Origin of the sequence: Gemmobacter aquatilis (assembly GCF_900110025.1) — a bacterium.
Taxonomy (GTDB): Bacteria; Pseudomonadota; Alphaproteobacteria; order Rhodobacterales; family Rhodobacteraceae; genus Gemmobacter; species Gemmobacter aquatilis.
In genome coordinates, this window is sequence record NZ_FOCE01000002.1 from 225,604 (window position 1) to 281,132 (window position 55,529).

The 55,529-nt window shown below is 67.5% G+C and carries 56 protein-coding genes and 2 tRNA genes (2 of these 58 only partly in view); 27 read left to right on the top strand and 31 right to left on the bottom strand.

Annotation, left to right across the window (positions count from 1 at the left end; genetic code table 11):
* The 5 genes in view from BMX43_RS04850 to BMX43_RS04870 are tightly spaced (at most 4 nt apart) and all read right to left on the bottom strand, a layout consistent with a single transcriptional unit that may run on beyond the window.
* On the bottom strand, positions 1–120 hold the 5' end (the start) of the coding sequence (locus tag BMX43_RS04850; protein WP_091297830.1) for an 8-oxoguanine deaminase. The gene continues 1,287 nt to the left of window position 1, outside the view; 120 of the gene's 1,407 nt are visible here — the first part of the coding sequence; it begins with the start codon at positions 118–120; the stop codon falls past the left edge of the window.
* Positions 117–1,052: an ABC transporter permease gene (locus tag BMX43_RS04855; RefSeq protein WP_091297834.1), complete on the bottom strand. Its 936-nt coding sequence runs from the start codon at positions 1,050–1,052 to the stop codon at positions 117–119. The genes BMX43_RS04850 and BMX43_RS04855 overlap by 4 nt, the downstream gene beginning before the upstream one ends.
* A gap of 3 nt (positions 1,053–1,055) precedes the next feature.
* Positions 1,056–2,105: an ABC transporter permease gene (locus BMX43_RS04860; protein ID WP_091297837.1), complete on the bottom strand. Its 1,050-nt coding sequence runs from the start codon at positions 2,103–2,105 to the stop codon at positions 1,056–1,058.
* Complete coding sequence (locus BMX43_RS04865) at positions 2,102–3,691, bottom strand: ABC transporter ATP-binding protein (protein WP_091297840.1); 1,590 nt, start codon at positions 3,689–3,691, stop codon at positions 2,102–2,104. Before BMX43_RS04865 ends, BMX43_RS04860 begins: the two co-directional genes overlap by 4 nt.
* 4 nt (positions 3,692–3,695) lie before the next feature.
* Positions 3,696–4,817: a BMP family ABC transporter substrate-binding protein gene (locus tag BMX43_RS04870; protein WP_091297843.1), complete on the bottom strand. Its 1,122-nt coding sequence runs from the start codon at positions 4,815–4,817 to the stop codon at positions 3,696–3,698.
* 323 nt (positions 4,818–5,140) lie between these two features.
* Here BMX43_RS04870 and BMX43_RS04875 point away from each other — a divergent pair, with 323 nt between their 5' ends.
* The 12 genes from BMX43_RS04875 to BMX43_RS04930 all read left to right on the top strand — a co-directional run bounded on the left by BMX43_RS04875 (position 5,141) and on the right by BMX43_RS04930 (position 17,676).
* Positions 5,141–5,410, top strand: coding sequence for a hypothetical protein (locus tag BMX43_RS04875; protein ID WP_175482024.1), 270 nt, complete (start codon positions 5,141–5,143; stop codon positions 5,408–5,410).
* Positions 5,407–6,054 carry a Rieske (2Fe-2S) protein gene (locus tag BMX43_RS04880; RefSeq protein ID WP_091297846.1) on the top strand — a complete coding sequence of 216 codons (648 nt, stop codon included), beginning with the start codon at positions 5,407–5,409 and terminating at the stop codon, positions 6,052–6,054. The genes BMX43_RS04875 and BMX43_RS04880 overlap by 4 nt, the downstream gene beginning before the upstream one ends.
* Positions 6,051–6,683, top strand: coding sequence for a glutathione S-transferase family protein (locus BMX43_RS04885; RefSeq protein ID WP_091297849.1), 633 nt, complete (start codon positions 6,051–6,053; stop codon positions 6,681–6,683). Before BMX43_RS04880 ends, BMX43_RS04885 begins: the two co-directional genes overlap by 4 nt.
* Positions 6,683–7,606 (top strand): LysR family transcriptional regulator, encoded by a 924-nt coding sequence (locus BMX43_RS04890; RefSeq protein ID WP_091297853.1) that lies wholly within the window; start codon positions 6,683–6,685, stop codon positions 7,604–7,606. Before BMX43_RS04885 ends, BMX43_RS04890 begins: the two co-directional genes overlap by 1 nt.
* A 106-nt stretch (positions 7,607–7,712) precedes the next feature.
* Positions 7,713–8,213: a thiamine pyrophosphate-binding protein gene (locus tag BMX43_RS04895; RefSeq protein WP_091297856.1), complete on the top strand. Its 501-nt coding sequence runs from the start codon at positions 7,713–7,715 to the stop codon at positions 8,211–8,213.
* Positions 8,210–8,818: a thiamine pyrophosphate-dependent enzyme gene (locus BMX43_RS04900; protein WP_091297859.1), complete on the top strand. Its 609-nt coding sequence runs from the start codon at positions 8,210–8,212 to the stop codon at positions 8,816–8,818. Before BMX43_RS04895 ends, BMX43_RS04900 begins: the two co-directional genes overlap by 4 nt.
* Before the next feature lie 13 nt (positions 8,819–8,831).
* Positions 8,832–10,343, top strand: a complete 1,512-nt coding sequence (locus BMX43_RS04905; RefSeq protein ID WP_091297861.1) for a GMC family oxidoreductase — start codon at positions 8,832–8,834, stop codon at positions 10,341–10,343.
* Positions 10,340–11,716: an amidohydrolase family protein gene (locus BMX43_RS04910; RefSeq protein WP_091297865.1), complete on the top strand. Its 1,377-nt coding sequence runs from the start codon at positions 10,340–10,342 to the stop codon at positions 11,714–11,716. Before BMX43_RS04905 ends, BMX43_RS04910 begins: the two co-directional genes overlap by 4 nt.
* Positions 11,713–12,564, top strand: a complete 852-nt coding sequence (locus BMX43_RS04915; protein ID WP_091297868.1) for a (2Fe-2S)-binding protein — start codon at positions 11,713–11,715, stop codon at positions 12,562–12,564. Before BMX43_RS04910 ends, BMX43_RS04915 begins: the two co-directional genes overlap by 4 nt.
* Positions 12,564–15,716 (top strand): molybdopterin cofactor-binding domain-containing protein, encoded by a 3,153-nt coding sequence (locus BMX43_RS04920; RefSeq protein WP_091297871.1) that lies wholly within the window; start codon positions 12,564–12,566, stop codon positions 15,714–15,716. The genes BMX43_RS04915 and BMX43_RS04920 overlap by 1 nt, the downstream gene beginning before the upstream one ends.
* Entirely contained in the window at positions 15,713–16,177 is a 465-nt protein-coding gene (locus tag BMX43_RS04925) for a (2Fe-2S)-binding protein (RefSeq protein ID WP_091297875.1), read from the top strand. Before BMX43_RS04920 ends, BMX43_RS04925 begins: the two co-directional genes overlap by 4 nt.
* On the top strand, positions 16,177–17,676 hold the full coding sequence (locus BMX43_RS04930; protein ID WP_091297878.1) for an aldehyde dehydrogenase family protein: 1,500 nt from the start codon (positions 16,177–16,179) through the stop codon (positions 17,674–17,676). The genes BMX43_RS04925 and BMX43_RS04930 overlap by 1 nt, the downstream gene beginning before the upstream one ends.
* 263 nt (positions 17,677–17,939) lie before the next feature.
* On the opposite strand, the gene exaC is transcribed toward BMX43_RS04930, so the two are convergent.
* Positions 17,940–19,457, bottom strand: coding sequence for an acetaldehyde dehydrogenase ExaC (exaC, locus tag BMX43_RS04935; RefSeq protein WP_091297881.1), 1,518 nt, complete (start codon positions 19,455–19,457; stop codon positions 17,940–17,942).
* Positions 19,458–19,593: 136 nt separating this feature from the next.
* Positions 19,594–20,550 (bottom strand): GAF domain-containing protein, encoded by a 957-nt coding sequence (locus tag BMX43_RS04940; protein ID WP_342711184.1) that lies wholly within the window; start codon positions 20,548–20,550, stop codon positions 19,594–19,596.
* A gap of 204 nt (positions 20,551–20,754) precedes the next feature.
* On the opposite strand from BMX43_RS04940, the gene BMX43_RS04945 reads away from it, so the two are divergent.
* The 4 genes from BMX43_RS04945 (at position 20,755) to modC (ending at position 23,724) form a co-directional block, all read left to right on the top strand.
* Positions 20,755–21,129 (top strand): winged helix-turn-helix domain-containing protein, encoded by a 375-nt coding sequence (locus tag BMX43_RS04945; protein WP_091297887.1) that lies wholly within the window; start codon positions 20,755–20,757, stop codon positions 21,127–21,129.
* A 62-nt stretch (positions 21,130–21,191) separates the two neighbouring features.
* Positions 21,192–21,938, top strand: a complete 747-nt coding sequence (gene modA / locus BMX43_RS04950; protein ID WP_091297890.1) for a molybdate ABC transporter substrate-binding protein — start codon at positions 21,192–21,194, stop codon at positions 21,936–21,938.
* Positions 21,939–21,943: 5 nt separating this feature from the next.
* A complete protein-coding gene (gene modB / locus BMX43_RS04955; protein ID WP_091297891.1) occupies positions 21,944–22,642 on the top strand; it encodes a molybdate ABC transporter permease subunit in 699 nt (232 codons plus the stop codon).
* On the top strand, positions 22,639–23,724 hold the full coding sequence (gene modC / locus BMX43_RS04960) for a molybdenum ABC transporter ATP-binding protein (RefSeq protein ID WP_091297894.1): 1,086 nt from the start codon (positions 22,639–22,641) through the stop codon (positions 23,722–23,724). Before modB ends, modC begins: the two co-directional genes overlap by 4 nt.
* Positions 23,725–23,730: 6 nt before the next feature.
* Here modC and BMX43_RS04965 read toward each other — a convergent pair whose 3' ends face one another.
* Together BMX43_RS04965 and BMX43_RS04970 are read right to left on the bottom strand one after the other, a co-directional pair.
* Positions 23,731–25,185: a protein adenylyltransferase SelO gene (locus BMX43_RS04965; RefSeq protein ID WP_091297896.1), complete on the bottom strand. Its 1,455-nt coding sequence runs from the start codon at positions 25,183–25,185 to the stop codon at positions 23,731–23,733.
* A 60-nt stretch (positions 25,186–25,245) separates the two neighbouring features.
* Complete coding sequence (locus tag BMX43_RS04970; protein WP_139201523.1) at positions 25,246–25,953, bottom strand: hypothetical protein; 708 nt, start codon at positions 25,951–25,953, stop codon at positions 25,246–25,248.
* Positions 25,954–26,048: 95 nt separating this feature from the next.
* Between BMX43_RS04970 and BMX43_RS04975 the strand changes: the two genes are divergently transcribed.
* Complete coding sequence (locus tag BMX43_RS04975; protein WP_139201524.1) at positions 26,049–27,422, top strand: calcium-binding protein; 1,374 nt, start codon at positions 26,049–26,051, stop codon at positions 27,420–27,422.
* 33 nt (positions 27,423–27,455) lie between these two features.
* Here the strand turns inward: BMX43_RS04975 and BMX43_RS04980 are convergent, their stop codons facing one another.
* From BMX43_RS04980 to BMX43_RS04990, 3 genes are all read right to left on the bottom strand, one after another.
* On the bottom strand, positions 27,456–28,436 hold the full coding sequence (locus BMX43_RS04980; RefSeq protein ID WP_245749375.1) for an SMP-30/gluconolactonase/LRE family protein: 981 nt from the start codon (positions 28,434–28,436) through the stop codon (positions 27,456–27,458).
* Positions 28,437–28,649: 213 nt separating this feature from the next.
* Positions 28,650–28,725, bottom strand: a tRNA-Thr gene (locus tag BMX43_RS04985).
* Between the two features lie 41 nt (positions 28,726–28,766).
* Positions 28,767–30,419 carry an ABC transporter permease gene (locus BMX43_RS04990; RefSeq protein ID WP_091297904.1) on the bottom strand — a complete coding sequence of 551 codons (1,653 nt, stop codon included), beginning with the start codon at positions 30,417–30,419 and terminating at the stop codon, positions 28,767–28,769.
* Positions 30,420–30,509: 90 nt separating this feature from the next.
* Between BMX43_RS04990 and BMX43_RS04995 the strand changes: the two genes are divergently transcribed.
* On the top strand, positions 30,510–31,382 hold the full coding sequence (locus BMX43_RS04995) for a hypothetical protein (protein WP_091297906.1): 873 nt from the start codon (positions 30,510–30,512) through the stop codon (positions 31,380–31,382).
* Positions 31,383–31,433: 51 nt separating this feature from the next.
* On the opposite strand, the gene BMX43_RS05000 is transcribed toward BMX43_RS04995, so the two are convergent.
* On the bottom strand, positions 31,434–31,688 hold the full coding sequence (locus BMX43_RS05000) for a DUF2312 domain-containing protein (RefSeq protein ID WP_091297908.1): 255 nt from the start codon (positions 31,686–31,688) through the stop codon (positions 31,434–31,436).
* Positions 31,689–31,899: 211 nt separating this feature from the next.
* Between BMX43_RS05000 and BMX43_RS05005 the strand changes: the two genes are divergently transcribed.
* A complete protein-coding gene (locus BMX43_RS05005) occupies positions 31,900–32,115 on the top strand; it encodes a hypothetical protein (RefSeq protein ID WP_091297910.1) in 216 nt (71 codons plus the stop codon).
* Here BMX43_RS05005 and BMX43_RS05010 read toward each other — a convergent pair.
* The 3 genes from BMX43_RS05010 to BMX43_RS05020 all read right to left on the bottom strand — a co-directional run bounded on the left by BMX43_RS05010 (position 32,028) and on the right by BMX43_RS05020 (position 34,588).
* Entirely contained in the window at positions 32,028–33,926 is a 1,899-nt protein-coding gene (locus BMX43_RS05010) for an enoyl-CoA hydratase-related protein (RefSeq protein WP_175482025.1), read from the bottom strand. The genes BMX43_RS05005 and BMX43_RS05010 overlap by 88 nt on opposite strands.
* Positions 33,927–34,043: 117 nt before the next feature.
* The gene (locus BMX43_RS05015; RefSeq protein ID WP_091297915.1) at positions 34,044–34,241 is read right to left on the bottom strand and encodes a hypothetical protein; all 198 of its coding nucleotides are present in this window, start codon (positions 34,239–34,241) and stop codon (positions 34,044–34,046) included.
* Positions 34,242–34,255: 14 nt separating this feature from the next.
* Positions 34,256–34,588 (bottom strand): TraR/DksA family transcriptional regulator, encoded by a 333-nt coding sequence (locus tag BMX43_RS05020; protein WP_091299004.1) that lies wholly within the window; start codon positions 34,586–34,588, stop codon positions 34,256–34,258.
* Positions 34,589–34,739: 151 nt separating this feature from the next.
* Between BMX43_RS05020 and BMX43_RS05025 the strand changes: the two genes are divergently transcribed.
* From BMX43_RS05025 to BMX43_RS05040, 4 genes are read left to right on the top strand one after another with little or no spacing between them, the layout of a single operon-like run.
* Positions 34,740–35,615, top strand: a complete 876-nt coding sequence (locus BMX43_RS05025; RefSeq protein WP_091297918.1) for an MBL fold metallo-hydrolase — start codon at positions 34,740–34,742, stop codon at positions 35,613–35,615.
* 22 nt (positions 35,616–35,637) lie between these two features.
* Positions 35,638–36,063 (top strand): YeeE/YedE family protein, encoded by a 426-nt coding sequence (locus BMX43_RS05030; RefSeq protein WP_091299008.1) that lies wholly within the window; start codon positions 35,638–35,640, stop codon positions 36,061–36,063.
* The gene (locus tag BMX43_RS05035) at positions 36,063–36,494 is read left to right on the top strand and encodes a DUF6691 family protein (protein ID WP_091297921.1); all 432 of its coding nucleotides are present in this window, start codon (positions 36,063–36,065) and stop codon (positions 36,492–36,494) included. The genes BMX43_RS05030 and BMX43_RS05035 overlap by 1 nt, the downstream gene beginning before the upstream one ends.
* An 11-nt stretch (positions 36,495–36,505) precedes the next feature.
* Positions 36,506–36,922, top strand: a complete 417-nt coding sequence (locus BMX43_RS05040) for a protein tyrosine phosphatase family protein (RefSeq protein WP_091297924.1) — start codon at positions 36,506–36,508, stop codon at positions 36,920–36,922.
* Between the two features lie 17 nt (positions 36,923–36,939).
* Here BMX43_RS05040 and BMX43_RS05045 read toward each other — a convergent pair whose 3' ends face one another.
* The 10 genes from BMX43_RS05045 to BMX43_RS05090 form a co-directional block, all read right to left on the bottom strand.
* Positions 36,940–37,899 carry a FliM/FliN family flagellar motor switch protein gene (locus BMX43_RS05045; protein WP_091297926.1) on the bottom strand — a complete coding sequence of 320 codons (960 nt, stop codon included), beginning with the start codon at positions 37,897–37,899 and terminating at the stop codon, positions 36,940–36,942.
* 58 nt (positions 37,900–37,957) lie between these two features.
* Positions 37,958–40,657 carry an ATP-binding protein gene (locus BMX43_RS05050; protein ID WP_091297929.1) on the bottom strand — a complete coding sequence of 900 codons (2,700 nt, stop codon included), beginning with the start codon at positions 40,655–40,657 and terminating at the stop codon, positions 37,958–37,960.
* Entirely contained in the window at positions 40,657–40,929 is a 273-nt protein-coding gene (locus BMX43_RS05055) for a hypothetical protein (protein ID WP_091297931.1), read from the bottom strand. Before BMX43_RS05055 ends, BMX43_RS05050 begins: the two co-directional genes overlap by 1 nt.
* Positions 40,926–41,294 carry a response regulator transcription factor gene (locus tag BMX43_RS05060; RefSeq protein WP_091299011.1) on the bottom strand — a complete coding sequence of 123 codons (369 nt, stop codon included), beginning with the start codon at positions 41,292–41,294 and terminating at the stop codon, positions 40,926–40,928. The genes BMX43_RS05055 and BMX43_RS05060 overlap by 4 nt, the downstream gene beginning before the upstream one ends.
* A 151-nt stretch (positions 41,295–41,445) precedes the next feature.
* On the bottom strand, positions 41,446–42,738 hold the full coding sequence (locus BMX43_RS05065) for a helix-turn-helix domain-containing protein (protein WP_091299015.1): 1,293 nt from the start codon (positions 42,736–42,738) through the stop codon (positions 41,446–41,448).
* A gap of 278 nt (positions 42,739–43,016) precedes the next feature.
* Positions 43,017–43,091: transfer RNA gene (locus BMX43_RS05070), tRNA-Gln, on the bottom strand.
* Between the two features lie 456 nt (positions 43,092–43,547).
* On the bottom strand, positions 43,548–44,522 hold the full coding sequence (locus tag BMX43_RS05075) for an ABC transporter substrate-binding protein (RefSeq protein ID WP_091297936.1): 975 nt from the start codon (positions 44,520–44,522) through the stop codon (positions 43,548–43,550).
* A gap of 38 nt (positions 44,523–44,560) precedes the next feature.
* A complete protein-coding gene (locus BMX43_RS05080) occupies positions 44,561–45,448 on the bottom strand; it encodes an ABC transporter permease (protein WP_091297940.1) in 888 nt (295 codons plus the stop codon).
* Positions 45,445–46,308, bottom strand: coding sequence for an ABC transporter permease (locus BMX43_RS05085; RefSeq protein WP_091299018.1), 864 nt, complete (start codon positions 46,306–46,308; stop codon positions 45,445–45,447). The genes BMX43_RS05080 and BMX43_RS05085 overlap by 4 nt, the downstream gene beginning before the upstream one ends.
* Before the next feature lie 410 nt (positions 46,309–46,718).
* Positions 46,719–47,519 carry an ABC transporter ATP-binding protein gene (locus tag BMX43_RS05090; RefSeq protein ID WP_425431775.1) on the bottom strand — a complete coding sequence of 267 codons (801 nt, stop codon included), beginning with the start codon at positions 47,517–47,519 and terminating at the stop codon, positions 46,719–46,721.
* Positions 47,520–47,596: 77 nt separating this feature from the next.
* Here BMX43_RS05090 and BMX43_RS05095 point away from each other — a divergent pair, with 77 nt between their 5' ends.
* Positions 47,597–47,998: a cupin domain-containing protein gene (locus BMX43_RS05095; RefSeq protein ID WP_091297944.1), complete on the top strand. Its 402-nt coding sequence runs from the start codon at positions 47,597–47,599 to the stop codon at positions 47,996–47,998.
* A 32-nt stretch (positions 47,999–48,030) separates the two neighbouring features.
* On the opposite strand, the gene hydA is transcribed toward BMX43_RS05095, so the two are convergent.
* The gene (hydA, locus tag BMX43_RS05100) at positions 48,031–49,485 is read right to left on the bottom strand and encodes a dihydropyrimidinase (protein ID WP_091299025.1); all 1,455 of its coding nucleotides are present in this window, start codon (positions 49,483–49,485) and stop codon (positions 48,031–48,033) included.
* A 78-nt stretch (positions 49,486–49,563) separates the two neighbouring features.
* Positions 49,564–50,814 carry a Zn-dependent hydrolase gene (locus BMX43_RS05105; protein WP_091299028.1) on the bottom strand — a complete coding sequence of 417 codons (1,251 nt, stop codon included), beginning with the start codon at positions 50,812–50,814 and terminating at the stop codon, positions 49,564–49,566.
* 143 nt (positions 50,815–50,957) lie between these two features.
* On the opposite strand from BMX43_RS05105, the gene BMX43_RS05110 reads away from it, so the two are divergent.
* Positions 50,958–51,590 (top strand): TetR/AcrR family transcriptional regulator, encoded by a 633-nt coding sequence (locus tag BMX43_RS05110; RefSeq protein WP_091297948.1) that lies wholly within the window; start codon positions 50,958–50,960, stop codon positions 51,588–51,590.
* Between the two features lie 3 nt (positions 51,591–51,593).
* Here the strand turns inward: BMX43_RS05110 and BMX43_RS05115 are convergent, their stop codons facing one another.
* The 3 genes from BMX43_RS05115 to aptA form a co-directional block, all read right to left on the bottom strand.
* A complete protein-coding gene (locus BMX43_RS05115) occupies positions 51,594–52,700 on the bottom strand; it encodes a calcium-binding protein (protein ID WP_139201525.1) in 1,107 nt (368 codons plus the stop codon).
* 167 nt (positions 52,701–52,867) lie between these two features.
* Complete coding sequence (locus BMX43_RS05120) at positions 52,868–53,167, bottom strand: cupin domain-containing protein (protein ID WP_245749376.1); 300 nt, start codon at positions 53,165–53,167, stop codon at positions 52,868–52,870.
* Between the two features lie 46 nt (positions 53,168–53,213).
* Entirely contained in the window at positions 53,214–54,542 is a 1,329-nt protein-coding gene (gene aptA, locus BMX43_RS05125) for an omega-aminotransferase AptA (protein WP_091297956.1), read from the bottom strand.
* 231 nt (positions 54,543–54,773) lie between these two features.
* Between aptA and BMX43_RS05130 the strand changes: the two genes are divergently transcribed.
* Both BMX43_RS05130 and BMX43_RS05135 read left to right on the top strand, forming a co-directional pair.
* Positions 54,774–55,388: a TetR family transcriptional regulator C-terminal domain-containing protein gene (locus BMX43_RS05130; RefSeq protein ID WP_091297959.1), complete on the top strand. Its 615-nt coding sequence runs from the start codon at positions 54,774–54,776 to the stop codon at positions 55,386–55,388.
* A gap of 109 nt (positions 55,389–55,497) precedes the next feature.
* Positions 55,498–55,529 carry the beginning of a hypothetical protein gene (locus BMX43_RS05135; protein WP_091297962.1) on the top strand. It continues 361 nt past the right edge of the window, so only the first 32 of its 393 coding nucleotides appear in the window; it begins with the start codon at positions 55,498–55,500; the stop codon falls past the right edge of the window.

The following is a 55,529-nucleotide window of genomic DNA, read 5'->3' on the forward strand; positions in this document are numbered from 1 at the left end:
CACGGCAATGATGCGGTTGCCGTCAATCAGCACCGCGGCATCGGTCAATTCGCGCCCCGCCGGGCCGCCTGCATCGTCAAAAGTGGCCAGATGGGCGATATTTGTCAGCAGGGTTTTCATCGCATATCCCGGAAGAACGGCACCGACAGCGCGGCAGGCGCGGCCATCAGGCGGCGCATCCGCTGCACCGCCACCACCGGCACGATGATCAGCGTGATGGTGCCAAGGTAAGGCAGCATCGACAGGATCGAGGCGGCGATGGGCCAGTTGCGCGCCTGCCCCACGAAGCCAAGCGCGGTGATGAAGCCGAACAGCAGCGCCGCCCCCGCCGCGTTGATCGGGCGGAAGCCTGCAAAGATCACCAGCGCCACCGCGATCCAGCCGCGCCCGGCCACCACCCCTTCGGACCACGAGGGCACGAAGGCCAGCGTCAGATAGGCCCCCGACCCCGCCGCCATCGCCGCCCCGATCGCGGTATACCAGAAGCGGAACGCCATCACATTGATCCCCGCCGCATCCGCCGCTGCCGGGTTTTCGCCCACTGCCCGCATGTTCAGCCCGTGACGGGTGCGGAACATCAGCCCGTGCAGGATCACCGGCAGGATGAAGAAGATCAGGTAGACCAGCACGTTATGGCTGAACAGCGCCCTGCCCAGAAACGGCAGGTCCGACAGGACCGGAATGTGGATCGGCCGGAAGGTCGCGGGGGCCGGCATCCCCGAATAGGCCTTGCCGATGGTCGCGGCCAGCCCGGTGCCGATCAGCGTCAGCGCCAGCCCGCACAGCACCTGATTGGCCCGCACCACCACGGTGGCCAGCGCGAAGGCCATGCCCACCACCAGCCCCACCGCCAGCGCCGCCGCAAATCCCAGCGCGGGGATCGGCACCGCCAGCACCGTGGCAATCGCCGTCACCGCCCCCAGCGCCATCAACCCCTCGACGCCCAGATTGACCACGCCCACCCGTTCGGCCAGCACCTCGCCCAGGGCCGCCAGCGCCAATACGCCCCCCGCCAGAAACGCCGTCTGGATCAGCCCCGCCAGAACATCCATCGCCTAGCCCTTTTCCTGTCTGCGGATCACCCGGTAATGCGCCAGCTCGTCACCAATGGCGGAAAACAGCAGGATCAGCCCGGTCACCGCCAACACCGTGTTGGTGGTCAGCCCCTGCGTCTGCAGAATGATCCCGCCGTTCAGGATCACCGCCATCAGCAGCGCCGAAGCCAGCACGCCCAGGGGCGCCGCCCGCGCCAGCACGGCCACCATGATGCCCAGATACCCGTAATTGTTGGAAATCCCGCCCTGCAAGCGGCCCACGGTGCCCGCGACCTCCATCATGCCGCCTAGGCCCGCCAGCGCGCCCGACAGCAGCATGACGCCGATCAGATGCCGGGTGACCGGGATGCCCGCATAACGCGCCGCGCCGGGGTTCGACCCCGAAATCCGCACCTCGTACCCCCAGCGGCTGAAGGCAAACACCACAGCCAGCAAAAGCGCCAGCGCCACCGCGACGGGAAAGCCCCAATGCACGATGCCCCAGAATTCGGGCACCGCCACCGGCAGCCGCGCCGTGGTGGCCAGCGCATGGCCCGACGGGTCCAGCCACGGCCCGGTCGCCACGAAATAGACCAGCAGCAAGGCCACGAAGTTCAGCAGCAAGGTGGTGATCAGCTCGCTGACATCGGCATAGGCCCGGGCCAGTGTCGGCACCAGAATCCACAACGCGCCACCCATGGCCCCCGCCACCATCATCAGCGGCAGCAGCAGCCAGACCGGGCCGGGCACGAACAGCGCCACCCCGGCAGCGCAAAAGGCGCCGATGTTGAACTGGCCCTCTGCGCCGATGTTCCACGCCCCGATGCGCAGCCCCACCGCCACCGCCAGCCCGGTATAGATCAGCGGCGTCAGCAGCAGGCCCAGATCCTCCAATCCGAAGCGCGACCCGAAGGTGGATCGCAGCACCTGCGCCGCAAGGTCCAGCGGTGCAAAGCCCGCCGCCGCCAGCACCGCCGCCGCCGTCAGCAGCGCCAGCACCAGCGCGGCCACCCGCGCGCCAAAGGCCATACCGGGCCGGGCCGAGGGCAGCCGTTGCAGATGCAGGTTCATGCCGCCGCCCCGTTCTGACTATCGCCGTTCTGGCTGTTCCGGCTCTGGCCGCCCATCATCAACCCGATCTCGTCCAGATCGGCCTCGGCCCCTTCCACCACGCCCATGATGCGGCCATGGAACAGCACGGCGATCCGGTCTGACAGGTTCAGCAATTCCTCAAGCTCCTCCGACACCAGCACCACCGCCACGCCCTGATCGCGCAATTCGGTGAAATAGCGCATCATCGTGTTGATCGCGCCAACATCGAGCCCGCGCGACGGATAGGCCGCCACCAGCACCTTGCGGGCGATGCGCATCTCGCGCCGCGCCACCAGCCGCTGCTGATTGCCGCCCGACAGGTTGCGCACCGGCATGGCGAAATCGGGCACCGCCACCTCGGCCACGCCCGCGATCTGCTGAGCCAGCGCTAGGGCGGCGCGCGGCAGGAACCACGGCCCGCGCGACACCGGCGGCGCGCGATATTCGCGCAGCACCGCGTTGTCGGTGATCGACAAGGCCGGCGCCACGCCCGAGGCCAGACGATCCTCCGGGATATGCCCGACGCCGACCGCAGCCACCTTGCCCGGCCCGGCGGTGGAAAGATCCACCCCCTCCAGCAGCACCCGGCCTTCGGTCGGGCGCGCAAGGCCGGTCATCACCTGGCACAGCTCGCGCTGGCCATTGCCCGCCACCCCCGCCACGCCCAGAATCTCGCCCGCCCGCACCTCAAGCGTGATGCCGGTCAACAGCCCCTTCAGCCCCACGCCTTCCAGCCGCAGCACTGGCGCGCCCGGCCCGGCCACGCCATCGGGGCGCCCGCGCAGATCGCTCAGCACAATATCGCGGCCCACCATCAACTGCGCCAGCGACCGTTCGGTGCAATCTTCGGCCCATTCGGTGGCGACCTTGCGCCCCTGCCGCAGAATGGTGATGCGGCCCGCGATCTCCAGCACCTCGTCCAGCTTGTGGCTGATGAAGATCACCGCATTGCCCTGCGCCACAAAACCGCGCAGCGCCACGAACAGCTCCTGCGCCTCGGCCGGGGTCAGCACGGCGGTCGGTTCATCAAGGATCAGCACGCGAGCCTGCCGCGACAGCACGCGCAGGATTTCCACCCGCTGCTGCTCGCCGGTGGACAGATCGGCGACCACCGCGCCGGGCTTCACCGCAAGGTTCAGCGTCGCGGCCAGCGCTGCCGTGCGCGCCTCCAGATCCGCCGCGGAAATCCGGGCCGGGGTGTCGCCCCAGCCCAGATGCACGTTTTCGGCGACGGTGAAGGCCTGCACCAGCTTGAAATGCTGGTGCACCATGCCGATACCCGCCGCGATGGCATCCTGTGGCGCGGCAAAGCTTTGCGCATAGCCGCCCACCAGAATCTCGCCCGAATCCGGCTGGTAGATGCCGGTCAGCACATTCATCAGCGTCGACTTTCCGGCGCCATTCTCGCCCAGCAGGGCGTGGATTTCGCCGGGGAGCACCTCGAAATCCACATCCGCATTGGCGATGACCCCGGGGAAGATCTTGCCGATCCCGCGCAGCGCCACCAAGGGCGGCGTGCCCGGCTCCAGCCCCAGCCGCTGGCGGATATCGGCCTCGTCGCGCATCGGCTCAGGCGTCCAGACCGGAAACCCCTTCGATGGACCAGTTCCATTCATAAAGCTCGCGCTCGGTCATGGTCTGGCCCGCGGCGACCTTGATCGCGCCATTGCTGTCCTTGATCTCGCCGGTGAACGGGCTCCAGCCGCTCAGAATCTTTTCGCGGGCGGCATCGGCCTGCGCTGCCACCTCGGGCGGCACGCTTTCGCCCCAGGCGTCACGATCCACGCCCTTGGCCATCGGCAGGATGTCTTCGCTCGGCGTCCATTCGCCTGCCAGACGGCGGCGCACCTGTTCCACATACCACGGCCCGAAATCCACCATGATCGAGCTGATATAGGCGCTGGGGCCATAGCGGCGGATGTCGGTGTTCCACATCACCGCTTTCGCGCCGCGCTGTTCGGCCACCTGCAGATAGGCGGCCTCGTCCATAATGCCGAACAGCACATCGCAGCCATTGTCCAGCAGCGCCGTGCCTGCCTGCGCCGCCGCCTGCGGATCGAACCAGCTGTTGATCACGATCGCCTGCACCGTCGCCGCCGGGTTCACCGAACGCGCCCCCATCAGGAAGGCATTGGTGCCGGAATAGACCGAGGGCACCGGGAAAGATGCCACATAGCCCAGCTTGCCGGTTTTCGACATCAGCCCCGCCGCAACGCCGGTCACATAGGACGGATACCAGTGCTGCACATAATAGGTGCCCAGATTCTCCATCGCCAGACGGCCATCGCATTCATAAAAGGCCACCTCGGGCGCGCGCTTGGCCACATCATACAGGAAGTCACCGTAGTTGGAGTTGGCAAAGACCATGTTGGCGCCATCCGCCACGAACTGACGGTAGATGCGGCTGGCATCAGCCGAATAGGGCACGCTTTCCACGAAGCTGGTCTTCAGCTTGGGGAAGGCCTTTTCCACCGCCAGACGGCCCTGATCATGCGCCCAGGTCCAACCCTCGTCGGCGGTCGGGCCGACATAGCCCCAGGCGATCATCGCCGCCTCCTCGGCCACGGGCGGCAGCGGCGCTGCGGCAAAGGCCGGGCGGATCAGCCCGGTTTTCGGCAGCATCAGGCCAAGGCCCGCCGCCGCCCCCATGTTCAGAAAGCCACGCCGGGAAAGCTCGCGGATCAGTGTCATCGGGAATACCTCGCTGTCATCGGGCCTCTTTTGGCGGGCCCATCGGTGGGGATCTGCCGCGCGGCTCTGTCGGGCGCTTTGCAGGTGCAGCAACCAGCGTTCCAAATGCCGTGCGTTCTGAATAGGCGGTATTATTCGACCTAGATGTTGCGTTTTACGCAACACTTGACGCGGGGCCGCCGCTGCGCGCTTACTGGATTCCGCTGCGGGTGCAGCATTGCCGGAGTGTGCGGCAACTGCCCACGCAGCAAGGATTTTCCGGGGAAGACTCGGCGCAGCACAGCGTAGATTTTCCCGCTCAGGTAGAAGGCGGCGCAGAACGGATGGATGAAACGGTGATCCTTGGCTTTACCGGGCGGATCGGGATGGCAAGTTTCGAGGAATTCGCCCGCCACCGCGCCGCCCGTCTTGCGCTGGGGCTTACGGTGCTTGGCCTTGCCGCCCACGCCGCGCGCTTTGCCGTCAGCGGCCCGCCCGACCTGATCGACGCTTTTGAAATGGCGCTCAGCCTCGGCCCCAGCGATTGCCTGGTGCTGGAGGTGACGCGCGCGACCAACGGGCCAGACGCCCGGCAGACAGGGATTGCAGGATGACGGAAGACGCATGGGTTCCGCTGGCACTGTCCAGCATGATCGAGGTGGGCACGTCGGCGGGCGCCGTGGTGCAGGGGCAGGAAATCGTGGTCTGGCGCGACAGTTCGGGCGTGGCGCACACCTGGGAAGACCGTTGCCCGCATCGCGGCATGAAGATGAGCTTCGGCTTCGTGCGCGGCGATCACATCGCCTGCCTCTATCACGGCTGGGAATATGATCAGGCCGGGCAATGCCGCTACATCCCGGCCCATCCGCAACTGGAAGTGCCGAAAACCATCTGCGTGAAAACCTGGGCCGTGGCCGAGGCGGCGGGAATGATCTGGGTCGCCCTGGGCGCGGTGCCACCCCCCCCGGCAGAGGCCGAGGTGACGGCGCTGCGCAGCCTCTATCTGGATGCGCCGCTGGCTGCGGTGCTGGCCGCCCTGCCCGAAGGATTTGGCGGCACGCTTGCCGGGCAGGTGCCGCTGGTCACGCTGGACACCGATCTTGGCACCCTGCGCATCGGCGTGCAGCCCATCGACGCCCGCCGCACCGCGCTGCACCTGACCGTTGCGGGGCCCGCAACACCCGACACGCTGCTGGCGCTGGCCACCCGCAGCGATGCCTTCCGCCTGAGCCTTGAGACTGCCGGAGCCGCAGCATGACCGCGCCGATCCTGTATAACTACGACCTCGACGAAAACTGCTACCGCGTGCGGCTGGTGGCCTCGTGCCTTGGGGTGGCGCTGACGCTGCACGGGATCGACATGTATCCCGGGCGCGAACATCTGGGCGCAGCGATGCGCGCGCTGAACCCGGCAGGCCGCCTGCCGGTGCTGCAAGACGGCGATCTGCTGCTGACCCAGACCGAAGCGATCCTGATGCATCTGGCCGAAGCCCACGCCCCCACCACCCCGCTTTTGCCGCAGGATGCCGCAACCCGCGCGCGGATGATGGATTGGCTGGCCTTCTGCGCCCGCGATCTGGGCGTGGCGGCACAGGCCCGCACCTGCGCCATGCTGGATGCGCCGGGCGATGCGCAGGCGCTGCGTGCAAGCGCCCGCGCCTGCCTGCGGTTGATGGAGGATCACATGGTCAAACAGGGCATCCGGGGCTGCGGCTTCTTTGCCGGGCCAGCCGCCACGCTGGCCGATCTGGCACTGTTCCCCGCCTTTGCCCTGTCGCGCGATTTCAACGTGGATCATGACGAATTCCCCGCCCTGCGGCTTTGGGCGCGGCGGGTGCGGCGGCTGCCGGGCTTCATCACCATGCCCGGCATCCCGGATTACCACTGATGGATCTGCACCGCCTCGGCCTCGTCTCCAGCCGGGTTCACAACTTTCTGCTGGTGGCCCGGCTCGGCTCGATCCGCGCCGCCGCCAAGGCGCTGAACGTCGCACCCTCGTCGATCAGCCGCACCATCAAGCAGTTGGAGGAAGACCTGGCCGCACCGCTGTTCGAGCGCACGCAACAGCGGCTGAAGCTCACCTCGGCGGGCGAACTGCTGTATTACCACATCCGCCAGAGCACCGGCGAACTGAACCGCGCCATCACCGAAATCACCGATCTGCAAGGGCTGCGCCGGGGCACGGTGACCATTGCCACGGTGGAAAGTGCGGCGCGCGGCTTCCTGTCCGATGTGCTGGCCGGGTTCTGGGTGCGCCACCCGGAAATCACCGTCGATGTGCATGTGGGCGGCTCGGCCGATGTGGCCGGGCTGGTGGCGCAGGGCGAGGCGGATCTGGGCGTGGTCTTCGACCTGCGCCCGCCCAAGAACACCCGCCGCATCGCCTCGGTCGCCATGCCGATGGGGGTGATGGTCGCGCCGGGCAGCCGCCTTGCGCTGAAGGGCGACAGCCTGCGCGTCTATGATCTGGCGGGGGAGCGGGTGATCCTGTCGGACGCCAGCCTCACGCTCGGCTCCACCATCGAAGACGCGCTGTCGGGGTCGTTCGTGGAATTTTCGCGCCGGGCGCGCACCAATTCCATCGGTGTGATGATTGATCTGGCGACCAAGGGGCTGGGCACCATCCTGCAAACCCGCATCGGCGTGGAACGCGAAGTGGCGCGCGGCGATCTGGTGTTCATCCCGCTGGTGGACCCGCGCCTGCAACCGCGCCGCCTGCATCTGCTGTCCCGCCCCAAGGCCGAGATTTCCGAGGCGGCATCGGCGCTTGCCGCCATGCTGGCCACCGCGATGGAACGTCTGGCACCCTGACCCGGTGTTGCGCAAGGCACAACAACTGCATCGACATTCAACACCTATGCACAACATCCCCCCTTTGCCATCTTTGACCGCAACGCGACCAGACAGGGCAGGACAGATGAAACAAAGCGCCGTCGATGCGGTGATCCGCGGGTTGAAGAAGGCAGGGGTCAGCATCGTCTGCTACCTGCCCGATTCGCTGTTCAAGGAACTTTATCCCGCGCTGGATGCCGATCCCGACATCCGCACCATCCGCGTGACGAACGAGGGCGAAGGGGCGGCGATCTGCGGCGGGGTGTTCCTGTCGGGCAAGCGCGCGGCGCTGGTGATGGAAAACTCCGGCCTGCGCGCCAGCGTCGAACCCTTGGCCCGCATGGGCCTTGGCGCGGGCATCCCGGTGGTGATGCTGATGAGCTATCGCGGCGAATTGGGCGAAAACAACTGGTGGGCCATTCCCCACGGCATCACCATGGAACCCATCCTCGATGCCCTTCGCATCCCCTACCGCGTGGTGCGCGAGGAGGACGCGATCGAGCAATCCATCATCGACGCCTATAACTGGAGCTACAACGCCTATTACCACTCGGCCATCGCCCTGGGCGGGAGTGTCGTGCGATGAAACGCTATGATTGCATGACCCGCCTCGCCGCCCGGCTGCGCGATGAACTGGTGATCCTGTCGCTGGGGGCCTCGGTCGATGAATGGTATAATGCCGCGCCGCATATGCGGGCGGCCAGCCTGTTCCAGCAGCAACTGGGTTGCGTGACGCCGCAGGCCTTCGGGCTGGCCGCAGGCTTGCCGCACCGGCGGATCATCTCGTTGGATACCGACGGGGGGATGATGTTCAACCTCGGGATTCTGGCCACCTTAGGCAATGAACAGCCCAAGAACCTGTTCACCGTGGTCTGGGATAACGAATGTTATCAATCCATCGGCGGCCCGCCCACCCATACCGCCTTTGGCCGGGTGGATATTGCCGCCATCGCGCGCGGTGCCGGGATAGACCACGCCTATACCGCCCGCACGCTGGAGGAGTTTGACGCGCATTGCGCCGCCGGGCTGGCGGCCGAGGTGCCCTATCTCGTTGTGGCCAAGGTGGCCGGCACCGTGCAGCCCGACATCCGCCGCAAACATTCCGACGGGCGTGAGGACAAATACATCTTCGTCCGCCATGTCGAGGCGACGGAGGGTATCGTGATCATGGGCCCATCGGAACATAACTGAGGCGGGGCCGGGCATGGACAGCTTCGATTTCATCGTGATCGGGTCCGGCTCGGGGGGCGCTGCCGTCGCGCGGCGCCTGTCCGACGCCGGGGCCGAGGTCGCGGTGGTCGAAGCCGGGGCCGACCCGGCGGGCGATCCGCGCATCGCCGATCCGGCGCAATGGTTCGGGCTGCAACAGGGGGACTGGGATTGGGGCCACAGCTACCGCCCGTCCGACCGGCTGCTGGGCCGCGCCGTGCCGATCCCGCGCGGGCGGGCGCTGGGGGGATCTTCGGCCACCAATGCGATGATGTGGTATCGCGGCACCCCCGCCGATTATGCCCGCTGGGACGCCGTGGCGCCCGGCTGGGGCTGGGAGGATTGCCTGCCCGCCTTCCGCGCCTGCGAGGATTGGGCGGGCGGCGCCACCCCGCTGCGCGGTGCAGGCGGGCCGCTGAAGATCAGCCGCGCCGCATGGGGCCATCCGCTGACCCGCGCGATGATCCAGGGCGGCATTTCCATGGGCCTGCCGCTGGTGTCAGACCCCAACGGGCCCGCGCCGGAATGTGTCGGTCTGGCCAATTTCAACATCGCAGACGGGCGGCGCTGGACCTCGGCCGACGGCTATCTGCGGGGCGCGGCGCTGACGCTGCTGACCGAAACCCGCGCGCTGGAGCTGCTGTTCACCGGCGACCGCGCAACCGGGCTGCGCGTGGCCCATGCCGGGGCCGAACGCGGCCTCACCGCCCGCAAGGGCCTGATCCTGGCCGCCGGTGCGCTGGAAACCCCACGCCTGTTGATGCTGTCGGGCATCGGGCCCGAAGCGGAGCTGGCCCGCCTTGGCCTGTCCTGCCGCCTGCGCGCCGAAGGCGTGGGCCAGAACCTGCAAGACCACCCTTTGCTGCGCGCGCTGAACTTCCGCGCCCGCCACCCGCTTGGCCCGGTGGTGGGCAATGGCGGCGGCACGCTGACCATCTGGAAATCCGACCCCGCGCTGCCTCAGGCCGATCTGCTGGCCTTCCCGATTCAGGGCCGATCCGCCGTGCCAACGCTGGCCGATCACTATGACCTGAGCGGCGATCTGTTTGCCATCGGTCTGGGGGTGATGCGGTCCCATTCCCGCGGCTGGCTGCGGCTGACCGGCCCCGGCCCCGATGCCCCGCTGGAGATCGAGCCGAACCTGCTGGCCGATCCGCGCGATCTGGCGGCGCTGCTGCGCGGGGTCGAATTCCTGCAAGCCATGGCGCTGACCCCCGCCTTCGCCGATCTGTTCGCCGGTTTTGCCGCCCCCGACGCGCGACTGGACCGCGCGGGCCTTGAGACCTTCGTGCGCCGCGCCTGCTCCACCTTCTTTCACTGCTGCGGCACGGCGCGGATGGGCGCCGATGCCGATGCGGTCTGCTCGCCCCGGCTGGCGGTGAACGGGGCACACGGGCTCTGGATCGCCGACGCCTCGGTCATCCCCGAAATCCCGGCCTGTCACACCCACGCCCCCGTCACCATGATCGGCGAACGCGCCGCGACGTTCATTCTGGAGGACGCATGACACCTGATCTGATCCTGACCGCCGATGCCGTGGTGACCATGGATGCCACGCTGACAGTGATCCCGCAGGGCGCCGTGGCGCTCACCGGCGGCACCATCGCCGCCGTCGGCCCCGCCGCCGATCTGCTGGCCGCCCATCCCGGCGTGAAGGTCAAGGCGATGGGCCGCGCCGTGCTGATGCCCGGCCTGATCAATGCGCACGCCCATTCCGGTTTCCTGCGCGGCACCGCCGAACATCTGCCGGTCTGGGATTGGCTGACGCAGCACATCAACCCCATGCACCGGATGCTGCGCGCCGAAGAGGCCGAGGCAGCCAGTTACCTCTGCTATGCCGAAAGCCTGCTGTCGGGCACCACCACCGTGGTGGACATGTGGCGCTTCATGGAAGGCTCTGCCCGCGCGGCCGAGGTGCTGGGCAACCGGCTGGTCGCCGTGCCCTATGTCGGCGAACATCCGGATTACGATTATTTCGACCGGCTCGACATGAACGAGGCGCTGATTGACGCGTGGAACGGCGGCGCATGCGGGCGCGTCTCGGTCTGGGTCGGGCTGGAACACCTGTTCTACGCCGACGAGGCCGGGCAGGCCCGTGCCATCGACATGGCCAAGAAATACAATGTGCCCTTCCACACCCATTGCTCCGAAGCCGAGATCGAGGTGGCGGAATTCCTCACCCGCTATGGCAAGAAACCCATGCAGGTCTTTGCCGATATTGGGTTTTTCGAAACGCCGCTGACCATGTTCGCCCATGCCGTCTGGCTGGATCCCGAAGAGGTGGCGCTGATCGCCCGCCACCGCGTCTCGGTCGCGCATAACCCGGTGTCGAACATGAAACTCGCCTCAGGCATCGCCCCGGTGGCCGAGATGCTGGCGCTGGGCGTGCCTGTCGGCCTTGGCACCGATGGCGAGAAGGAAAACAACAATTTCGACATGTTCGAGGAAATGAAGGCCGCCAGCCTGCTGGGCAAGCTGCGCCACCGCGACGCCGCGGCGATGGACAGTTGGACCTGCCTGCGCATGGCCACCAGCCTTGGGGCTGCGGCCATCGGGCAGGCCGACCGCATTGGCAGCCTGGAGCCCGGCAAGCGCGCCGACATCATCGCCGTCCGGGCAGACACGCCACGCCTCACGCCGTTCTTTGCCGAAGGGCCGTGGTTCAACCTGCAACACAACCTTGTTCACGCCGTGCGCGGGTCCGACGTGGCGATGACCATGGTCGATGGGCAGATCGTGGTCGAGGACGGCAAGCTGAAAACCGGCGACATGGCCGAAATCATCGACCGCATCCACCGGCTGGCACCGGGCCATTTCACCCGCCGCGCCGACTGGCTAGCGGCCAATGGCGGCGGCACCAAGCAATGGACGGACCAATGAAGACCACCGATCCCGTCGCGCTGAACCAGTGGTATGCCGTGGCCACGCTGGCCGATCTGGGCGCCACGCCGATCCGCACCCGGCTGCTGGGACAAGAGATCGAGATCACGCGTGGGCCACATGGCCCCGAGGTGCGCGAGGCGGGCAACCCCGCCCCCCTGCCGGTGCGCGAGAAATTCCTCTGCCTGTGGACAAGCCTCGGCACGCCCGAGGCCGAGATCTTCGACATCGCCGAAAGCCATGACCCCACCCGCCGCGTGGTGCCCTGTGGCTGGGTGACGATGCGCGCCAGCGGGCTGCGCGTGGTGGAAAACTTTCTCGACATGGCGCATTTCCCCTTTGTCCATACCGACATCCTCGGCTCCGAACCCCATACCGAGGTGCCGCAGTATACCTCGGAAATCCGCCGCGACGTGGATGAGGTCTGGGCGACCAACTGCCGCTTCTTTCAGCCGCAAATGACCGCCAGCCGCCCGGAAGGCGAGTTTGCGCAACTGATCTACCGCGTGCCACAACCCTTCGTTGTGATGCTGTATCGTCAGGTGCCCGACACGCTCGGGCTGCAGGATGCCATCGCCCTGTTCATCCACCCGCTGGAGCAAGACCTCTGCCGCGCGCAGCCGGTGATGTGGCTGACCGACCAGACCGCCAGCCACACCGCGCTGCTGCGCTTTGAACAGGTGATCTTCCTGCAGGATCGCATCATCGTGGAAAACCAGCGCCCGCTGCTGTTGCCGCTGGAGCCGCGGTCGGAAATCCCGACGCGGGCCGACAGTTCCTCGGTCGCCTATCGGCGCTGGCTGAAGGAAAAGGGCCTGCGCTTTGGCACCACGGCGGGGGCGGCGTGATGCGGATCCTGCGCCCCGCGACCCTGACCGAGGCACTGGCCGCGCTGCGCGATCCGGCGGCGGCGGCGGCGGCGGTGGCCGGGGGCACGGCGCATCAGTTGCAATGGTCGCAGGGCAAGCCCCGGCCCGAGCTTCTGGTGGAGATCGGCCCCTTGCTGCCTGCCGGGATCCTCCCCGATTATTCTGCGAATAATCGCCTGCCGCCACCGGGCGCGACCCCTTCCGATTTTTCGCAGAAAAATCGCGCGGGCAGCCTGATCCGCATCGGCGCGGCCACCACTTTGGACGCGCTGCACCACGCCAATCTGCCCTTGCTGTCGCAGGCCGCCGCCGATGTGGCCGCCCCCGGCATCCGGCGGCTGGCCACGCTGGGCGGCAGCATCGGCTGGGGCGCGGGCTGCCTGCTGCCCGCGCTGCTGGCGCTTGACGCCCAGCTGGACACGACCGGCGGCCCTGTCGCACTGGCAGACTGGCTAACCGCCCCCTCCGGCCTGATCCTTGCTATCGAACTTGCCGCGCCGCCGCCCACGGCCCACCTCGTCTGGCGCAAGATCGGGCTGCGCGCCGGGTTCAGCCCGGCAATCCTGACGCTGGCCGCCGTGATGACACGGACCGAGGGGCGCATCGCCACGCTGTCGCTCGCCGTCGGCGGGGGCATCGTGCCGCCGCAGCGCCTGACCACCGCCGAGGCGCAACTGATCGGCACCCCGCCCAACGCCGCCGCCATCGAAGCCGCCGTGGCCGCCGCCTTCAGCCCGCCCGCCTGCCCCCTGCGCAGCGCGTCTTTCCGCCGCCGTGTTGCCGCGCGGGCACTGGCGCAGGGCCTTGCCCCCCGGGCCGCAGCACCGCCGCAGCCGCGCCTGCACCTCGCCAGCACCACCCCGCCGCTGCCCCCGCTGACCCGCCACAGCCCGCGCTGGCACAACCGCCCCGACATGGAAACGAAAGTGGCAGGCACCCTGCCCTACCTGACCGACACCCGCCGCCCCGACATGCTGGTGGGCCGCATCCTGCGCGCCGCCCATCCCCATGCCCGCATCCTTGCCATCGACACCGCGGCCGCCGAGGCGCTGCCCGGCGTCGCCGCCGTGGTGACGCATCGCGATGTGCCCGGCCTCAACGCCTTTGGCATCCTGTTCCCCGATCAGCCCGCCCTCTGCCACGACAAGGTGCGCCACCTTGGCGATCCCGTCGCCGCCGTCGCCGCGTGCGATGACGCCACCGCCGAGGCCGCGCTTGCCCTGATCCGTGTCACCTATGCCCCACTGCCCGTCGTGACCGACGCCGAGGCCGCCCTCGCCCCCGAAGCCCCGCCGATCCATGACAACTGCAACCTGATCACCGATCTGGGCCTGACGCGCGGCGATCCCGACGCCGCCTTTGCCACCGCCGCCCATGTGGTGGAAGACATTTATGTCACCCCCCGCCAGATGCACGGCTTCCTGGAAACCGAAGGCGGCCATGCCGAACTGCTGCCCGATGGCACGTTGCTGGTGGCCGTCGGCGGCCAGCATGGCGCGCGTGATCGCAGCCAGTTGGCCCGCATCCTGAACCGCCCCGAACGCAGCATCCGCGTCATCACCAGCCCCACCGGCGGCGCCTTCGGCGGCAAGGACGAGCTGACCGTGCAACCCGCCCTTGCCCTGCTGGCGCTGAAGGCGGGCGCGCCTGTGCGGTTGCAGTTGTCGCGCGCCGAATCCGTGCGGGCCGGGATCAAGCGCAACCCGATGCGCCTGCATCTTCGCAGCGCCTGCGATGCCGAAGGCCGCCTTCTGGCGCAGGAGGTGACGGTGATCGCCGATGCCGGCGCCTATGCCTCGCTGTCGCCCGGCGTGCTGGAAACCGCGATGGAACATGCGGCGGGGCCCTATGTCATCCCGAACATCCGCACGCGCGGGCGGCTGGCCTATACCAACAACGGCATCTGTGGCGCCTTCCGGGGCTTTGGTGCCAATCAGATGGCCTATGCGGTGGAATGTCAGATCGACCGGCTGGCCGCCGCCTGCGGGCTGGATCCGGCAGAAATGCGGCGGCGCAACCTGCGCATCCCCGGCAGCCCCGGCTTTCTGGGCCAGCGCGTGGCGCCCTCGGAACGGCTGGCCGAGATGCTTACGGCGGCGGCGGGCAGCCCCCTCTGGCAGCCCGTCACCGATGATGGCGAATGGATCACCGGCACCGGCATGGCGCTGATGTGGCAGGGCAACGGGCTGGGCACCCTGCCGACGGACGAGGCCGAAGGCACGCTGCGCCTTACCCCCGATGGCGCGGTGGAGGTGCTGTGCGGGCTGGACGAGATGGGGCAAGGCCTGCTGGCCGCGTTGCAGGCCAGCGTGGCCGACCGGCTGGGCATCGCCCGCGCCGATGTGCGCCCGGTCACCGGCGATACCGGCTGCACGCCCGACAGCGGGTCCACCACCGCATCGCGCGGCGGCTATGTCGTCTGGACCATCGCGCAGAACACCGCGCCGGGGTTCACCGCGCAACTGCTGGCCGGGGCCGCCCGGCTGACCGGCCTGCCGCCCGAGGCGTTGCGCCTTGTGCCCGGCGGCGTGGCCGAGATCGCGCGCAACCTGCCCGACCCCTTGGTCCGCTTCGCCGATCTGGCCCATGCCCTGCACCCGCAGGGCCTGCCCGTCGAGACCACCGCCTTCGCCTTCCCGAAAACCGAATACACCAAGGGCAATGCCCGCTTCATCTTTTGCGCCGGGGCCACCGTTGCCCGCGTGGCCGCCAGCCGCGTGACCGGCGCGCTGCGTGTCACCGATCTGCATCTGCACACCGCCGCAGGCCCGGTGATCGACCTTGCCGCCTATCTGGGCCAGATGGAGGGTGGCGCGGTGCAGGGTCTTGGCTTCACGCTCAGCGAAGACATCCTGATGCAGGGCGGGCGGATGCTGACCGCGAACCTCGACACCTACGCCATGCCCACCATCCTTGATGCGCCAGACCGGATGCAGATCACCGCGCTGGAAACGCTGGATGCGGGCGATCCCTACGGGCCACGCGGCGCGGGCGAGTTGGGCATCGGCGGCGTCACCCCGGCGATCTGCAATGCCGTGGCCGATGCGCTGGGGCGCTGGCCCACGGTGACGCCGATCCCGCCCGAAACCATCCTGACCTTTGCCGAGACCGCCCGGGGGGCCACCCCATGATCCGCTTCACCCTCAACGGCACCCCGGTCAGCATCGCGGCCCCCCCGGATCGCAGCCTCGCCACAATCCTGCGCGAGGATCTGGGCCAGACCGGCAGCAAGATCGGCTGCGCCATCGGCCGCTGCGGCGCCTGCATGGTGCTGCTGGACGGGCAGGCGATGAATGGCTGCCTGCTCATGGCCTGGCAGGTGGCGGGGCGGCAGATCACCACCATCGAAGGCATCGCCAGCCACCCGGCAGGCGCCGCCCTGCTGCGTGGGCTGACCGAGGAAAACGCCTTCCAATGCGGCTATTGCGCCCCCGGCATGGTGATCGCACTGGCGGGCCTGCTGGCCACCACGCCTGCCGCCGATGCCGAAACCATCAAGGCCGCGCTGACCGGCAACCTGTGCCGCTGCACCGGCTATCACTCCATCCTGCGCGGCGCCTTGCGTGCCGTGGCCCTGCTGAAAGACGCCTGATGCCCGCATCCCTGCCCCCCCAAACCCCGCAAACCGCAGGCGCCCGGGCCTTCCTTGCCACCGGGCCAAAATGCCTGCTGATCAATAGCGCATGGGTCGCCACCACCAGCCATTTCCCCAGCCATGATCCCGCCACCGGCGCCCCCCTGGCCCAGATTGCCCGCGCCGGTCAGGCCGAGGCCGAGGCCGCCGTCGCCGCCGCGACCGAGGCCTTGCACCGTGCCGACTGGGCCGGGATGCTGCCCACCGCCCGCGCCGCCCTGCTGTGGCGCATCGCCGATCTGATCGAGACCCATGCCGACGAACTGGCCGAACTGGAGGTGCTGGATCAGGGCAAGACCTACCGCACGGCCCGCTTTGCCGAAATCCCCGGCGCCATCGCGCAATTCCGCTATTACGCCGGTTACGCCACCAAGATCACCGGCGAAACGATCCAACCCTCGATCGGCTATCAGCCCGCCGGGAAACAGCTTTTCGCCTATACACGGCGCGAACCCATCGGCGTGGTCGCGGCGATCACGCCGTGGAACTCGCCCCTGCTGATGGCCGCAATGAAGCTGGCCCCGGCGCTGTGTGCGGGTTGCACGGTGATCCTGAAACCGGCCGAGGAAACCCCGCTCACCGCGCTGCGTCTGGGCGAGTTGCTGCTGGAGGCCGGGTTGCCGCGCGGTGTGGTCAACATCCTCACCGGCTTCGGGGCCGAGGTCGGCGCGGCACTGGCCGCCCATCCGGGCGTGGCCAAGGTGGCCTTCACCGGCTCGACCGAGGTGGGGCGCCTGCTGCTGGACGCCGCGCGCGGCAACCTGAAGAAGCTGACGCTGGAGCTGGGCGGCAAATCGCCCGCGCTGGTGCTGGCCGATGCCGATCTGGCGCTGGCGATCCCCGGTATCGCGCGCGGCATCTTCGCCAATTCCGGGCAGGTCTGCGTCGCGGGCAGCCGCGTCTATGTCCATCGCAGCCGGTATGACGCGCTGGTGGAAGGTCTGGCAGCCGAGGCTGGCAAGCTGCGGCTCGGGCATGGGCTGAACCCGGCGTCCGACCTTGGCCCGCTGGTCAGCCCCGCGCAGGCCACCCGCGTGGCCGCCTATATCACCGAAGGCCGCGCGCAGGGGGCCGAGGTTGTTGCGGGCGGCAGCCATGACGGCGCCTTTCACGCGCCCACCGTGCTGACCAACACCCGCCCCGAGATGCGCCTGATGCGCGAAGAGATCTTTGGCCCGGTGACCGCCATCACCCCGTTTGACGATCTGGATGAAGCGCTGGCCCTGGCCAATGACAGCGCTTTCGGCCTCGCCGCCAGTGTCTGGACCGAAAGCCTGACGCTGGCCCATCGCGCCTCTGCCGCGCTGCGGGCGGGCACGGTCTGGGTCAACTGCCACTCTTATTTTTCGCCCGAACTGCCCAAGGGCGGATGGAAGCAAAGCGGCTGGGGCACCGAAAACGGCGCGCAGGGGTTGGAAAATTACCTGGAAACCAAGACCGTCTGCATGGTGATCTGAGCCCCCAAAACAAAACGCCCGCCTTCGCCCGGGAGGTGGGGCAAGACGGGCGTCACCCCGGCCCAAGCCTGCCGGGAATACTGCCGGTGTCGGAGAACGGGGGTGCGGGGAGGCACCGGAGTCCGGCAGGTCGCAGAGACAGAAGACACCATGGGCACCGACTAACAACTCAGCCAAGGCGGGCACAAAGCCCCTCTTGCCCTTCATCTTGGAAAAAATATCCTCGGGGGGTCCGGGGGGCAGAAAGCCCCCCGGCCTTGACCTTAGAAGAAGCCGAGCTTGTTCGGGTTGTAGCTCACCAGCAGGTTCTTGGTTTCCTGATAGTGGTCCAGCATCATCTTGTGGGTCTCGCGGCCCATGCCCGACTGCTTGTAGCCACCGAAGGCCGCACCCGCCGGGTAGGCGTGGTAGCAGTTGGTCCAGACCCGGCCCGCTTCGATGCCACGACCGGCGCGGTAAGCCTGGTTCATGTCCCGGCTCCACACCCCGGCGCCCAGACCGAACACGGTGTCATTGGCGATTTCCAGCGCCTCTTCCATCGTCTTGAAGGTGGTCACCGACACGACCGGCCCGAAGATTTCTTCCTGGAAGACCCGCATCTTGTTGTGGCCTTCAAAGATCGTCGGCTGGATGTAGAACCCGTTGGCCAGATCGCCGCCAAAGTGGTTGGCCGACCCGCCGGTCAGGATGTTCGCGCCTTCCGCCCGACCGATTTCCAGATAGCTGGAGATCTTGTCGAACTGCTGCTTGCTGGCCTGTGCGCCGACCATGGTGTTGGTCGCCCGCGGGTCGCCCGCCACGATCGCCTCGACGCGCTTCAGCGCCCGTTCCATGAAGCGGTCATAGATCGATTCCTGCACCAGCGCGCGCGATGGGCAGGTGCAGACCTCGCCCTGGTTCAGCGCGAACAGGGTGAACCCTTCCAGCGCCTTGTCGAGATATTCGTCATCCTCGTTCATCACGTCGGCGAAGAACACGTTCGGCGATTTGCCGCCCAGTTCCAGCGTGATGTTGGTCAGGTTGTCGGCGGCGGCCTTCATGATGGCCTTGCCGACGGGGGTGGAGCCGGTGAAGGCGATCTTGGCGATGCGCTTGCTCGAGGCCAGCGGCGCGCCAGCTTCCAGCCCGGTGCCGTTGACGATGTTCAGCACGCCCGGCGGCAGCAGGTCTTCGATGAAGCCCAGCAGGAACAGGATCGAGGCCGGGGTCTGTTCGGCCGGTTTCAGCACCACGCAGTTGCCTGCCGCCAGCGCCGGGGCCAGTTTCCACGCCGCCATCAGGATCGGGAAGTTCCACGGGATGATCTGGCCGACAACGCCCAGCGGCTCGTGGAAGTGATAGGCCACGGTGTCATTGTCGATCTGCCCGATCGAGCCTTCCTGCGCGCGGATGCAGCCCGCGAAGTAACGGAAGTGATCCACGGCCAGCGGGATGTCGGCGGCCAGCGTCTCGCGCAGCGGCTTGCCGTTGTCCCAGGTTTCGGCGATGGCGATGGCTTCCAGGTTCTGCTCGATCCGGTCGGCGATCTTCAGCAGGATGTTGGAGCGTTCGGTGACCGAGGTCGTGCCCCAACGCTGACGCACGGCATGGGCGGCATCCAGCGCGGCTTCGATATCGGCGGCGTCGGACCGGGCGACTTCGCACACAACCTGGCCGGTCACCGGCGAGATATTGTCCATGTAACGGCCGGATTTCGGCGCAACCCACTGGCCGCCGATATAGTTGTCATAACGTGCCTTGAACGGCGCTGCCGTCAGGTCGAAGGTTTCGAGCTTGGTCATTGGGGTTCCTCCTCTGCTGGCCGCCTCCACGCGACCGATGCAACGAAGGTGGACGACAGGCCCGAGTCGGTCACTGGGGGGGCAAGCGGTCACCGGGCCGACCTGTCTCAGATCTGCGACAGTCCGGCGCGCGATCTCAGCTCAGCCGCGCGCCCAGCTTGCGGTGGAAGGTCGCGCGGCTGATCCCCAGATCGCGCGCCGCCGCAGACACGTTGCCGCCCGCCCGCGCCAGGGCCCGTGCCATCACCGCGCGCTCGCCTTCTTCCAGCGTGCTGGCCGAGGCGATGCCCAGCAGATCGGCGGCGGGCACCGGGCGGCTGGTCAGATCGCCCTTCAGCCCGAAATGCGCCCGTGCCGCCCGTGTGGCGCCGATCACCAACTCGTCGGCATCCACCGCCAGCAAGGCCCCCGCACCCCGGTCCAGCCCCGGCACGATCATCAGCCGCGCCTCGGGATAGGCGGCGCGGAACAGATCCGATTCGATGCGCCGCGCCGTATCGCTGACGGAATGGCTGATCAGTGCCGCCACGCCCTCGCTCAGATCCGGCTTGGCCGAGGACACATCCAGTACCGCCACCAGCGCGCCTTCGGCATCATGCACCGGCGCGCTCATGCAGCTCAGCGCGGTATTGGCCGACAGGAAATGCTGGTCGCGGTGGATGGTGACGGCGCGCCCCTCGGCCAGACAGGTGCCGATGCCATTGGTGCCCGCCGCCGCTTCCGACCACAGCGTGCCGGTCCACAGCCCCATCGCCTCGAAATCCGCATCCTCGCCGGAATTGCCGCGCCGCTCCATCGGCACACCGTTGCGATCCGCCAGAATCACGCAGGCGCCCAAACCGCCCACCGCCTGAAACAGCCGGTCCAGACTGGGCCGCGCCGTGTTCAGCATCGGCTCCAGCGCCTCGCGCAACTGCGCAAACTCCGTCCCGGTCAGCCGGTCGCCCGGATGGCGCCGCGCCGGTTCCAGCCCATGCAGCCGCCACGACCGGCTCCAGCTTGCCACGATGGCCGACCGGGCCGCCTCGCCCGCCGCCAGTGCCGCCTCCACAAAGGCCTGATGCGACCGTGCATCCTTCGCCATGAAAATCATCTGCGCTTCCCTCCTGAGCCGGTGGGGGCGCACCCCGGCCCGGCCTGACAGATCTACCCCCGTCCCCCCGACCGCGACACCCTCCTTTGGTCGCAGCCAGCGATATTTCCGTCAGGAAATATCGCCCAACACCGCCGCGCTGGCAATGATCCGAAGGTCGTGCGCCCCCTTGCGCCCCCGCCCGCCTGCGCCGATGATCCGGCCATGACAGACACCCCGCCCCCTCCCGTGCTGCATCTGCGGCTGATCTTCCCCGACCGCGCCATGTTCGGCCCCGGCAAGGGGGAATTGCTGGCGCTGATCCGCGACACCGGCTCCATCTCTGCCGCAGGCCGCCAGATGGGGATGAGCTACAAGCGCGCCTGGTCGCTGGTCGAGGAAATGAACACCGCCTGCCGCAGCCCGCTGGTGGAAAGCGCGCGTGGCGGCGCAGGCGGCGGCGGGGCCAGGCTGACCGAGGTCGGGATGCAGGCCCTGGCCGCCTATCAGGCGCTGGTCGAAGCCGCGCGCAGCGCAGGCGCCCCCCATATTGCCACACTGGAAGCCCTGCTCGCCCCCGATATGTCCGCCGGAAAATAGCGCTTGCCAGAGGCACCCCACCGCGCATTATATCCGTCGAAACATATCGACCGGAGCCCCCGATGCGCCCGCTGCTGTTCGCCGCCGCCCTCGCCCTGCTGCCCGCCGCTGCCAGCGCGGCAGAGATCACCGTCTTCGCCGCCGCCTCGCTGAAAACCGCGCTGGATCGCATCGCCGCCGACTGGCAGGCGCAAACCGGCCATAGCGCGGTGATCTCCTATGACGGCTCCTCCAAACTCGCCAAACAGATCCAGTCCGGGGCGCCCGCCGATCTGTTCCTCTCCGCCGCCGAAAACTGGATGGATGTGCTGGAGGCCGACAAGCTGCTGGTCGAAGGCTCCCGCCGCGATCTGCTGGGCAATACCCTTGTCCTCATTGGCCATGGCCCCAGCACCCCGATAACGCTGGATGCCAGGACCGACCTGAAAGGCCTGCTGGGCGGCGGCAAGCTGGCCATGGCGCTGGTCGAATCCGTGCCCGCCGGGCAATATGGCAAAGAGGCGCTGACCACGCTTGGGCTGTGGGACAGTGTGGCGGCAGATGTGGCGCAGGCCGACAATGTGCGCGCCGCCCTGAAACTGGTGGCGCTGGACGAGGCCCCCTTCGGCATCGTCTATGCCTCTGACGCCGTGGCCGAACCCACCGTCAGCGTCGCCGCCACCTTCCCCGCCTCCAGCCACACCCCCATCACCTACCCCGCCGCCCTGATTGCCCCCGCCCGCCCCGAAGCGCAGGCCTTCCTCGATTTCCTCTCGACGCAGGCCGCCGTTACAGTGTTTGAAGGGCAGGGATTCACCGTGATGAAATGAGACTTATGGCCGATTGGCTGCCCCCGGAGGAAGCGCAGGCCCTTGCCCTGTCGCTGCGCGTGTCGCTCTGGGCCACCGCGCTCAGCCTGCCCTTCGGCATCTTCGTCGCCCATGCGCTGGCGCGCTGGCGCTTTCCGGGGCGGGGGCTGCTGAACGGGCTGGTGCATCTGCCGCTGATCCTGCCGCCGGTGGTCACCGGCTATCTGCTGCTGCTGGCCTTCGGGCGGCGCGGCCCGGTGGGGGCGCTGCTGGATCAGTGGTTCGGCATCACCCTCGCCTTCCGCTGGACGGGGGCGGTGCTGGCCGCCGCCGTCATGGCCTTTCCGCTGATGGTGCGCGCCATCCGTCTGGCGATCGAGGCGGTGGACCCCAAGCTGGAACAGGCCGCCAGCACGCTGGGCGCGCCGCGCGGGCTGGTGTTCCTGACGGTAACCCTGCCGTTGATCCTGCCCGGCGTGATCGCCGGTGCCATCCTCGCCTTCGCCAAGGCGATGGGTGAATTTGGCGCCACCATCACCTTCGTTTCCAACATCCCCGGCCAGACGCAAACCCTGCCCTCCGCCATCTACGCCTTTCTGCAAGTGCCGGGCGGCGACGCGCCTGCGCTGCGCCTCGTGCTGATCTCGGTCGCGGTCGCCATGCTGGCACTGCTGCTGTCGGAATGGGTAGGCCGCGCCGCAGCGCGCCGGGTGGCGGGGAAATGAGCCTTCAGGTCACCCTGCATCACCGCCTGCCCGGCTTCACGCTCGATGCCTGCTTCGAGGCCCCGCCCGGCGTCACCGCGCTGTTCGGCCGCTCCGGCGCCGGAAAAACCACCCTCGTCAATGCGGTGGCAGGGCTGCTGCGCCCCGATGCGGGCCGGATCGCGCTGAACGACACCCTGCTGTTCGACAGCGCCGCCCGGGTGAACCTGCCGCCCCACCGCCGCCGCATCGGCTATGTGTTTCAGGAAGGCCGCCTGTTTCCGCACCTGACCGTGCGCCAGAACCTGCTCTATGGCCGCTGGTTCGCCCCGCGCACCAGCACCGGCGCCGATTTCGACCGCATCGTCGCCCTGCTGGACATCGCAGCCTTGCTGCCGCGCCGCCCCGCCACCCTGTCGGGCGGCGAAAAACAGCGCGTCGCCATTGGCCGCGCCATCCTGTCCAACCCGGCGCTGCTGCTGCTGGACGAACCGCTGGCGGCGCTGGATGCCGCGCGCAAGGCCGAAATCCTGCCCTATCTGGAACGGCTGCGCGACGAGACCGGCCTGCCGATGCTGCTGGTCAGCCATGCACTGGCCGAGGTCGCCCGCCTCGCCACCACCCTCGTGCTGATCGAAGCCGGGCAGGTGCGCCGCTCCGGCCCCGCAGCAGACCTGCTGTCAGACCCGAGCCTCGCCCCCGCGCTTGGCATCCGCAGCGCGGGCGCCCTGCTGCCCGCCCGCCTTGCCGCGCAGGAACCCGACGGGCTCAGCCGGCTTGACAGCCCGGCTGGCCCGCTCTGGCTGCCGCATGTCGCAGCCCCCTTGGGCACGGCCTTGCGCCTGCGCATTCTTGCACAGGACGTGATGCTGGCCACCACCCGGCCCAGTGGCATCTCGGCGCTCAACATCCTGCCCGGCACCGTCACCGCCCTGCGCATGGGCGAAGGCCCCGGCGTGCTGGTGCAGATCGAGGCGGGCGGCATCCCGCTGCTCGCCCGCATCACCCGCCGCTCGGCCGAGGCGCTGGCACTGGCCCCCGGCCAACCCGTCTTCGCCATAATCAAAGCCCTCGCCACCGCCCCCGACGACGTGGGCGCCTGACGCCACTCAGGTGCCGCAGAAGGTGCGGAACCCGGCGACAAAAGCCTCGGGCGCAGGCAGCGCATAGGCCTCCAGCCCGGCCCGCTCCTGATACGGATCGCCGATCACCGCCAGCAGCGCCTCGAACGGCGCCAGATCGCCCTCGCCCGCCGCCGCCAGCGCCGCCTCCACCTTCTCGTTGCGCGGGATGTAGATCGGGTTCACCGCCCGGATGCGCGCCGCCGCATCCGCCGCCCGCCGCGCCCGCCACTGCGGCAGCCACCGCTCCAGCGCCGCCGTATCGGTGAACATGCCCCGCAGCTTGCCCTCATCCGTCACCGCATCGGCCAGCCGCCGAAAGCCCAGCGTGAAATCGCTGCCCTGCAGTGCCGCCAGAAACCCCTCGGCCAGCGCCAGATCGCCGGGGTCTTCCCCCGCCAGCCCCAGCTTGCCCCGCATCACCGCCAGCCATTCGGCGCGATACTGCCCGGCAATCGCCTCCAGCCGCCCATTCGCCAGATCAATCGCCCGTGTCTCGTCGGCATCGAACAGCGGCAGCAACGCCTCGGCCAGCCGCGCCAGATTCCATGCCAGAATCAGCGGCTGGTTGGCATAGGCATAGCGCCCCTGCCGGTCGATCGAGGAAAACACCGCGCCGGGGCTATAGGCCTCCATGAAGGCGCAGGGGCCATAGTCGATGGTTTCGCCCGAAATCGTCATGTTGTCGGTGTTCATCACCCCATGGATGAAGCCGAGGCCCATCCATTGCGCGATCAGCCGCGCCTGCCGCGCCACCACGGCATCAAAGAACGCGACATAGCGGTTCTCTGCCCCGGTCACCTCGGGGTAGTGCCGCGCAATCGCGTAATCGGCCAGCGCCTTCACCTGATCGGCCTGCCCGCGCGCCGAAAAGAACTCGAACGTGCCAACCCGCAGATGGCTGGCCGCCACCCGCGTCAGCACCGCGCCCGGCAAGGCGCGCTCGCGCAGCACCTGCGCCCCGGTGGCCACGGCAGCCAGCGCCCGGCTGGTCGGCACGCCCAGGGCGTGCATCGCCTCGCCGATCAGATATTCGCGCAACACCGGCCCCACCGCCGCCAGCCCGTCGCCGCCGCGCGAAAACGGCGTGCGGCCCGACCCTTTCAGCGCAATGTCGCGCCGCTGCCCCGCGCGGTCGATCACCTCGCCCAGCAGCAGCGCCCGCCCGTCGCCCAGTTGCGGCGAAAACCCCCCGAACTGGTGCCCGGCATAGGCCTGCGCCACAGGTTCCGCCCCGGCAGGCAGACGGTTGCCGCCGAACACCTCTGCCGCCACAGGGCGCAACGCTGCCACATCCAGTCCCAGCTCTGCCGCAAGCGCCTCGTTCAGCCGCAGCAGTTTCGGCGCGGGCACGGCGCGCGGCGCCTGCGCGACAAAGGTGCCCGGCAGATCGCGGACATAGCTGTTGTCAAAGCCGAACTCCGGTATTTCCGATCCGTTCATCCGCCCGCCCCCGCTGTTGCTGCCGCAGATATGGCGCCTGCCTGCGCCCCCGGCAAGGCGTCACCGCCCCAAGGGCAGCCGCAGTTCGCTGCGCAACCGGATCTGATCGCTGTCCGGCGCCCGCACATCCAGCGCCACGCTGACCCCGCTTTCCGGCTCGGTCAGCGCCAGCCCCAGCGTCAGATAGGCCAGTGACGCATCGCTGCGGTGGTGCACATCCAGCAGCGCCGATTGCACGCTGGTGCGCGTACGGCTGAACTGCTGCCCCACACCGGCCTGCGCCGACAGGTCATAAGGCCCCAGCCGCACCTGCTGCACCACCGCGATCTCGGGCGCCAGCGTCACACTGGTAAACCGGATCTCTGCCGGATCGACCAGCGCGCCCATGCCGCGCGGCAGGTGATAGCGGCTCTGCCCCACGCCGCCCAGCACGCTCGCCTCCAGCGCCGTGGCACCCCCCAGCGGCACCCGATGCGAAAGGCGCAGCCCCAGCCCCCGGTCCAGTGTCGCGCGATAGGGCGTGTCGCTGTCGGGCGCGAACAGATCCGGGTCGATGCTGCCAAAGGGCAAGCCCGCCGCCTGCGCGCGCCCCGTCCCCCCGGCCCGGCTGCCGTCGCCGACAAAGGCCGCCGCCGTCGCCTGCAAGGCGTGGCTCTGCGCGCCACCGGCATCGTGCCCCGCCACCAGCGCCAGCCGCGTTGCGTCCGACGCATCGCACCCCGCCAGCCCCAGCGCGCAAACCAGCCCCACCCCCCAAGCGTCCCGCACCCGCATCCCCCTCACAATACCCGAAACGGCTTGCCAGAGCGGCGGCCCTTCGGCAAGGTGCCCGCTGGTTGAAACTGCTTGTAGCAAGGTGACTTATGGCCCGTATTACCCTTTCATCGCAGATCGTTCAGGACTTGCACGACCGCGAAATCTATATTGAAACCCACCCCGAAGACTTCAATTTCAAGAACCTCTACCAATCCGCCCTCAACGCCTTCGATCAACTGACCGACTTCGGCCCGACCAGCATTTCACTGGCCAGCAAGGCCGTATCGCTCACCTACAAATCCGGCGCCGTCACCTTCAAGCTGGCCTTCACCGGCTCGGGCATCGGCCCGGTTTCCTCGATGGATGCCCTGATCGACGCGATCGACAGCGGCATGGCCGAAGGTCGGATCGACGATGTGGTGCTGACGCGAAACGGCACGGCCATCCTCAGCCTCGCGCTGTCCGACAGCGGCTACACCCTGCGCTCCGGCCCCGATTTCTTCACGGTAACCGGCGCGCTGCCCACCACTTTTGACGATCTGTATCGCATCACCGACCTGCTCTCTGCCGCCGATCTCGATACCGTCGCGGCGATGACCAACAGCCAGCGTACAGCCTATTTCGACGCGCTGTCGGATTTCGGCATCACCGGCCTCTCGCTCGGCTCCGGCACCAAGACCTTCGCCAGTTTCACGCTGACCGAAGACAGCCTGACCCTTTCGGTGGCAGGCTTCACCCTGACAATCGACGGCACCTTCCCCACCGATTTCGGCGCCCTTGCCGCCACCGCCTGGCAGATCGTCACCACCACACCCGACGGCGGCTTCCCCGATCTGACCGGCCTCAGCCATTTCGCGCTGGACAAGCTGACCTTCACTGGCCCCGACGGCGACACACTGATGGAAATCACCGGCCCGATCACCGACGAGGCTTCCACGATCCCGGACCGTGTGACGCTGGACGGCTTCGTCATGCCGCGCGGCACCCAACTCTATCTAGGCGATGATTGGGTCAATGGTGGCAGCGGTGCCGAGGTGATCCTGGGCACGGTGACAGACGGCACCCCGGACGGTTTCGGCGACGACTACCTGATGGGCAATGGCGGGGCCGATGTGATCTATGCCTATGCGGGCAAAGACACCCTGTCTGGCGGCGGCGGCAAAGACCGGCTTTTCGGCGGTGACGGGGATGACCAGATATCGGGCGATGCCGAAAACGACCTGCTGGATGGCGGCACCGGCAAGGATCTGCTGGGAGGTGGCAGCGGTGCCGACCGTTTCGTGTTCGGCGCACGCGACGTGATCGAGGATTTCGGCTGGGGCAAGGATCGCATCGTCATCACCGGCGCGGCAGACAGCTTTGACGATCTGATCATCACCGCGCGCAATGGCGATACGCTTGTCACCTTCGGCGCGGCCACGCTGACGCTGCTCGATGTGGCGCCCGACAGCCTCGACGCCGCCGATTTCATCTTTGCCTGACCGATCCGGGCGCCCCGCGGGGCGCCCGTCCGCTTACAGCAGGATCTGGTGTTCCGCCTGCCCGCGCGCCACGCCGGGCACCGCAAAGGTCATGCCCGCGGCCGGAAAGGCCGCCCGCTGCCCCGCATCCATCCCCTGCAGCGCCGAGGTGCAGAACAGCGTCTGCCCATCCGCCCCGCCGAAAGACGGGCAGGACGTATGCGGCGCCTCCAACGCGACATGGCGCACAAGGCTGCCATCCGGTGCAAAGGCGCTGACCCCATTGCCGCCCCATAGCGCCAGCCACATCCGCCCTTCGGCATCAATCACCGCGCCATCGGGCCAGACCTCCTGCCCGGTGAAATCCAGATAGACCTCCGGCTCCGCCCGCGGCCAGCCCTCGGCATCCAGCGCCACCCGCATCACCCGCTGCGTCGCGGTATCGGTGAAATGCGCCACCTTGCCATCGGGCGAAAAACAGATCGAATTGGGGATCGAGATGCCGTCATACAGCCGCCGCAACGCGCCATCGTAATAGCGATAGATCGCCCCGGCGCCCGGCTCGGCCTTTTTGCCCATGGTGCCGATCCAGAACCCGCCCTGCGCATCGGCCCGCCCGTCATTCGACCGGGTGACCTTGTTGCCAGCCTCCAGCTCCACCAGCGTTTCGGTTTCTTCCGTTTCGATGTCGAACAGGAACAGATCCCGCTCGCCCGCGATCAGCAGCACATCGCGCGACAGCCAGCCCGCCGCCGACACCATCTCGGGGAAACGCCAGTCCAGCGCCTCGCCCCTGTGCTGCGACAGCAGGCGATGCCCCGTCACATCGAACCAGAACAATTGCTGGCGCAGCGGATGCCAAAGCGGCCCCTCGCCCAGTTCACACATGCGCGTGTCATAAATCACCGAGCGCGGCCCCCTTGCAGGCGATTGCATCACAGACCCCGCACAGACCGGCACAACCGCGCCGCCGAACACAGCCGAACCGCCCCCGACACCCGCCCCCCTGGCGTGGGTCAGAGGAACCAGCCTCATGCGCAGCCCCTTCCCGGCCATGGTGGCGGCAGTCCCGCCGCAAATCAAGGCAGAGCGCCCAGCTTTCAGGCAACATGCCGCATTGCGGCAACAACTCCCGCCGGGAATCGCAGTTGCGGCTTGCACCAGCGCAAGGCCCACAACCGCAGCAAGAAAGCCGGCACAGCCAAACACCCCGCCCATGGGCGCGCAGCACAGGTCAAGTGATTGAAATGGTGCCCCCAGAGGGACTCGAACCCCCGACCCCCTGATTACAAATCAGGTGCTCTACCAGCTGAGCTATAGAGGCCTTTCCCTGCTCTTAGCGCGCGGGCGCGCGGCGTGCAAGTCTCAGCGCAACTCGCTGCGGGCCATCAGCGCCACCGCCACCAGCCCCACCGCCATCACCAGCAGCGCCGCCGGGGCGGCATCGCCCAGTTGCTCAAGGCTGGCCAGTTCCTGCACCCGCGTCGCCAGCGTGTTGAAGTTGAACGGGCGCAGCAGCAGCGTGGCGGGCAGTTCCTTCACCCCTTCCACGAACACCACCAGCAGCGCGGTCGCCACCGATCCGCGCATCATCGGCAGATAGATCTCGCGCAGCACCCCGCCCGCACCGCGCCCCAAAGACCGCGCCGCCAGCGGCAGATTGGGCGAGATGCGCCCGAAGGCCGATTCCACCGCGCCCTGCGCCACGCCGAAAAACCGCACCAGATAGGCCAGCACGATCGCCGCCGCCGTGCCGGTCAGCAGCAGCCCCGGGTCATGCCCGGTCAGCGCCAGCACCGCATCGGCCAGCCGGTGATCCAGCCCCGCCAGCGGCACCAGCAGCCCCAGCGCCAGCACCGCGCCCGGCGCGGCATAGCCCAAGGCCGTCACCGGCAAGATCCAGCGCGGCAGCCCCCGCCCGGTCATGCGCAGCGCATAGACCAGGAACAGCGCCGCCCCCACCGTCAGCAGCGCCGCCCCGCCCGCCGTCAGCAGCGTATTGCCCAGAGCCGCCATCAGCCCCGGCGCCAGCCAGCTTGACGGCCGCACCAGCGCATGGCCCGCCATCACCGCCACCGGCAGCACGAATCCCAGCGCGAAGGGCAGCGCGCAGACCAGCAGCGCCAGCCCCCCGCGCCAGCCGCGCAGCCGCTGCCGCTCCACCGGGCGGGCCTGCCGGGCCGATCCGTGAAAGCGCGCGCTCCGCCGCCCCGCCCGCTCCACCAGCAGCAGCGCCACGATCAGCGCCATCGCCACACCCGAAATCTGCGCCGCCCCCCCGGCATTGCCGGTGGTCAGCCAGGTGGTGAAGATCCCGGTGGTCAGCGTCTGCACCCCGAAATGCGTCGTCGTGCCGTAATCGGCCACCGTCTCCATCAGCGCCAGCGACACGCCCGCCGCAATCGCGGGCCGGGCCAGCGGCAGGCCCACCCGGAAGAACACGCCCCAGGGCCCGGCCCCCAGCGCCCGCGCCACCTCGTAGGATCCGCCCGATTGTTCCCGAAACGCCGCGCGGGTCAGCAGATAGACGTAAGGATAGAAGGCCGAGGCCAGCACCAGCACCGCCGCCCCTTGCGAGCGCACTTCGGGAAACCAGTACTCCGCCGGGCTGCGCCAGCCGAACGCCCCGCGCAGCGCCACCTGAAACGCCCCCGAGAAATCGAAGAAATCCACCAGCGCATAGGCGCCGACATAAGCCGGAATCGCCAGCGGAAACAGCAGCGCATGTTCCAGCAGCCGCGCCCCCGGAAAGCGGTACATGGTGATCAGCCAGGCCGTCACCGTGCCGATCACCGCCGTCAGCACCCCCACGCCCAGCATCAGCTCCAGCGTGCTGCGCAGATAGCGCGGCAGCACCGTAGACAGCAGATGCGGCCAGATGTTCTCGGTCGGGTGAAAGGCGATCCACAGCACCGACAGCAGCGGCGCCAGCACCACAGCCGCAATGACCGCCGCCCCCAGCGTCCAGAAATCCGCGCCGCGCCCGGGGCGCCGTGTCTGAGTCTTTTGCTCGGTCATAACGCCGCGCATTACAGGAAAGCAGTGTAACTGTCCAGAAAAGCCCGTATAGTCAGAGGCAAGAGCACCAACTGCCGGAACAGGCCCCCCATGCGCATTGCCTATCACCTCGGCGTCCATTGCACGGATGACGACCGCCTTGTGCGGACGCTGTTGCGCAATGCCCCGGCGCTTATCGCCGAGGGGATCGAGGTGCCGGACCCCGTACGCTATCGCGCCCTGATCCGCGACACCGCGATCCAGCTCAAGGGCCAGCCCGCTACGCTGGATACCCAGGCCATCGTGCTGGACCAGATCATGACCGCCGATGTCGCTGACCGGCTGATCCTGTCATGGGAGAATTTCCTGTCCTTCCCCGCCTGGGCCGTGAAAGGCACCTTCTACCGCACCGGGGGCGAGCGGATGCGCGCCATCAGCCAGATCTTCCCGGAAATCGAAGCGGAATTTCACCTCGGGCTGCGCAATCCGGCCACCTACCTGCCCGATCTGCACCGCCGCCAGCGGGGCCGCGACTACAAGGAATTCATCGAAGGCACCGATGTGACCGACCTGCGCTGGTCCGACCTGATCCTGAACCTGCGCGACAAGAACCCCGAGGTGCCGATCGTCGTCTGGGCCGACGAGGATACGCCGCTGATCTGGCCCGAGGTGCTGCAAGCCGTCTCGGGCCATTCCGACGGGCTGGTGCTGGAGGGCGAGAACGACCTGCTCGAAACCCTGATGACCGAAGAAGGCCTGTCCCGCCTCGCCGCCTATCTGGACACGCACCCGCCGCAGACCATCGGCCAGCGGCGGCGCATCGTCTCGGCCTTTCTCGACAAGTTCGCCAAGCCCGATCAACTGGATGTCGCGATCACCCTGCCTGACTGGACTGCCGATCTGGTGGCACGGCTGACGGATCAGTACGAGCGGGACATGGCCTATATCGCCACTCTCCCCGGCGTCACCTGTCTGCAGCCCTGACGCGCCCCATTGGCACGGCGGGGGACCGTGGCCCCCCGACCATGGTCGCGGTTACTGCATCCCCAGTGCGGATTTGTACATTTCCAGAATCGCCTCTTCCTCGGCGATGTCATCGGCACTGCGCTTGCGGAGGGCGATCACCTTCTTCATCACCTTGGTGTCATAGCCGCGCCCCTTGGCCTCGGCCATCAGCTCTTTCTGCTGTTCTGTCACGTCTTTCTTCTCAGCCTCAAGCTGCTCATAGCGTTCGATGAACTGCTTGAGCTCTTCGGCGGTCACGTTATAGGCGTCGTTCAGGTCGCTCATCTCTGCCTCATGTCCGGGATTGTTCCGTCTTCCCCCCTCCCTATCGCCCCGCCTCAAGGGGATCAAGCGGCCCGGCGCCGGGCCACTGCACACTTGCCAGAGCCGCCGCCCTCCGCTACGCCGTTGAAAAGCCCCGCGCCACGCGCCAGACGGGGCGAAACACGAGCGGCGGCCTCAGGCACGCCGCCCAAAGGGGACGGAGAGACCGAGGATGCAATGGCTCGTGATGATCGGCGCCGTGGTTTCGCTGGCCGGGATTGCCGGGCTGCTCTGGTGCGTGCTCATGGCGCTGAAAGCCCGCAAATCCTCTGCCGATGACGAGGAATTGCGGCTGCGGCTTCAGCGCGTCGTCGTGCTGAACATGGGCGCGCTGGGGCTTTCGGCGCTGGGGCTCATGCTGGTCGTCTCGGGCATCCTGCTGGCCTGATCCTCCAGCCGCGCAAACCGCGCGCCCTGCGCGGCAAGGCTGGCCAGAACCGGGGCGATGCCCCAGATCGCCGGCGCCTCTGCCTCCCACGCCTTCAGGTCGCGCCGCAGGATCAGCAAGCCGCGCCGGTCCGCCCAGAACATCGGCCCGCCCTCGTGGCGCGGAAAGCCCTGCGCCGCGATCAGCGCAAAGTCGATGGCCGAGGGCCGCGCCACCACGCCCTGCCCCAGCAACTTCGCCCCCTCATTCGCCATGGCCGCCAGCACGCGGTTCACGATCTGCGCCGCCTCTTTGGGCGCAACCCGCCCGGGCACCACGCCATCCGGCGCCAGACCGGGCAGACCAAAGCCCGCCAAAGCCCCCGCCAGCGCCTCGGGCGCCACGCCCTGCGCCTGCAAATGCTCCGCCGCCGCGCGCCCGGCCAGCATCACCCGCCCGGCCACGCCGCCCGGTTCCGCCACCCGCAGCCCGGCCAGCCCCAGCCGCCGCGCCAGCGCAAAGGCCGTGGCCACCGCCCCCGGCGCCGTCTGCGCGCCCACCACAACCTCCGCCAAGCGCCCGCCCGCGAAACGGAACCCCAGCGTATCGGCCCCCCGCGCGCCTTCGGGCAGCGGCGCCCGCGCCGTCAGCGCCAGCACCACGCCCGGCGGCACCGCCTCGGCCACCTCGGGCCACAGGCCCGCATCGGCCAGCAGCACCAGATCACACTCCGCCAGCGCCGCCGCCGACAGCGCCGGGCTCAGCCGCGCCCAGGCCGCATCGCGCGCCTCGGGGGCCAGCGCGCCCTGCTCCACCGCAATCTCCTGCCGCGCCGCGATCCGCTCCAGCGCCTGCACCAGCAGCGGGCGTTGCGGCTCCATCAGCACCACATCGACCCCCGCCTCCAGCAGCAACAGCGCCTGATCGGCCAGCGCCGCTCCCGCCACCCCGATCCGCCGCAACGGATGCGCCATAGCCCCCGCCTCGGGATAGCGCGCCACCGCCCGTTCCGCGAACACCGCATGGCGCAGCGCCGCCGCCTCGGGCCGGGCCAGCAGATCGGCATGGGCCGACCGCTCGAAGGCCAGCCCCTGCGGCAAAGCCAGCAGTTGCGCCGCCTCCACACAATCGACGATCCGCTCTGCCGCCGCCGTCGGATGCGGCCCCAAGGCCGCCCGCGCCGCCTTCACCGCCGCCGCATAGGCCTTGCCGTCGCGCATCGCTTCGGTCCGCGCCCCGGTGCGCTGCGGCGTCGCACCCTGCAGACTTTCCGCCAGCAGATAGGCCGCTTCCGGCAGATCCTGCGCCACCACCTGATCGACAAGCCCCAGCGCCAGCGCCTCTGCCGCGCTGATCGCCGCCCCGTCCAGCATCAGCCGCAGCGCCGCTTCCGCCCCGATCAGCCGGGGCAGCCGCTGCGTGCCCCCGGCCCCCGGCACCAGCCCCAGCGCCACCTGCGGCAGCCCCAGCCGGCACTCGGCCAGCGCGATCCGCCGATGCGCTGCCAGCGCCAGTTCCAGCCCACCGCCCAGCACATGGCCATGCAGCGCCGCCACCACCGGCTTGGTACAGGCTTCCACCCGGTCGCACAGGTCCGCCAGATCGGGGCCGGGTTGCGGCGTATCCAACTCGTGCAGATCAATCCCCGCCGGAAAACTGCGCCCCTCGGCAATCAGCAGAATCGCCCGCGCGCCCGGATCGGCCTCTGCCGCATCCAGCGCCGCCAACAGCGCCCCGCGCATCGCCGCATTCAGCAGATTGAGCGGCGGCGCCACCAGCAGCAGCACCGCCACAGCCCCCAGCCGCTCGCTCCGCACACTGCTTTCCGCCACCATGCCGCCCCTCATGCAGGTTTTACGACAGTAAAGCGGCAAAACGGGGCGTCTGGCAATCCCGCCCGCCCCGTCATCCTTGATTTTTCAGCATTTTTCGGCGCGAAAGCAGCGCCGTCACACCGGCATGTTGTCGAAACCCATCTCGACCACCGCATCCTGCTCGGAGGCAACCACATCGGCGCGCCCCTCATGTTCCACCGGGGCGGTAGGGGTGATTTTCACCGGCAATATCCCCATCAGCGCCTGCATCTCTTCCAGCAGCGCGATCAGCGGGGCAGCCTGCGGTGCGGTCGTCCGTGTGTTCGTGGTCATGGCGCTCTCCTCGCTCAATGGGCACAACTGCGGCAGAACGGGGTGTAAGGCACCACATCCAGCCGGTCCTCGGCAATCTTCGTCCCGCATTTGGTGCAATAGCCGTAGTCTCCGGCCTCCACCCGCTCCAACGCCGCCTCGATGGCGCGGATTTCGGATTGGGCAGAAAGGCCCATGCCTTCCAGCACCTCGTCACCTTCCCGCTCCACCGCCAGTTCTTCCCAGTCCTGCGCGTTGTGGCTGTCCAGTTCCGTGTCGATCTCGGCCATGCGGGCGCGCAGTTCCGCCATACGGGCCTCAAGCTGTGCCTTGCGTTCGGCAACGGGGCGTTCAAATACCGTGGTCATCGTCGTCTCCTCCATGTTCGCCCCGCCATGCTAACCATCCCGCAGCGCCCTGCCTTGATACAGGTCAAGGCGGGGCGGAAACTCACATTCAAAACTTGCAATATATATCCCCTACCCTATATCTCGCAGTACCGTAGCGAAAGAGGCCCCCATGTCGTCCCCGCTTCCCCCCAAGGTCCACGCCTTCTTTGACGAGGCGACCAACACCATCACCTATGTCGTGCAGGACCCCGAGGGGCGCGCCTGCGCCGTGATCGACAGCGTGCTGGATTTCGACTATCCTTCGGGCCGCACCGACACCCGCTCCGCCGATGCGGTGATCGCCTTCATCCGGGATCAGGGCCTTGATCTGCAATGGGTTCTCGAAACCCATGTCCATGCCGATCACCTGTCCGCCGCGCCCTATATCCAGGAACGGCTGGGCGGCCAGATCGGCATCGGCGACCGCATCACCGTGGTGCAGGAAACCTTCGGCAAGATCTTCAACGAAGGCACGCGGTTCCAGCGCGACGGCTCGCAGTTCGACCGGCTGTTCCATGAAGGCGATGTCTTGACGATCGGCCATCTGCGCGGCGAGGTGTTGCACACCCCCGGCCATACCCCCGCCTGCCTGACCTATGTGATCGGCGATGCCGCTTTCGTCGGCGACACGCTGTTCATGCCCGATTTCGGCACCGCGCGCTGCGATTTCCCCGGCGGCTCCGCCGAGGTGATGTTCGATTCCGTGCAAAAGATCCTCAGCCTGCCCGATACCACCCGCATCTTCGTCGGCCATGACTACAAGGCACCGGGGCGCGACGATTACGCCTGGGAAAGCACGGTCGGCCAGCAGAAGGCGCGCAACATCCATGTCGGCGCCGGGCGGTCGAAGGCGGATTTCGTGGCGATGCGCGAAACCCGCGACGCGACGCTGGCGATGCCGCGGCTGATCATTCCCTCCTTGCAAGTCAACATGCGCGCGGGGCAGATGCCGGAACCGGAGGAGAATGGCATCAGCTACCTCAAGGTGCCGGTGAACGGGATCTGACACAGGAACGGGACGCGCGATGATACCACAGGATTGGCTGCACGGCTTTGCAGGGGGCCTGATGATCGGCAGCGCCGGGGCGCTGTATCTGCTGGTCAATGGCCGGATCATGGGCGCCTCGGGCATTCTGGGCGGGATGCTGGATGGCAGCGATTGGCGGCACTGGACCGAACGGCTCAGCTTTCTGGCCGCCCTCGTGCTGGTGCCGCTGCTGATCGTGCCGCTTTATACCGTCGTCGATACGCATATCACCCCCAACCCGGTGGTGATCGTGATCGGCGGGCTGCTGACCGGGATCGGCACGCGGCTGGCCAATGGCTGCACCTCGGGGCATGGGGTCTGCGGCATCTCGCGGCTGGCGCCGCGCGGCATCGTCGCCACGGTGTTCTACATTCTGGCGGGCGGGCTGACCGTTGCGCTGTTCCGCCATGTCTGGGGGGTGATCTGATGCTGCGGTCGCTGTTTGCCGCGCTGTCGGGCGGGCTGTTCGGGGCCGGGCTGCTGGTGTCGGGCATGGTGGATACGGTGAAGGTGCAGGGCTGGCTGGATGTGTTCGGCGCCTGGGATCCGACGCTGGCCTTCGTGATGGGCGGCGCGATCCTGCCCATGGCCGTCGCCTGGCGCGTGGCGGCCCGGCGCGGCGTCTCGCGGCTGGGCACGCCCTTCCCGCCCCGGCCGGAACCGAGGCTGGACCACGGGCTCATCCTCGGCTCGCTGATGTTCGGCGCGGGCTGGGGGCTGGTCGGGCTGTGCCCTGGCCCGGCGCTGGCGTCGCTGAGCTTTGGCGGCTGGGGCGGCGGGCTCTTCCTTCTCGCCATGGCGGCGGGTATGGTGGCCGCACCCGTTATCCGCCGCCGGCTTGACCGGCTGCCAGCCTGAAGGTCCGCCCCATGGATATCCGCGCCCTGACCCCGACCTATGCCGTCTCGCCCCAGATCACCCCCGAGGATCTGCCGCAGATCAAGGCCGCGGGCTATGTGACGGTCATCAACAATCGCCCCGATGCCGAAATCCCCGGTGCGCTGCACAGCGACACGATGCGCGCCGCCGCCGAGGCGCTGGGGCTGACCTTCGTCGCCAATCCGGTGATCGGCGGCGCCCTGACCGAAGACAACATCACCGCACAGCGCGCCGCGATCACCGCCAGCCCCGGCCCGGTCTTCGCCTATTGCGCCTCGGGCAACCGCTCTTCTGTGGTCTGGGCGCTGGCCCATGCCGGGCAGATGAGCGCTGACGAGCTGATCGGCATCCCCGCCCGCTTCGGCTACAGCCTCGACTGGCTGCGCCCGACGCTGGAACAGGCGTAACAACCCGCGCCACAGGCTCATGCGCTGGCCGCGCGCGGCAAGGGCAGCGGCGGCTCTGCCGGGCGCTGCGGCACCGTCACCGCCGCCCCCGCACCGCGCGTGCCTTGCGTTTCGGTCAGCCGCAGCGCCCGCATCCCGCGTTGCTGGCCCAGCTTGCCCTGCGCCAGCCCCCGTCCGTCGCGCCCCGTCAGCTCCACCCCGTCCAGCGCCGCGCCGGTCAGCGGCAGCAGATCGCCCACCCGCAGCGCCAGCGCCCCCGACAACGGCAGCCGCACCCGGCCCAGCACGGCGATCAGCTCCGCCTCCGCCTCCATCACCTCTTGCGCCAGGGCCGCGCTGAACTGGTCTTCCTGCGCAGGGTCCGGGCCGGGCAGCGGCGCCGCACGATGCGGGCGCCGGCCATGCCCCTCGGCGGGCAGCGCCAGAATCAGCCCGCCCTTGCGCGCCCCGCCCAGCTCGCACTCGCAGCGCAGCACCTTGAAGGCCGCATCCTCCAGCATCAGCGCCAAGGGCCGCGCCCCGTCCAGCACCGAGCTGTAGCGAAACCCGTCAGTCCAGACGAGATCCTCTTCCGCCAGCAGTGCCTGCTGCAATTCCTCCAGCGCCGCGTCGATCAGATCGGCCACCATCGCCGCATCGGTCCGCGTCGGTTTGCGCGCCACCACCGGCTGCGACAGCACCCGCCCCAGCGTCTGTGCCTCGATCAGCGAGGCCAGCACCTCGGCGCTCAGCACCAATACCCCCATCGCCTCGCGCGGGCCTTCCAGCAGCGCGATCAGCGCGCGTTCCGGCGGCAGATCCAGCAATTCCGTCAGCGACAGCCGCTCCGCCCGCACCGGCCCGGCCTCCACCGCCAGATCAAGCTGCCCCCGTGCCGCCCGCGCCAAGGCCAGCGGCCAGGCGCGTTCCGCCCCGCCCCCCGCCAAGGGCGCCACCTGCGCCCCTGCGAGCTTTCGCCTGATCACACCCTGATCCACCTGCGACCTTCCTGCCGTCGAACAGGATCAGTGGTGGCACAACACCCTTACCAAAGGGTTACGCCGCGCGCTCATGGGGCGATTTTTCCAGCCGCAGCGGCAATGTCACCCGGAAGGCCGCGCCGCCCTGCCCGGGCAGATAGGAGACCGAGCCGCCCAGATTGACCATGATCTCGCGGCAGATCGCCAGGCCAAGCCCCGCGCCCCCCGCGCGCATCTGGTCGGTCAGCCGGGCGAATTTCTCGAAGATCAGCGATTGCTTGTCACGCGGGATGCCGGTGCCATTGTCGATCACGTCGATGATCACCCGCGCGCCGCGCTGGCGCACCACCAGCCGCAGTTCCGGCTGCGCCGAATCGCAATACTTCCGCGCGTTGGAAATCAGGTTGATCAGCACCTGACACAGCCGGTCGGGATCGGTCCGCAAAAAGATCTGTTCGGCGGGCAGGTCGCGCTGGATGGTGAAACTGCGCTCGGGCCGCGTGTGGCTGGCCGCCCGCAGCGACCGCTCGATCAGTTCCGACAGATTGGCCAGTTTCAGGTTCAACTGCACCGTACCGTTTTCCAGCACGCCCAGATCCAGCAGGTCATCCAGCAGCCGGGTCAGCCGGATCGCTTCTTCGTTGATGATGCGCGCATAGTTCGCTGCCATCTCGGGCGGCATGTCGCCCTCCATCATGATCTCGGAAAACGCCCGGATCGAGGTCATCGGCGTACGCAATTCATGGCTGATCTGGCTCAGGAACGCATCCTTCTGCACCGAAAGCTGGGTCAGCTTTTCGTTGGCATCGCGCAACTGGCGCGCGGTGCGGGTCAGCTCTTCGCGCTGGCTTTCCAGCTGGCTGGAATATTCCATGATCTGCGCCGTCTCGCCCGCCATGCGCATCAGGTCCGCCACTGTCACCCGCGCCCGCCCGGCCAGTTCGGTGATCATCGCATGGGCTGTGGCCGCGCCCACCGAACTGGCCAGCCGCCGCTCCAGCGCATCCAGAAATTCGGGCACCGGATCGGGCAGATAGCCCGCCTTGCCCTGCGCCTGCGCCTGCGCCTCAAAGAACGCCAGCGCCGCTTCGTCGCCCAGAATCCGCTGCGCCATCACCAGCAGCGCCTCCGGTTCGGCCCGGCCCTGCACCCAGCCCTGCGGCTCGGCGCGCTCGGTGTCAAAGACGTTGACGAAGGCCAGCCCCTGCACCCGCTCCACTGGCCCCGGAAAGCTGAACAGCGAGCCCAGCGTGAAGGCGGTGGTGTTCAGCGTCAGGCTCCAGAACAGCGCATGGATCATCGGGTCCATCCCCTGCACCCCGAACAGCGCATAGGGCCGCAGCCAGTCCAGCCCGAACGGCCCCTGCATGAACACGTCGATGGGCAGCGCCGCACCCGGGCCAAAGCTGGGCAGGAACAGCGCATAGACCCAGACGGCAAAGCCGATCCCCAGCCCCCAGATCGCGCCATTGCGCGTGGCGCCGCGCCAGAAGATGCCGCCCAGCATCGCGGGCAGCATCTGCGCCACGCCCACAAAGGAAATCAGCCCGATGGCGGCCAGCGCCGAAGACCCGCCCGACAGCGAGTAATACAGATACCCCAGCCCCAGCACCCCGGCAATCGACAGCCGCCGCGACAGCAGCACCAGCCGCCGCACATCGCCCGACACCGATTGCGCCGGCCGCAACGACAGCCACAGCGGCATCACCACATGGTTCGACACCATGGTCGCCAACGCAATCGACGCCACGATCACCATCGAGGTGGCCGAGGAAAACCCGCCCAGAAACGCCAGCATCGCCAGCGCGCCCTGCCCCTGGCTGAGCGGCAGCGTCAGCACGAACAGGTCGGGATTGGCGCCTGTCGGCATCACCTCCAGCCCGACCACGGCGATGGGCACCACGAACAGGCTCATCGCCAGCAGATACAGCGGAAAGGCCCAGCTCGCCGTCGCCAGATGCCGCTCGTCACTGTTTTCCACCACCAGCACCTGAAACATCCGCGGCAGCGTGATCACCGCCGCCCCCGATAGCAGCGTGAACCCCGCCCAGCGCGACGGCACCAGTTCCCAGTCCGAAATCGACGACGCATGGATGCGCGCCACAATATCCGCGGGGCCCGAGGCCACGAACCACACAACGAAAATTCCCACCGCCAGCAGCGCCAGCAGCTTCACCACCGCCTCCACCGCGATGGCGGTCACCACGCCGGTATGCTGCTCGTTGGCATCCAGATTGCGCGTGCCGAACAGGATGGTGAACAGCGTCAACCCTGCCGCCACCCAAAGCGCGGTGGAATTGGTGTCGGGCATCGCCCAGCCATAGGTGCCCGCCGCCGCGAACACGCCAAAGCTCAGCGTCACCGATTGCAGTTGCAGCGCGATATAGGGGGTTGCGGCAAAGACGCAGATCACCGTGACGATGACCCCCAGCAGGTTGGATTTGCCATAGCGGCTGGAGATCATGTCGGCGATCGAGGTCACCCGCTGCTGCCGCCCGATATGCACCAGCTTGCGCAGGATCCACCACCAGCCGATGAACACCAGCGTCGGCCCCAGATAGATCGTCAGAAACTCTAGCCCGCTGCGCGCCGCATAGCCCACCGCGCCGTAAAACGTCCAGGCCGTGCAATAGATGCTCAGCGACAGCGTATAGACGACGGGTGACCGCAGCCAGCGCGCAGCACCCCGCGCCGCCTTGCGCTCCACCACAAAGGCCACAAGGAACAGGAACGCCACATAGGTGACGCAGGCCAGCACCAGCAGGTTGAATGGCATCAGCCGCGCTCCTCTGCGCTGGCCGGGGCATCCTCGCTGTCCTTCACCAACGGCCGCGACAGCAGCGCCGCAGCCCCGATCAGCAGCAACCAGACGCCGAACAGATAGATACCATCCGGCGCCGTATCCCGGCTCTCGCTGGCCGCAGGCGCCCAGAGCACCGGCAGCAGGAACAGAAACCCGCCCGCCACCGGCAACAGCCGCGCGGCATCGCGGATCCGCCGCAGCCGATAGCTGCGCCGCGCCAGAAACACCGGCGAGCGCCGCTTCATGCCCGGATCAGCGAACGCGCCGCCGCCACGAATTCGGCATTGGAAAACGGCTTGGCCATGAACAGATCGGCCCCCGCCCGCTCTGCCGCCTCGCGGTCGCGGCCCTGCCCCTTGGCGGTCAGCATCATCACCGGCAGGCCGGCCGTATCGGGCGTGGCGCGCAGCGCCTCCAGGATCTCGATCCCCGATCGCCCCGGCAACATCAGATCCAGGATCACCAGATCGGGCCGCTGTTCGCGCACCCGCGCCTCGGCCACCCCGCCATCGCCCAGCGTCGTGACCTCCCAGCCATCCCGGCGCAGCAAAAAGCGGATCGCCTCGGCGATATTCGGCTCGTCCTCGATGAGCATGGCATGTCGTGCCACCATCCCGCTCCTCCGGTCTCGTCCCTGCCTGCCCGAAGGCAGCCCCCGGTGGCGACTATCGGCGGAAAACTGCCCGCTGTCAAAACCCGTCTCGCCCTGCCGATGCCACAGCCCACCCCCGCCATACCAGCCCAACCAAAGTGCCCCCCGCTCAGCCCCGCAACCCCGGCGCCTCGCTCAGGATCGAGGTTTCGCGCCGCGCCGGGCAGTCGCGCTCGGTGCAGATGCGGCAGGTTGGCCCCACACGCAGCGCACGCGGCCCGCCGCCCGCCGCAGGCTCCGGCACCAGCAGCATCGCCGCCGCCCGCACCTCCACCCCGCCAAAGCCCCCCGGATGCCGCGTCTGGCACCAGGCCCGCGCCAGAAACCGCCGCCCGCCGCGCCCAGTCATCTCCAGCCGCGCCTCCAGCGGCGCCATCGGTCGGGCCAGTGCGGCAAACAGCGGCCAGAGCGCACAGGCCGCCCCCAGCCGTGGCGGCTGAAACCCCTCCGCGGGCTTGCGGAAGATCAGCGCCCCCGCCGCATCGCAGATCACCAGCCCCTCGGGGGCGCCGGGCAGCGTCGCCAGCCGCCGCATCACCTGCACCACATCGCCGCCCAGTTCCGCCGCCAGCACCAAAGGGTCCGGCCCCAGCCGCGCCAGCGCCGCGCGAAACGGCGCCAGCGGCAGCGCCGCCACATCGGCCTGCGCCTGCATCACATGCGCCCGGGCCAGATCGCGCGCCGCCCCCGAAGACAGCGCCGCGATCGCCGCCGCGCCATCGCCCCCGGCTTCCACCTCGGCCAGATGCCAGCCGCGCGCCGCCAGCCAGCCATCCACCTCCTCTTCGGGCGAGGCCACGCCTCCGCCCGCCCGCTCCTGCTCCGATCCGTCCAGATAGGCCACCAGCGCCTCGGCCCCCCGCGCCAGCCGCTCGCTGTCGTCATGCAGATTGGCATGGAACCGCGCGCGCCATTCCGGCTCGATATCCTCCGTCTCCGCCAGAATGGCCGAGGTGGAGCGCACCGAACTCACCGCCGACAGCACCTCATGCAGCGCAAGGCTCAGATGCGGGTCATGGGCGATGCGGTCGCTCAAAGCCGCCACCGCCCGCTCCAGCCCCTCCACCCGGCGCTGCAACCCCGCCGTCACCCCGGCCCAGCCGGGAAAGCGCCCGGCAAATTCCTCCAGCCGCTCGACCTCGGCCCCGCCATCCTCGCCGGCCGCCGCCCGCAGACTGACCGCCAGCGCGCCTTCGCTGCCCTCGGCCAGCGCCTCCGGCTCCACCGCCAGCGTCCGCGCCAGACGCGTCAGCACCTCGCCCGCCACCCGCCGCCGGTTATGTTCGATCAGATTGAGGTAGGAGGCCGAGATTCCCGCCCCCCGCGCCACATCCGCCTGACGCAATCCCAGCGCCAACCGCCGCTCGCGCACCCGGCTTCCGGTCAAGGCATTCAACCCCATCGCACCCCCCCCCGCCATCCTTACCGATTTACACCCGTGGCAAAAGTTTACAACGCCCTGAAAAGCAAATTCCGGCCTGCCGCAGGTTTTGCTGCCAGCAGGCCAGACCCAGGATCCCCGTTGCGCGATGCGGGTGCCACCAGTCTCCCGAAGCCACGCCCCTTCTTCCCGGCCAAAGCCGCCAGCATACCGGCAAGACGGACCCACAGGCCGGAAATGCGCTGCAGACGGCGCGAGATGCGCTCTATTAAACTATTGAATTTAATGGAAATTTTGATTGGCTGGGGCGCTAGGATTCGAACCTAGGTATGGCGGTACCAAAAACCGCTGCCTTACCACTTGGCGACGCCCCAACCGTGCCGCGGTGTTTAGCCAATGACGGATGCACGTGCAAGGGGGGGATGCGAAGAAATTTAGGGCCGACAGGCTCTGTCGCACAAATCGGTCAAAAGGATTCCTTCCGTGAATCCAGCGTGATAGCTGGACAGCCTGCGCCAGCCGACACGCCCGACCTGCAAGACCGGCTGTTCGATCCCATGGTTTGACACTGCAATCCCCGCACAGGACCGGACGCCCGACCGCTGCCCTCGCCCTGCCATTCCGCCTCAGCGAGGCCCCATGACGGCGCCGAACAGCGCGGCCCCCCCCTTCTTCTTTGCCAACACCCGGGGGAGTCGCGCATCGCGCGACGGGGGCAAAGCCCCCGCAAGCAAAAAGACGCGCCGGTTGCCCGGCGCGCCCTGTCATTCGATCCGGCTCACGCCCGCTCCCGCCGCAGGGCCAGACCGCTCAGCCCGCAGCAACGCCGCTTACTGCAACGCCTTGTCGGTGATCGCATGGGTCCAGGCCCCTTCCGGCGCCTTGGTGATCACCGGGTCAGACCCGCCCGACATCAGCGCCGCCACCGTGCGCTCGTAATCCGCCTCGACCAGCGCGCCGTTCGAGCCCGCGGTCAGCTTGGCAATCTCGCCCATCATGCGCTTCTGGTGCAGTTCGGTCTGCGCGCCGGTCTCGTCATTCTCCAGCACGATCATCGCCGCCTCATCCGGGTTCGCCTCGGCGTATTTCCAGCCCTTCATCGCGGCGCGCACGAATTTCACCATCTTCTCCTCGAACGCCGGGTCCTTGAGCTTGTCTTCCATGACATAAAGCCCGTCCTCCAGCGTCGCCACGCCCTCATCCTCATACTTGAAGGTCACCAGATCCTCAGGCTTCACGCCTGCGTCGATCACCTGCCAATATTCGTTATAGGTCATGGTCGAGATACAGGCCGCCTGCTTCTGCAACAACGGATCGACGTTGAAGCCCTGCTTCAGCACGGTGACATCGCTGCCGTCGGTCTTCAGCCCCAGCTTGTTCATCCAGTTCAGGAACGGATACTCGTTCCCCCCGAACCACACACCCAGCGTCTTGCCCTTGAAATCCGCCGGGGTCGAAACGCCCGATTCCTTCAGGCAAGTCAGCATCATGCCCGAGGATTTGAACGGCTGCGCGATGTTCACCAGCGCCAGCCCCTTTTCGCGCGCCGCCAGCGCCGAGGGCATCCAGTCGATCACCACATCCGCGCCACCGCCCGCAATCACCTGCGTCGGCGCCACATCCGGCCCGCCCGGCAGGATGGTGACGTTCAGCCCCTCTTCCTCGAAGAACCCCTTGTCCTTGGCGACAAAATACCCGGCAAACTGCGCCTGCGTCACCCATTTGAGCTGGAGCGTCACATCCTCGGCCTGCGCCGCCACCGCCGAAAGCGCAAACGCCAGTGCCGCCGAAATCGTATACTTCATGGTCAACCTCCAAGTTGCCCGGGTTTGCCCCGGTTTGATTAACGTCTCTGCGACGGGTGCCAGAAAGTCACCCGTTTCTCGATCAGCGCGACAAGCCCATAGAAGGCCGAACCTGCCAGCGCCGCAACGGCAATCTCGGCCCAGATCATCGGCAGCCCCAGCCGCCCGATCTCTGCCGTGATCCGAAACCCCATCCCCACGATGGGAGAGCCAAAGAACTCCGCCACAATCGCGCCGATCAACGCCAGCGTCGTGGCAATCTTCAACCCGTTGAACAGAAAGGGCATCGCCGCCGGCAGCCGCAGCTTGACCAGCGCCTGCCCGTAGCTGGCACTATAGGTCGCCATCAGATCGCGCTGCATGCTGTCGGTCGCCTTCAGCCCGGCCACCATGTTCACCAGCACCGGAAAGAACACCATGACCACCACCACCGCCGCTTTCGAGTGCCAGTCGAACCCGAACCACATCACCATGATCGGCGCGATGCCGACAATGGGCAGGGCGGCGACAAAATTCCCCACCGGCAGCAACCCGCGCTGCAAGAACGGCGAACGGTCGATGAGGATCGCCACCCCCACAGCCGCCCCACAGCCGATCAGATACCCCGACAGCGCACCTTTCACGAAGGTCTGCACGAAATCCGCGCCCAGCGTGGGCAGGCTGCCGATGATCTGCGCCCAGATGTCGCTCGGCGCCGGCAGGATCACCGGCGAAATCTCGAACAACCGCACCGCCATCTGCCACAACACCAGCAGCGTGATCCCGAACACCGCAGGCACCAGCCGCCGCACCCAGGGCCCGCGCCCTTCGGCCAGCCCGGCATTCAGCGTCCAGGCCCCGAACCACAGCGCCAGCAACAGCCCCAGCCGCCAATCCAGCGCAAAGCCCGCCGCGACAAGCACCGCCTGCACCCCAAGCCCGATCATCGCGCCATCCCCATCCGCTTCAGCACCACCCGCTCCACCGCGCCGATGATCGCCACCAGCCCCGCCGCCACGAAGGCCGCCGCGAACAGCGCCGCCCAGATCTGCACCGTCTGCCCGTAATAGCTGCCCGACAGCAGCCGCGACCCCAGACCCGCCACCGCCCCGGTCGGCAACTCCCCGACAATCGTGCCCACCAGCGATGCCGCCACCCCCACCTTCAACGAGGCGAACAGATAGGGCATCGAGGACGGCAGCCGCAGCTTGGCAAAACTGTCAAACCCGCCCGCATTCCAGGTGCGCAACTGATCCAACTGCATCGCATCGGGGCTGCGCAGCCCCTTCACCATGCCCACCACCACCGGAAAGAAGCTGAGGTAAGCCGAGATGATCGCCTTCGGCACGATCCCCGTCACCCCCATCGAGTTCAGCACCACGATGATCATCGGCGCAATCGCCAGAATCGGGATGGTCTGGCTGGCAATCGCCCAGGGCATCACGCTCATGTCCATCGCCCGGTTGTAGACGATGCCCACCGCCAGCAAGATCCCCGCCACCGACCCGAAGCCAAAGCCCAGCAGCGTGGCGCTCAACGTCACCCAGCCGTGATAGACGAGGCTGCGTTTCGAGGTGATCTTCTGCCCGAACAGCCCGTCATACAGCCCCTTCGCCACCTGATGCGGCGCAGGCAACACGGGCCGCTCCTGGCTCCACGTCATCGGCACCAGTTCGGCAAAGCTGACCGTCACGCCGTCGCGCGCCGCCTGATCATAGACCCAGGTCGCATTCAGCCGCACCGCCGCCAGATACCACAGCCCAAGGATCACCGCGACCACGGTCAGGATCGGCACAATCGACCGCATCACCACTGCCCCCCCATCCACAGAGCCCAGCCCTGTCCGACCGGGCACCACTCCCGCCCCCTGCTCAGGGGAAGGGTCGAGGAACGGCTCACCCCCGCCTCACGCAACGCCCGCCATCCCGGGCGCGCCTCCCTCTCCCCTCCGGGGGAGAGGGCCGGGGTGAGGGGTCGCCCCCCATCCACTCAGCCCAGCCCTGTCCGACCGGGCACCGCTCCCCCCCCCTGCTCAGGGGAAGGGTCGAGGAACGGCTCACCCCCGCCGCGCGCAACACCCGCCATCCCAGGCGCGCCTCCCTCTCCCCCACGGGGGAGAGGGCCGGGGTGAGGGCTCGCCCCGCTCGGCCACGGGAAAAACCGCCCGACCGATGCAGCACGCCCGGTGTACCCCCGGTGTACAGATGGCACCCCCCGTCAAATCTCATCGCCATGCCCCGCGCGCAGCCCGTCGCGCACCCGATGCGCGATCTCGATGAATTCCCGCGAATCGCGGATATCCAGCGGCCGCTCCTTCGGCAGCGGGCTTTCGATCACATCGGTAATCCGCCCCGGACGCGGCGACATCACCACGATCTTGGTGGACAGATACACCGCCTCCGGGATGGAATGTGTCACGAATCCAATGGTTTTCCCGGTCCGCGCCCAAAGCTTCAACAGCTCTTCGTTCAGGTGATCGCGCACGATTTCATCCAGCGCGCCAAAGGGTTCGTCCATCAGCAGGATGTCGGCATCGAAGGCCAGCGCCCGCGCGATGCTGGCCCGCTGCTGCATCCCGCCGGAAAGCTGCCAGGGGAACTTCTTGCCAAACCCTTCCAGATCAACAAGTTGCAACACGTTCTTCACGCGCGCTTCCTGTTCGTCGCGCGAAAACCCCATGATCTCCAGCGGCAGGCGGATATTGCCCGCAATGGTGCGCCACGGATACAGCCCCGCCGCCTGAAAGACATAGCCATAAGCCCTTGATTTCCGGGCCTGTTCCGGCGTCATCCCGTTCACCGTCAACGTGCCGCCGGTCGGATGTTCCAGTGCCGCAATGCAACGCAGGAAGGTGGTCTTGCCACAGCCAGACGGCCCGATGAAACTGACGAAATCCCCCTTGTTGATCAACAGGTTGACATCTTTCAACGCCTGCACCGGCCCGTCGCCGGTCTGGAACACCAGATCCAGCCCGCGCGCCTCGATCACCGGCGCCCCGCTGCCCGCCATATCCTTCATGCGCACTCCCCGGCCCGATTGGCCGCAATCCCTTGATCTGCTAGCATTCCGTCAGCCCCCCGAACCCGAGGCCCGCCATGACCCAATGCCAGAAACTCCGCCCCAGCGCCGCCGCCACCTATGCCGGCAAACAGGGGTTCTCTTATTTCGAAGGCATCGCCCGCGAAACCACCGGCGCGCAGGCGATCTGCATGCACCTGCTCACCATCCCGCCCGGGGGCCGCGCCAAGGCCCACAAACACGCCACCCACGAAACCGCGATCTACATGCTGGAAGGCACGACCATCATGTTCTGGGGGCAATCCCTTGAAAACAGGATGGAAATCTCGGCAGGAGAGCTGCTCTACATCCCCGCCGACATGCCGCATCTGCCGCTGAACCCCGGACCGGGTGAGGCGCGCGCGGTCATTTCCCGCACCGATCCGCACGAACAAGAAAGCGTGATCCTGCTGCCCGAGCTTGAGGCGCTGGTGCCCTGAGCCCCCGCGCCGGTCTGGCAAGGCCCGCGCCATCAAACCCCCGTCGCCGGAATGCCCGACCGCACCACCGGGCGCGGCGCCGTCAGCTCTTTCCAGGCCGAAAGTGCCCGGTTCACCGCCGGACGCGGCGCGCGGCCCACGAACTGGCCCCAGCCTTCCTGCCCCTGCACCGCACCCTCCGCCACCGCCACGCGGCCCCGCGTCAGGGTGAACCGCGGCAGGCCCTTCACAGCTTTGCCTTCGAACACGTTGTAATCAATGGCAGATTGCTGCGCCTCGGCAGAAATCACCTTCTCCTTCGCCGGATCCCAGACCACCAGATCCGCATCCGCCCCCACCAGAACCGCGCCCTTCTTCGGATAAAGGTTCAGGATCTTGGCGATATTGGTGCTGGTCACCGCCACAAACTCGTTCGGCGTCAGCCGCCCCGTGCCCACCCCATGGGTCCACAGCATCGGCAGCCGGTCCTCCAGCCCGCCCGTGCCATTCGGAATCTGCGCGAAGCTCTTGAGACCAAAGCGTTTTTGCTCCGTGGTGAAGGCGCAGTGATCGGTCGCCACACAGCTCAGGCTGCCCGATTGCAACCCGGCCCACAGGCTGTCCTGATGGCTTTTCGCCCGGAACGGCGGCGACATCACGCGCCGCGCGGCATGATCCCAATCGGGGTGGAAATATTCGCTTTCATCCAGCGTCAGATGCTGGATCAACGGCTCGCCCCACACCCGCTTGCCCGCCGCCTTGGCGCGCCGGATCGCCTCATGCGCCTCCTCGCAAGAGGTATGCACCACATATAGCGGCACCCCCGCCATGTCGGCGATCATGATCGCGCGGTTGGTCGCCTCGCCCTCCACCTGCGGCGGGCGGCTATAGGCATGGGCTTCCGGCCCGATATTGCCCTCGGCCAGCAGCTTGGCCGTCAGTTCCGCCACAACATCACCATTCTCGGCATGCACCATCGCCAGCCCGCCCAGATCGCCCACCCGGCGGAACGACGCGAACAGCTCGTCGTCATTCACCATCAGCGCGCCCTTGTAGGCCATGAAGTGCTTGAACGAGGTGATGCCCGCCTGCACACTCAACGCCATGTCTTCCCACACTTTTTCACCCCACCAGGTGATCGCCATGTGGAAGGAATAATCGCAATGCGCCCGGCCCGACTTGTTGTGCCACATCTGCGCCGCATCCATCAGCCCCTGGCCCTGCCCCGGCAGCACGAAATCCACCACCATCGTGGTGCCCCCGGCCAGCGCCGCCCGCGTGCCGCTTTCGAAATCATCCGCGCTGTAGGTGCCCATGAACGGCATTTCCAGATGCGTATGCGGGTCGATCCCGCCGGGCATCACATAGCAGCCCGCCGCATCCAGCACCGTATCGCCCTTCAGATCGCGGCCGATTTCCACAATCACGCCGCCCTCGATCTTCACATCGGCCTCATAGCTGAGATCCGCCGTGACCACCGTTCCGCCCTTGATGACCGTGCTTGCCATGCCCATTTCCCTTATCCGAATGGCCTTCATCCTGGCCCAAATACTCTGGGGTCCGGGGCAAAGCCCCGGGGGCCGCCGTCAGGCGACCACTTCTGCCACCTCAAGCACCGCGTGCAGCAGCACATCCGCCCCCGCCGCAGCCCATTCCGGCGAAATCTCCTCGGCCTCGTTATGGCTCAGCCCGCCCACACAGGGGCACATCACCATCACCGTCGGCGCCACGCGGTTGATCCAGCAGGCGTCGTGCCCGGCGCCAGAAACGATGTCCATGTGGCTGTAGCCCAGCCTCTCCGCCGCCCCGCGCACCACCTGCACCAGCGCCGGATCAAAGGTCACCGGGTCGAAATGCCCGACCGGCTCGATGCTGCATCCAAGACCCAGCTCCGCCGCCACCGCATGGGCCGCGCGCTCCACCTCGGCGCGCATCGCATCCAGCTTGGCCTGTTCGGGGCTGCGGATGTCCACGGTGAACACCACCTTGCCGGGGATCACATTGCGCGAGTTGGGGAAAACCGTCACCTGCCCCACCGCGCCCACCGCATTGGGCTGGTGGCTCATGGCGATCTGATGCACCCGCTCGGTGATCCGCGCCATGCCCAGCCCCGCATTCACCCGCATGTTCATCGGGGTCGAGCCGGTATGGGCATCCTTGCCGGTCAGGGTGATCTCCAGCCACCAGAGGCCCTGCCCATGGGTCACCACACCGATGGTCTTGCCCTCGGCCTCCAGAATCGGGCCCTGCTCGATATGCAGCTCGAACATGGCGTGCATCTTGCGGGCGCCGACCGGCTCATCCCCGACCCAGCCGATGCGGGCCAGTTCGTCGCCAAAGCGCTTGCCCTCCAGATCGGTGCGGCCATAGGCATAGTCCTGCGTGTGCAGCCCGGCGAACACGCCCGAGGCCAGCATGGCGGGGGCAAAGCGCGCGCCCTCCTCGTTGGTCCAGTTCGTCACCACGATCGGGTGTTTGGTCCTGATGCCCAGATCGTTCAGTGACCGCACCACCTCCAGCGCGCCCAGCACGCCCAGCACGCCGTCATAGCGCCCGCCGGTCGGCTGCGTATCCAGATGGCTGCCCATATAGACCGGCAGCGCCGCGGGGTCGGTGCCGGCGCGGGTGGCGAACATGTTGCCCATGGTATCCACCCCCATGGTCATCCCCGCCGCTTCGCACCAGTCCTTGAACAGGTGGCGACCGGCGTTGTCGGCGTCGGTCAGCGTCTGCCGGTTGCAGCCGCCCGCCACGCCCGGCCCGATCTGCGCCATCTGGTCAAGGCTGTCCCACAGACGTGCGGAATTGATCCTGAGGTTCTCGCCAGGTGCCGACATATCCATCTCCCTGCCGCTGTCAGATGGGGTCTTCATGCCCCTTGCGGCGAATCTTTTCCTGACCATATGGTCAGAAGGAAGGCTATACGCCCTGACCAAACGGTCAACGAAAATCTCTGACCCAAGGGTGAGACAGAACGCAGATGACAGAGCCCCCCCGCCCGCTGAAGCGCACCGAAATCCGCGCGATGAATGAAACGCTCATTCTTCAGGCAGCGGAAAAAGTCTTTGCAGAGGCGGGGTTTGGCGGGGCCACCATGCAGTTGATCGCCGATATGGCCGGGCTGCCCAAGGCGAACCTGCACTATTATTTTGCAACCAAGGAAGACCTCTATCGCCGGGTGGTGCAGAACATCTTTGAAATCTGGCTGCACGCCGCCGACAGCATGGACAATGCCCCCGGCCCGGCCGAAGGCATCGGCGCCTATATCGACGCCAAGATGGAAATCTCGCGCCGCCACCCCGATGGGTCAAAGGTCTGGGCGTCAGAGGTGATGCACGGCGCGCCGGTGATCCAGGACTATCTGGAAACCACGCTGCGCGACTGGACGAAGGGCCGCGCCGCCCTGATCCAGCGCTGGATCGACGAGGGCAAGATGGCCCCGGTCAACCCCGATCACCTGCTCTACATGCTGTGGGCCACCACCCAGCATTACGCCGATTTCGGTCATCAGATCCAGACGCTCAACGGCGGTAAACCGTTAAGCGACCGGCAATGGAAAGCCGCAAAGGACAGCGTGAAGACGATGATCCTGCGCGGCATCGGCGTCGCCTGAGCCTCAGATCACCCAGAAATCCGCCCAGTTCAGCGCCAGTTCCGGCGTCATCCGGGCAAACACCACAGCCGCGCCCTCGCCCGTGCCATCGGCATCATAGGACAGCAGGCCGGTATCGGTCTCGTAAATGATCCGGTCATTGTCATCCAGCGCCACGCCCTCCGCATTGGCGGTGAACATCACATAGCTGAGCATCGTCCCCGCCGGACTGAGCGCCGCCATCACCGCATTGTCGAGCTGGATCAGATCGTCGCGCGTGTCGAAATCCAGGATCTTGTCCACATTCTCGGCGCCAAGCGCATCGCGGAACTGGAACTTGTCGGCGCCCTCGCCGCCGCTCAGCGTGTCGGCCCCGGCGCCGCCATCCAGCCGGTCCCGCCCGCCGCGCCCTTCCAGATGGTTGGCGCCCTCGTTGCCGAACAGCGCATTGGGCCTGCGGTTGCCGAACCCGTCGATGTCCGCGCTGCCGGTCAGCACCAGACGCTCCACCCAGCCGGTGACCTGCGGCCCCGCAAGTTGAAACGTGACCTGAGTTTCCACCGTGTCGCGCCCGCCGCTGACCTCGGCCAGATCGACAACCCGGTCGCCATAACTGTCGATCACATAGGTATCGCGGCCCGTCCCGCCCAGCAGGTTGTCGCTGCCTGCCCCGCCCTCCAGCCGGTCATCGCCGCCAGCACCGTCCAGCGCATCATCCCCCGATCCGCCCCACAGCGTGTCATCGCCCTCCGAACCGAACAGCGCATCAATCCCGTCGCCGCCATCCAGCCGCCCCGCCGCGTCCAGCAGCGCAAGGCGGATCGGAAAGACCGTGCCGAACGGATCAATCGCATCCAGCCGGAACAGCACCTCGGCATCTGACACAAGGCCCGGCGTCAGCGTGGCGGTGACCGCGGCATAGATCCAGCCGTCATCATCCCCGCCAACCGAGGCATCGCTGTATTGCCCCCCAAAGGTGAGAGAGCCGAAGCCGTAATCGAACAGAAAATACCCCAGATCTTCGTCATACCACCCATTGGTCTGGTATTCGAGGCTGAGGGTGATGTTGCTGCCATCGCGCGTGGCCTTGACGGAAGGGGCAATGTCACGCTGTTCAAAGATCACGTCCATGGGCAAGGCCTCCGGGAAAAGCAGGATAAAAATGCCCAAAAACTGTGCGCTTTGAAAACGAGTCTGTCAAACCCCGTTGAGACAGGCGGCAGGCTCCGCCCCAAACGAAAACCCGCCCCCCTTTCGGGCGGCGGGCAAGGCAAAACACCTGACGGCCCGTTAGGCGCTTATTTCAGCTCGACCTCGACAAAGCTCATCGGCGCGGCCCCGGCATTGATCACGTTATGCTCGGTGCCCTTGGGGCGCGAATAGGCGCTGCCCGCGGGGATGAACGCCTCGCGCGTCTCGCCATCCGGCAGTTCCAGCCGCAAGGCGCAATCGGTCAGCGTGGTGATGACGTATTCATGCCCATGCACATGCCAGCCGGTTTCGGCCCCCGGTTCAAAGTCATAGCGCCAGACCTTCACCCGGTCATTTTCCATCAGCACCGTGCCGGTGGCCTGAATCGACATCTCGTCTTGAGCCATGTTTTCCCTCCCTGAAACGGCGGGCCCGAAGGCCCGCCCGTGCCGCTTACGGCAGCGTTTTCAACACATCAGCCAGCGTGCCGATCAGCTGGTCGATCTCGGCTTTCGAGATGATCAGCGGCGGCGACATGGCGATGATATCGCCAGTCGTGCGGATCAGAATGCCTTTTTCGTAAGCGTTGAGGAAAGCAGTGAAGGCGCGCTTGGTCGGCTCGCCCGCCATCGGCTCCAGCTCCACCGCGCCGATCAGGCCCATGTTGCGGATATCGATCACATGCGGCAACCCGCGCAGCGAATGCAGCGCCTCCTCCCAATAGGGGGCAAGCTCACTGGCGCGCTCGAACAGGCCTTCTTCCTTGTAGGTGTCCAGCGTGGCGATGCCTGCCGCCGAAGCGATCGGGTTGCCGGAATAGGTATAGCCGTGGAACAGCTCGATCATGTGTTCCGGGCCTTGCATGAAGGCATCATGCACCTCACCGGTGGTCAGCACCGCGCCCATCGGAATCACGCCATTGGTCAGACCTTTGGCGGTGGTCATCATGTCGGGCAGCACGTCGAAATGCTGCGACGCGAAGGCGGACCCAAGCCGCCCGAAGCCGGTGATGACTTCATCAAAGATCAGAAGAATGCCGTGCTTCTTGGTGATCGCCCGCAGTTTTTCCAGATACCCCTTCGGCGGCATCAGCACGCCGGTCGATCCGGCCATCGGCTCGACAATCACCGCCGCGATGGTTTCGGCGCCATGCAGCGCCACGATGCGCTCCAGCTCGTCCGCCAGGTTCGCGCCATGTTCGGGCTGGCCCTTGGTATAGGCGTTCAGATGCGGCAGGTGGGTGTGGGGCATGTGATCGACGCCGGTCAGCAGGCTGCCGAACATCTTGCGGTTGGTGACGATCCCGCCCACCGAGATGCCACCGAAGTTCACGCCATGATAACCCCGCTCGCGCCCGATCAACCGGGTGCGGGCGCCATCGCCGCGCGCACGGTGATAGGCAATCGCAAGTTTCAGAGCCGTTTCAACACTTTCCGAGCCGGAGTTCGTGTAGAACACATGCTCGATCCCCTTCGGCGCGATATCGACGAGGCGGTTGGCGAGTTCAAACGCAATCGGGTGGCCCATCTGGAAGGCGGGCGCATAATCCAGTTCGGCGGCCTGTTTCTGGATCGCCTCGGTGATCTTCGGGCGGCAATGGCCCGCATTGCAGCACCACAGGCCCGCAGTGCCATCCAGCACCTGCCGCCCATCGGACGTGGTATAATGCATGTCCTTCGCGGCCACGAACATGCGCGGGTTCTTCTTGAACTGCCGGTTGGCCGTGAACGGCATCCAGAAAGCGTTCAGGTCATTGGGCGTCTGCTTGCGATCAAGCGCCATGGGGCTCTCCCGGTTGGGTCGCGCCTTCTGCGGGGGCGACCGTTCAAATTCTGACCATATGGTCAAGTTGAGGCTATCAGCGCGCGCCGCTGCGTCAAGGCGCAACGGCGAACACGGGCGCTGTGCGGCACCTTTTGCATATTGACGCTTTTGGCCGCATCGCTCAATGCGGGAATGACAGGCGCAAGGCCTGAATGCGACATTTTGATCAAATCAAGCGAAGCAGGGCCGATGAGCAGACCGAAAGCGCAGACGCGGATCCAGCAGAAGAACTCGGAAGCGATTCTCGAAGCGGCGCTGGACGTGTTCTCGCAATTCGGCTTTCGCGGCGCGACGCTGGATCAGATCGCCGAAACGGCGGGCCTGTCCAAGCCGAACCTGCTGTATTACTTTCCGTCGAAAGAGGCGATCCATGCCGCCCTGATTGCGCGGCTGCTGAAGGTCTGGCTGGACCCGCTGCACGCATTGGATGCGACGGGCGACCCGGTGGAGGAAATCCTCGATTACGTCCGCCGCAAGCTGGAACTGAGCCGGGATTTCCCGCGCGAAAGCCGCCTGTTCGCCAACGAGATCCTGCAAGGCGCCCCCCGCATCCAGACCGCCTTCACCGAAGAGCTGAAGCCGCTGGTCGATGACAAGGCCGCGATCATTGCCCGCTGGATGGACGAAGGTCGGCTGGCGCGGATGGAGCCGCATCACCTGATCTTCTCGATCTGGGCCACGACCCAGCATTATGCCGATTTCGATGTGCAGGTGCGCGCGGTTCTGGGCCGGACCGACGGCGCCCATTTCGCCGAGGCCGAAGAGTTCCTCATCACCCTGTTCCGCCGCAGCCTGACCCCCTGATTGCCGCGCATTTTCGCTATTTTGCGGTCCTGTTAACCACAGGAAGGGCAGAAAGTGCCGACAATCGGCGCTAACCTGTCCGTGGGGGCGATCTTGAAAGGATCGGACGATGGCAATCGAGGTCTCTAGGATCGGGTCGCC

Bases quoted from the DNA above. Each gene is read 5' to 3' on its own strand.
- BMX43_RS04855 (WP_091297834.1), bottom strand. From the start codon at position 1,052: ATGGATGTTCTGGCGGGGCTGATCCAGACGGCGTTTCTGGCGGGGGGC.
- BMX43_RS04860 (WP_091297837.1), bottom strand. From the start codon at position 2,105: ATGAACCTGCATCTGCAACGGCTGCCCTCGGCCCGGCCCGGTATGGCC.
- BMX43_RS04865 (WP_091297840.1), bottom strand. From the start codon at position 3,691: ATGCGCGACGAGGCCGATATCCGCCAGCGGCTGGGGCTGGAGCCGGGC.
- BMX43_RS04870 (WP_091297843.1), bottom strand. From the start codon at position 4,817: ATGACACTGATCCGCGAGCTTTCCCGGCGTGGCTTTCTGAACATGGGG.
- BMX43_RS04875 (WP_175482024.1), top strand. From the start codon at position 5,141: ATGGATGAAACGGTGATCCTTGGCTTTACCGGGCGGATCGGGATGGCA.
- BMX43_RS04880 (WP_091297846.1), top strand. From the start codon at position 5,407: ATGACGGAAGACGCATGGGTTCCGCTGGCACTGTCCAGCATGATCGAG.
- BMX43_RS04885 (WP_091297849.1), top strand. From the start codon at position 6,051: ATGACCGCGCCGATCCTGTATAACTACGACCTCGACGAAAACTGCTAC.
- BMX43_RS04890 (WP_091297853.1), top strand. From the start codon at position 6,683: ATGGATCTGCACCGCCTCGGCCTCGTCTCCAGCCGGGTTCACAACTTT.
- BMX43_RS04895 (WP_091297856.1), top strand. From the start codon at position 7,713: ATGAAACAAAGCGCCGTCGATGCGGTGATCCGCGGGTTGAAGAAGGCA.
- BMX43_RS04900 (WP_091297859.1), top strand. From the start codon at position 8,210: ATGAAACGCTATGATTGCATGACCCGCCTCGCCGCCCGGCTGCGCGAT.
- BMX43_RS04905 (WP_091297861.1), top strand. From the start codon at position 8,832: ATGGACAGCTTCGATTTCATCGTGATCGGGTCCGGCTCGGGGGGCGCT.
- BMX43_RS04910 (WP_091297865.1), top strand. From the start codon at position 10,340: ATGACACCTGATCTGATCCTGACCGCCGATGCCGTGGTGACCATGGAT.
- BMX43_RS04915 (WP_091297868.1), top strand. From the start codon at position 11,713: ATGAAGACCACCGATCCCGTCGCGCTGAACCAGTGGTATGCCGTGGCC.
- BMX43_RS04920 (WP_091297871.1), top strand. From the start codon at position 12,564: ATGCGGATCCTGCGCCCCGCGACCCTGACCGAGGCACTGGCCGCGCTG.
- BMX43_RS04925 (WP_091297875.1), top strand. From the start codon at position 15,713: ATGATCCGCTTCACCCTCAACGGCACCCCGGTCAGCATCGCGGCCCCC.
- BMX43_RS04930 (WP_091297878.1), top strand. From the start codon at position 16,177: ATGCCCGCATCCCTGCCCCCCCAAACCCCGCAAACCGCAGGCGCCCGG.
- exaC (WP_091297881.1), bottom strand. From the start codon at position 19,457: ATGACCAAGCTCGAAACCTTCGACCTGACGGCAGCGCCGTTCAAGGCA.
- BMX43_RS04940 (WP_342711184.1), bottom strand. From the start codon at position 20,550: ATGATTTTCATGGCGAAGGATGCACGGTCGCATCAGGCCTTTGTGGAG.
- BMX43_RS04945 (WP_091297887.1), top strand. From the start codon at position 20,755: ATGACAGACACCCCGCCCCCTCCCGTGCTGCATCTGCGGCTGATCTTC.
- modA (WP_091297890.1), top strand. From the start codon at position 21,192: ATGCGCCCGCTGCTGTTCGCCGCCGCCCTCGCCCTGCTGCCCGCCGCT.
- modB (WP_091297891.1), top strand. From the start codon at position 21,944: ATGGCCGATTGGCTGCCCCCGGAGGAAGCGCAGGCCCTTGCCCTGTCG.
- modC (WP_091297894.1), top strand. From the start codon at position 22,639: ATGAGCCTTCAGGTCACCCTGCATCACCGCCTGCCCGGCTTCACGCTC.
- BMX43_RS04965 (WP_091297896.1), bottom strand. From the start codon at position 25,185: ATGAACGGATCGGAAATACCGGAGTTCGGCTTTGACAACAGCTATGTC.
- BMX43_RS04975 (WP_139201524.1), top strand. From the start codon at position 26,049: ATGGCCCGTATTACCCTTTCATCGCAGATCGTTCAGGACTTGCACGAC.
- BMX43_RS04980 (WP_245749375.1), bottom strand. From the start codon at position 28,436: ATGAGGCTGGTTCCTCTGACCCACGCCAGGGGGGCGGGTGTCGGGGGC.
- BMX43_RS04990 (WP_091297904.1), bottom strand. From the start codon at position 30,419: ATGACCGAGCAAAAGACTCAGACACGGCGCCCCGGGCGCGGCGCGGAT.
- BMX43_RS04995 (WP_091297906.1), top strand. From the start codon at position 30,510: ATGCGCATTGCCTATCACCTCGGCGTCCATTGCACGGATGACGACCGC.
- BMX43_RS05000 (WP_091297908.1), bottom strand. From the start codon at position 31,688: ATGAGCGACCTGAACGACGCCTATAACGTGACCGCCGAAGAGCTCAAG.
- BMX43_RS05005 (WP_091297910.1), top strand. From the start codon at position 31,900: ATGCAATGGCTCGTGATGATCGGCGCCGTGGTTTCGCTGGCCGGGATT.
- BMX43_RS05015 (WP_091297915.1), bottom strand. From the start codon at position 34,241: ATGACCACGAACACACGGACGACCGCACCGCAGGCTGCCCCGCTGATC.
- BMX43_RS05020 (WP_091299004.1), bottom strand. From the start codon at position 34,588: ATGACCACGGTATTTGAACGCCCCGTTGCCGAACGCAAGGCACAGCTT.
- BMX43_RS05025 (WP_091297918.1), top strand. From the start codon at position 34,740: ATGTCGTCCCCGCTTCCCCCCAAGGTCCACGCCTTCTTTGACGAGGCG.
- BMX43_RS05035 (WP_091297921.1), top strand. From the start codon at position 36,063: ATGCTGCGGTCGCTGTTTGCCGCGCTGTCGGGCGGGCTGTTCGGGGCC.
- BMX43_RS05040 (WP_091297924.1), top strand. From the start codon at position 36,506: ATGGATATCCGCGCCCTGACCCCGACCTATGCCGTCTCGCCCCAGATC.
- BMX43_RS05050 (WP_091297929.1), bottom strand. From the start codon at position 40,657: ATGCCATTCAACCTGCTGGTGCTGGCCTGCGTCACCTATGTGGCGTTC.
- BMX43_RS05055 (WP_091297931.1), bottom strand. From the start codon at position 40,929: ATGAAGCGGCGCTCGCCGGTGTTTCTGGCGCGGCGCAGCTATCGGCTG.
- BMX43_RS05065 (WP_091299015.1), bottom strand. From the start codon at position 42,738: ATGGGGTTGAATGCCTTGACCGGAAGCCGGGTGCGCGAGCGGCGGTTG.
- BMX43_RS05075 (WP_091297936.1), bottom strand. From the start codon at position 44,522: ATGAAGTATACGATTTCGGCGGCACTGGCGTTTGCGCTTTCGGCGGTG.
- BMX43_RS05080 (WP_091297940.1), bottom strand. From the start codon at position 45,448: ATGATCGGGCTTGGGGTGCAGGCGGTGCTTGTCGCGGCGGGCTTTGCG.
- BMX43_RS05085 (WP_091299018.1), bottom strand. From the start codon at position 46,308: ATGCGGTCGATTGTGCCGATCCTGACCGTGGTCGCGGTGATCCTTGGG.
- BMX43_RS05090 (WP_425431775.1), bottom strand. From the start codon at position 47,519: ATGAAGGATATGGCGGGCAGCGGGGCGCCGGTGATCGAGGCGCGCGGG.
- BMX43_RS05095 (WP_091297944.1), top strand. From the start codon at position 47,597: ATGACCCAATGCCAGAAACTCCGCCCCAGCGCCGCCGCCACCTATGCC.
- hydA (WP_091299025.1), bottom strand. From the start codon at position 49,485: ATGGCAAGCACGGTCATCAAGGGCGGAACGGTGGTCACGGCGGATCTC.
- BMX43_RS05105 (WP_091299028.1), bottom strand. From the start codon at position 50,814: ATGTCGGCACCTGGCGAGAACCTCAGGATCAATTCCGCACGTCTGTGG.
- BMX43_RS05110 (WP_091297948.1), top strand. From the start codon at position 50,958: ATGACAGAGCCCCCCCGCCCGCTGAAGCGCACCGAAATCCGCGCGATG.
- BMX43_RS05115 (WP_139201525.1), bottom strand. From the start codon at position 52,700: ATGGACGTGATCTTTGAACAGCGTGACATTGCCCCTTCCGTCAAGGCC.
- BMX43_RS05120 (WP_245749376.1), bottom strand. From the start codon at position 53,167: ATGGCTCAAGACGAGATGTCGATTCAGGCCACCGGCACGGTGCTGATG.
- aptA (WP_091297956.1), bottom strand. From the start codon at position 54,542: ATGGCGCTTGATCGCAAGCAGACGCCCAATGACCTGAACGCTTTCTGG.
- BMX43_RS05130 (WP_091297959.1), top strand. From the start codon at position 54,774: ATGAGCAGACCGAAAGCGCAGACGCGGATCCAGCAGAAGAACTCGGAA.